The organism is Pseudoflavonifractor gallinarum, from assembly GCF_014982855.1.
Classification (GTDB): domain Bacteria; phylum Bacillota; class Clostridia; order Oscillospirales; family Oscillospiraceae; genus Pseudoflavonifractor_A; species Pseudoflavonifractor_A gallinarum.
This window is the reverse complement of the sequence record NZ_JADCKF010000002.1, coordinates 115,343-172,807: the sequence shown is the minus strand read 5'-3', so window position 1 is coordinate 172,807 and position 57,465 is coordinate 115,343. Positions and strand designations below refer to the sequence as shown.

Genomic DNA, 57,465 nt, shown 5'->3' with positions numbered 1-57,465 from the left:
CACCCGTTTGACAACCATCGCAAAAGCACTATAATATAATGACAAGAGCGGGTGCTCTCCCGCTCCACCACCGCACAGCGAGGAGGTTACTGACATGAAGCTGGAACTGACGACCAAGCAATTCCGCCGTCTGTTGGATATGGCCTATATCGGCAACTGGATCCTCAACTCTACCCGGGGCGACGACCGCTTCAAAGACTATGACGACGTGGAGAGCCTGCTCTTTGCCAAAGCCCGGGAAGAGGGAATGGGCATCCTGGCCGAGGACTGGAAGGGCGAAGTGGTCCCCTCCCGCGCCTTTGCCGAGGGCGGCATTCACGAGGCCATCATGGAATATGAAAACAACGTCTTTTTCGACATCCTGGCCGAGGATCTGGCCCGCCGGGATATGGACGACGTACCCATTGACGAGTCCAACTATGAGGAGCTCAACCGCCGGATCGACGCCTATATCGCCGAATTCGACCAGCACGGCACCGACAACATCCTGGTGGACAGCGACACGCTGCCCTAACCCCCATGGGTCTTTTGGCCCGACATGTCAAGAGCGGACGGAATCTTTCGATTCCGTCCGCTCTTTCTATCCATAAAAGTGTATTTCTGCTGCGAATGCCTCGCAGAGTTCCGCCGTCCGCAGACGGCGGAAGAGGGTCAAATCGTTTTTTCCGGCGGCGTGTACGTCGGAAAAAACACTGCTCAGGCCGCAAGTGTGTGGCCCTTCGGGCCATGCGCGCGGCGGCCTGCATCTCCTCTCAAAAATGCTTGCATTTTTGAGAAGTTTCCATTACAGTCCCTGCACGAAGCTCATGGGCACATAGGTCACGCCGTTCTGGGTGTAGGGGGCGGCGGAGAGCTCCACCTCCTGGCCATTCTTGACGGCCGTAGCGCTGCCCGCCTTGAGGGAGATCTTGTCGCTGCCCTTGGTCAGGGTGATGGCGCCGTCGGCGGCATTCCAGCCCACGGTATAGCCCTTGAACTGGGCGGCCTCCCGCAGGGCGGTGGTGGCCTCAAAGGTGACCGGGGTCTTGCCGCTGCTCAGGCCGTTGTTGTGGGTCACCACGGTGAGGAGCTCGGCATACAGGTGCTCGGCATTGGCCATCTGCTCCTCCACCATCTCCTCGGCCAGCGCGGTCACATAGGCGTCGCCCTTGGACTCGTCCTGGGCGTAGAGGGTCTTGGCCTGCTCGCCCGCCTGCTCCATCTCGGCCTGCATCATGGCCTCCTGGAGCGTCCAGTAGTCCTCCACGCCCTGGGTGTAGAGGGTCCGGTCGGTATCCGCCAGGCCGCAGATCTGCTTGAAGGTCCAGTAGACGGAGTTGTCGGTGTAGATGGCGCTGTCGGTCTTCCAGGCGTCGGCGGTATCGGTGATGCCGCTCAGCTCAGGCAGGAACACGGAGTGCTCCGCGCCGCCGGGAGCCACCCAGGTCACCGCCGCGCTCTGGGTGGGATAGTCGTCGTGGATCTGCACGATGTGGGTCTCGGGAGTGGTGGAGACGGCGATGGCCCGCATGCCCTCGTTGCCGGGCAGGTCGGCGTCATACTCGGTGCCCTCGTACCGGTTCCGGTAGATGCCCATGACGTCGTCCAGCGTCACCTTCTCGTCGGGGGTGTAGAAGAGATCATAGAAGGTATCGCTGTCGTACGCTCCCACGCTGGAGGGGGCCAGGACCTTGTGGCCGATCCAGGTCCGCATGTTGTTGCCGTCGCTCCGGGTCTCGTCGGTGATGGACTTGGCCAGATGATACTTGCCGTCCTCCTTCACCGCCAGGCCCAGCTCGTCGATGGTGGAGAAGAGCTCATCCGAGAAGATGTAGCCCTCGGTGGCCGCCGGATCCACCAGGCCGATCATGAACTGGTTGCCATAGACCGCCACCGCATCGGCGGGCATCTTCATGGCGGCATACTGGTGGCCGCCGTAGATCTCCACGATCCAGGCCTCGTTCTGGTCGGCGATCATGACGATGTTGCCCTCAGCGGAGCCGTACTCGTCCACGATCTTCAGCAGGTTCTCCACGCCCTCCTTGGCGGTGGCGGAACAGCAGGCCACTGCCGCGGGGAGGACGGCCTCCCGCAGGCCATTCTCCACATAGGGATCGGCCTCTTTCCACGCCGCACAGGGGGAGGCGGAAACCGTACCGGTGACCGACACGCCCATCTCATTGCTGCACACCGCGGGATACACGCCGTCCCCGGCGGTGGAATAGTCGCTCATCATGGTGTACTGGTAGGTGGTGGCGGGCAGAGGCATCTGGAAGCCGTTGATGTCCTCCAGCACCCGGCCGGGCTGGTTCTCCACATGGGGGACCACCTTGTGGACCTTCTGATAATCCGAGGGGCTGATGTCCTCGCTGCGGGCAATGATGGTGGTGCCGTCGGCGCTGGCCTCTTTGCCGACATACAGGCCCGTGCAGGCCAGGGCGCTCACATTGCTCAGAGCTACGGTAGCCGCCAGGGCGGCGCTGAATACTTTTGCAGTCTTTTTCATGATCAGTTCCCTCTCTCAAATTCGCTTTGATGAATAAATTCTGAATGAGCTTGGATTTATTTTTGAATTTATTCACTTTATTCTTGATTTCAATGAATATTATTTCATATCTATCCCGATTTGTCAAGTCCCAACGTGAATATTTTTGCATAAAAAACCGCCACCCATTTGGGTGGCGGTTGTCTGCTTTTTGAAACCGGGCTCAGATCAGGTCCAGTTCCTCCAGCCAGGTCCACAGGGGGATGACCTCATCCTTCTCTCCGGGGGCGGTTGGGATGGCCGCCTGGGTGGGAACGGAATCCACCTTCCAGGCGCCATCCACCCGGCCCAGATAGCGCCCCGCCAGGGCCAGCGTGCCCTCGGCGTTCTGTCCGTCCCGCCGGGCGGTCAAGGTGAACTCCACCGGATTGGTCCCCTCCGCCCGGATGCGCAGGTCCAGCGCGGCGGAGGTCAGCTTCTCCCCGCTGCACTCGGCCCGCAGGGAGAAGGACACATCGGGCGCGCTCCCCAGCGCGGAGAGGGTATCCAGCAGGGAGCCCTCCTCCAGCAGGCCCAGCTCTCCGGCCCGCTTTCCGATCGTAAGGGTGGTCTGCTCCAGGGTGTAGACGGTGCGCTCCCCGCTGCGGGTGACCCGGAAGTTCTCATCTCCCAGGAGGGCCTGGAGCCACAGGCTGCTCTCCTGCAAGGCGGCCACACCATAGCCGTAGCTGTACAGTCCATCGCTCTGGTAGAACGTGGTCAGCAGCGTTCCGATCGTGAGGGGCTCCCCCGCAACATCGGGCAGGGGGTCCCCCTCCAGGGCCACCCAGGTATCCTGATAGGCCTCGGGCAGGCTGCTGCGGAAGTAGAGGTTCCCCTCATCGGCGTCCATGCGCACCTCCAGCCGGGCGCCGCTGAGCTGCTGGAGCAGATCGGCCGCCTGGTCCGGCAGCTGGGAAAAGAGGGTCTCCTCCATGCCGCCGGCGTCCAGATCCAGAGTGAGGGAGGCGTCCACGGCCCGTCCGTCTCCCCGGTAGAGGCCCTCTCCCGTCAGGGCGAGGGAGGCGGTGTCGTGCTTCTTCTCCCCGTAAAGGGTCCCCGAGAGCTGGAAGGAGGTTTCGCTCTCATACACCGTATCCGCCTCATAGGCGGAGGCGGCCGCCAGCAGGGCGTTGAGGTGGGTGAAATGGCTGTCCACCTCTTCCCGCAGGCTCTCCCAGTCGGTCAGATAGACCAGGCTCAGGTAGTCGTCCCACTCCACCTCCAGGCCCAGGGTCCGGGCGGCGGCGCGCACGGGAAGGTAGACCCGCCCGTCCTCTATGTAGGGCTCCCCTACCTCTTCCTCCAGCAACTTCTCCCCCTGGTTCCAGCGCAGGACGGTATCCCCGGCGGCCAGGGTGACGGTGGTCCCGTCCTCCCACGCGGCGGTGAGGGTTCCCTTTTCATAGGATACTTTTGCCCCCGCCGCCTCATAGAACCCCCGGAAGGGGACCAGCGTGCGGCCGCTCACCGCCCGGGGCGCGCAGGAGCCAAAGTCCATCCAGGTCCCGTTCCAGTTGACGTTGATCCCGTCCGGGTAGGGCAGCCCCAGCTCTTCCCGCAGCTCGTCCAAATAGGAATCCTCGTCCCCCCACAGGGGCTCCCCGTAATAGTCGGTGTACCAGCCGTTCAGGTCGGTGTCATACTGGTCCACCAGCGCCCAGGCGTGGCTCTCGTAGGCGCCCCAGTAGCTCCACCACGCATCCTCGCTCCAGCCGGCGGCCTCCTGGCGCTGCTCCTCCGTCCAGGTGTTCCAGGGGCCGTACGCATCAAAAAGCGCCTGGCCATCCGCGCCCCCCTGGGCCTCGACCACCACCACGCCAGTCCCGCCCAGGGCATCCGTTACATCGGGCACGGCCACGGCGGCCGCCTGGGCGGGGACCATCCCCAGCAGCACAGCGGCACTCAGACAAAGACTCAGCCTTCGTTTCATGGTACTTCCCTTCCTTTCTCTATTCCGTCTGTGTTCCGGGGAGGGGCTCCTCCAAAAAGAGCCGCCGTGCTCCCTCCGCGCTGCGCAGCCGCCCGGCTGCCTCCCGCTGTTGGTTCCCCAAGGCCGAGATGAGGCCCCCCAGATTGGAGAGGGCCTGCGCGGTCCCCGCCTGGGCCTCCTTGATGCGGCTCTGCACATACCAGTCGGCGAACAGGCCGTCCATCCAGTAGTCGGCAAAGACCGCAAAGGAGCTCAGCTCCACCTGGGGCACATGGACCGCCTTCTGGAGGGCGGTCATCTGGCTGCGCAGCCGCTCCAGGGCGTATCGGGCCGACTGGGCGGCGTGCTGGGCGTCATCCAGGTGGTCGTGCTTGGCCATGGTGCTCAGCAGTCCGCCCCCCAGCAGGTCCACCGTGCCCCAGTTGCGGGCGTGGTCCAGGCTGCCGCTCATCCGGCGGATGGACGCCCGGGCCGACTGGGCGGCCGAGAGGGCCCGGCTCAGCTCCCGCTCCAGGGTGTACAGGGCGTTGCGCTCCCGCTCCAGGGTGCGCAGCCGCTCCCCCAATTCCCCCGGGTCCTCCCGCAGAAGGTCGGCCTTTTTCCTCAAAAGCTCTTCATAGCGCCGCTCCAGCCGCGTCCGCTCTTCCGCGGGACCGGCCAGGCGCTCCATCTCTTCCCGGGCCTCCTCCTGGATGCGCCGCTTCTCCTCGTAGCTCGCCCGCTCCCGCTCCAGGAGGGTACGGCACTCCGCCCGGGCCTCCCGCCCCTGCCGGGTCAGGCGGGCGTGCAGGCCGGAGGGCCCCCAGCCCTCCAGCTCCTCCAGCTGACCGGAGAGCAGCAGGACATAGTCCCAGGCCCGTCTGCTCTCCTGCTCCAGGGCCTCATGGCGGCTTCGGGCCTCCTTCCAGGCGTCCTCTGCCCCCTGGGCCGCGGCGATCCCGGCCCGGGTGTCCGCCAGCTGCTGTTCCAGCTCCTGCCAGGTCTTCCCCATGGTCCTCCCTCCTTCCGTCCGGCGGGCCGCGCCCTCCGCTGTTCTCTTTCAGTATACGCCAGTCGACAACATCTGTCCATATCCACCCACTGGACGGACCGCTCTTTTTGGAGTAAAATGGGAGGTATCTCTTGACAAAGGAGTCTCTTATGGATACCATCACCTCTCTTTTGGCCCGGGAGCTGGGCCGGGATGAGGGCCACGTGGCCAACGTGGTCCAGCTCATCGACGAGGGAAACACCATCCCCTTCATCGCCCGCTACCGCAAGGAGCTCCACGGGGCCATGGACGATACCACCCTGCGCACCCTGGCCGACCGGCTCCAGTACCTGCGCAATCTGGACAAGCGCCGGGAGGAGGTCCGCGCCGCCATCGACGGCCAGGGCAAGCTGACCGAGGAGCTCTCGGCCGCCGTCGACGCCGCCGCCACCCTGGCCGAGGTGGAGGACCTCTACCGCCCCTATAAGCAGAAGCGGCGCACCCGGGCCACCGTAGCCAAGGAGAAGGGGCTGGAGCCTCTGGCCCAGGCCCTGTTCGCCCTGGGCGGGGCCGTGGACCCCCGGGCTCTGGCGGAAGGGTATGTCAACCCGGAGAAGGGCGTGGAGACGGTGGACGATGCCCTCCAGGGGGCCAGCGACATCCTCGCCGAGGTCATCTCGGACGACGCCGCCCTGCGCAAGAGCCTGCGGGACCTGTACCTCCGCCGGGGGACGCTGGTCTCCCGCGCGGCGGAGAAGGAGCCGGAGGACAGCGTCTACCGGCTGTACTATGACTTCCGCGCCCCCGTGGGCAAGGTCCTGGGCCACCAGGTGCTGGCCATCAACCGGGGCGAGCGGGAGGACATCCTGAAGGCCGGGGTGGAGCTGGACGGCGAGACCGCCCGCATCGCGGTGCGCCGGGCGGTGGTGCCCGGCCGGGCGGCCATGGACTTTGTCCGCGCCGCGGCGGACGACGCCTGGGACCGGCTCCTCAAGCCCTCTCTGGAGCGGGAGGTGCGCAATCTCCTCACCGAGCAGGCCAATGAGGGGGCCATCCACAACTTCGGCCTCAACCTCAAGCCCCTGCTCATGCAGCCCCCGGTGAAGGGCAAGGTCACCATGGGTCTGGACCCGGGCTACCGCAACGGCTGCAAGGTGGCCGTGGTGGACGGCACCGGCAAGGTGCTGGACACCGCTGTGGTCTATCCCACCTTCAGCGAGCGGAAGAAGCGGGAGGCCATGGACACCCTCAAAACCCTCATCCGGCGGCACGGGGTGGTCCACATCGCCATCGGCAACGGCACCGCCAGCCGGGAGACCGAGCTCATGACCGCCCAGATGCTCCAGGAGCTCCCCGCCGGGCAGGTGCGCTACATGGTGGTCAGCGAGGCGGGGGCCAGCGTCTACTCGGCCTCCCAGCTGGCCGCGGAGGAGTTCCCCGACTATGACGTGAACCTGCGCAGTGCCGTCTCCATCGCCCGGCGGCTCCAGGACCCCCTGGCTGAGCTGGTGAAGATCGACCCCAAGGCCATCGGCGTGGGCCAGTACCAGCACGACATGCCCCAGGCCCGGCTGGACGAGACCCTCCGGGGCGTGGTGGAGGACTGCGTCAACGCCGTGGGGGTGGACGTGAACACCGCGTCGGTCCCCCTTCTCACCCAGGTGGCCGGCCTCAACAGCACCACCGCCCGCAATGTGGTGAAATACCGGGAGGAGAACGGCCCCTTCACCGCCCGGCGGCAGCTGCTCAAGGTGCCCAAGCTGGGCCCCAAGGCCTTTGAACAGTGCGCCGGCTTCCTGCGGGTGCCCGAGAGCCAGAGCGTACTGGACCACACCGGCGTCCACCCCGAGAGCTACGCCGCCGCCCAGAGGCTGCTGGAGCTGTGCGGCTACACCCTCTCCGACGTGGCGGCCGGGACCCTCTCCCAGCTGAACGAGCGGCTGGACGCCTACGGCCGGGAGGAGGCCGCCGCGGCCTGCGGCGTGGGCCTGCCCACCCTGGAGGACCTGGTCAAGGAGCTCCTCAAGCCCGGCCGGGACCCCCGGGACGAGCTCCCGCCCCCTATCCTGCGCACCGACGTGATGGAGATGAAGGACCTGAAGCCCGGCATGGAGCTCACCGGCACGGTGCGCAACGTCATCGACTTCGGCGCCTTCGTGGACATCGGCGTGCACCAGGACGGCCTGGTCCACATCTCCCAGCTGGGGGTGGACCGCCGGGTCAAGCACCCCTCCGAGGTCCTCTCGGTGGGGGACGTGGTGACCGTCTGGGTCAAGGAGGTGGATGTGGCCAAGAAGCGCATCTCCCTGACCATGCGCCGGCCCAAATAACCGCCCCTTTGATCCCAAACCCGCTATTTCCCCGGAAAGGAGCCTTCCATGATCCTCACCTTTGACGAGACCGGCGCCATTCTGGACGAGCTGGCCGACAGTCTGCCCCCGGATTTTTACCGGGAACTCAACGGCGGCGTCTCCCTCCTGCCCGAGGAACTGCCCGACCCGGCATTTCCCGGGGAAGCCCTCTATATTTTAGGGGAATACTGCCACGACCAGATGGGGCGGTATATCAACCTCTATTACGGTTCCTTCGCCGCCCTGGCCCGGGCGGAGGGCTGGACGCAGGAGGACTGGGAGGAGGAGCTCTATACCACCCTCCTCCACGAGTTCACCCACCACCTGGAGGGTCTGGCCGGGGAAAACGGCCTGGACCGCAAGGACGCCGCCCTTCTGGAGGAGCTGCGCGGTCAGCTCTCCTGAATCCTCCAAACATGCACAAAAGCGCCGTGACCAAACCGGTCACGGCGCTCTCTATTTGTATGAGTTTGTATGAAACCGTTACAGCGCCAGATCCACGCCGAACTGCCGGGCCATATCCCGCAGGCCCTCCCCCACTTCTTCCCGCTCAAAGCCGCCTGCCTTCAGATCGGCGTCGGAGAAGCGGTTCAGGTGGACATAGAAGTCCACCGCGATCTCCAGATAGCGCAGATCGGAGGGGTCTGCCTCCTCATAGAGCAGATCCTCCGCCTCATTGAGGCGGTTTTCCTTGAGCAGCTGATCCAGGGCAAACCACAGGCCGTCCGCCTTGGCGTCGGCCTCCAGTCCGCTGGGGGTGTAGTCGGTCCCGGTCTTGCGCAGGACCAGGTGTGCGATGGTAGTGGCCAGCGCGTCGGTGGAGCGCACCAGATAATCGTCCTTCAGCATCCTTATGCTCCTCTCTTGAAATTATCTTAAAAAGATACTTGACTTTTATTTTCGTATATGGTATCTTACTAAGAGTCAAGAACATTTGTTCTTTCCAGCTATGAAAAAACGCCCCGCCGATTGGCAGGACGCTTTTGGTGGAGGAGGGTGGATTCGAACCACCGAAGCTAACGCAACAGATTTACAGTCTGCCCCCTTTGGCCACTCGGGAACTCCTCCATATGAACTTTTCAGCCCCTCATTAGGACGGTGGAGCTGGTGGACGGACTCGAACCCCCGACCGGTTGATTACAAATCAACTGCTCTACCAACTGAGCTACACCAGCAAATCAGCTCGTCCACAACGATGCTTAGTTTACCAGACGAATCCCGATTTGTCAACAGTCTTTTTCAAATTTTTTAAAATTTTTTTCACACAGGGAAAGGAGGGGGTTTTATGCCCGTCCCCATCCGGCTCGACCCACTGCGGGACCTGCAGCGCCAGCCCCCTGCGGACTGGTGCCGCCGGTGCGGCGCGGAGCTCTACGGCGAGGAGCGGGAGCTCTGTCCCGCCTGCCGACCCCAAAAGGAGGAATGGATATGGGAGAACCCCGTTACCGCCGGGGCCGGGCCTTTGCGTCCGATATGGCGGTCTACACCCGCACCATCAGCTCGGACAACGGTGCGGAGCACCAGCGCCTCAAGCGGAATCTGATCCGGGCCCTTCAGGAGGAGGTCACCCCCCTCCAGCGGAAATACCTGCTTCTCTATTATAGTGAGGGGCTCAATATGCGGGAGATCGCCGACCACTTCGGCGTGGAGCGCTCCACCGTCTCCCGCACCATCCACCGGGGGGAGGAGCGCCTGCGCCGGTGCCTGCGCTACGGGGCGGCCGCCCTGCTGGCCCGGAGCGGGTGATTGCCCCAGCCCCCGGTCTGTGTTACAATCAGAGGGAACACCGTCTATCTCAGGAATGCACAGGAGGAATCCCCATGTCCTATCAAGCCGTACTCTTTGACTTTGACTTTACCCTGGCCGACGCCTCGGAGGCCATCGTGGCCGGATTTGAGCACGCCTTCCGGCAGATGGGCCATCCCGCCCCCGATCCCGCCGCGGTCCGGCGCACCATCGGCCTGGTGCTGGAGGACGCCTACACCCAGCTCACCGGCCAGGCCGATCCCGAGGCCCGGGCCCGGTTCCGCGCCCTTTTCTCCGAGGTGGCCGTCCCCATGCAGATCAAGGTGACCCGGATGTTCCCCGGCGCCGCCGAGCTGCTGCGCGCCCTGCACGAGGCCCACATCCCCGCCGCCATCGTCAGCACCAAGCGCGCCTCCACCCTGCGGGAGGTGCTGGGCGCGCGGGAGCTGCTCCCCCTGCTGGCCTCCATTACCGGCGGCGAGGACGTCACCCATCACAAGCCCCACCCCGAGGGACTTCTCAACGCCATCGCCGCCCTGGGACTCACCCCCGGTGAGGTCCTCTACTGCGGCGACACCGTCATCGACGCCGAGGCCGCCCAGCGCGCCGGCGCCCCCTTCTGCGCCGTTCTCAACGGCACCACCCCCGCCGATGCCTTCGGCGCCTTCCCCAGCGTCCACATCGCTCCCGACCTGGTGGAGCTGCGGCAGTGGCTGGGGCTCTGATCCCTTCGTCCACAGTGCACAACACAGAGGCCCCGATCCGGCGGGCCTCTGTGTTTTTTTGCCTACGGCGGACATTTCGACGACAAACCACCCGGTTTTGTCTTTCTTACAAATACACCTCCCCCTTTTTCTTTACAAACTCTTTACTGATGCTTGCAGGACTCCTTTACAAAAAATCCGTTATACTGACAGCGTCCTGAAGAAAGGAAACAAAACGTTAGATTGTTTGGATAGGAGATCGAAGAACATGAATAAACTCTTTTCTCTTGCTTTGACCGGCGCTCTTTCCATTGGCCTGCTGGCTGGATGCTCCTCCGGCACTGCCACCACCCCCGCTCCCGACGGCGAGAGCAGCGCCGCTCCTTCCGCTGAGCAGACCACCACCCTCTCCGGTGTGGTGAACACCGACGGCTCCACCTCCATGGAGAGCGTCATGGGCGCTCTGGGCGAGGCCTTCATGGAGCTCAACCCCGACGTGACCGTGGGTTACAGCGGCACCGGCTCCAGCGCCGGCATCACCGCCGCTCTGGACGGCACCGCCGACATCGGTCTGGCCAGCCGTGACCTGAAGGATTCCGAGACCGGCGTCGAGGCCATCACCGTGGCCAAGGACGGCATCGCCATCATCGTCAACCCCCAGAACCCCGTTTCCGACCTGTCCATCGAGCAGATCGCTCAGCTCTTCACCGGTGAGATCACCAACTGGTCCGAGGTGGGCGGCAACGACGGCACCGTGGTGCCCATCGGCCGTGAGGCCGGCTCCGGCACCCGCGACGGCTTCGAGTCCATCACCGGCACCGAGGACGCCTGCAAGTACACCAACGAGCTGACCTCCACCGGCGAGGTGATCGCCAACGTGGCCTCCAACCCCAACGCCATCGGCTATGCCTCCCTCTCCGCTGTGGATGACACCATCAAGGCCATCACCGTGGGCGGCGTGGCTGCCACCGAGGAGACCGTGCTCGACGGTACTTACGCCATCCAGCGTAACTTCAACTTCATCATCAACAGCGACAAGGAGCTGTCTGAGGCGGCCCAGGCCTTCGTGGACTTCGCTACCTCCGCCGATGCCTCCGACCTGATCACCGGTGCCGGCGCCGTGCCTCTGGCCTGATCCATACCCCGATCCTGATGAACTCCCTCCGTCGGAGTGTCACTGTGGAGCGACCGCGAGGCGGGTGACCCCGCCCCGCGGTCTCCCCGCGCGCGGCACCCGGAGAGAGTTTTTTGAATGTCTTCCGGCCTCCGGCCGGATTTTGAAGAAAGGTGGAACCCATCCAAATGGACGAACATCTCAGCTATGTGCCCGGCGCGGAGCAGACCGCGCCCAAGCCGCAGCATAGAAGCCCCCTGCGTGTCATGGAGTGCGTGATGCATGCTCTCTTCCTCTTGTGCGGCCTCATTGCCATTGCTTTCGTGCTCTTTATCAGCTTCTATCTGATCCTCTCCGGGCTGCCCGCCATCCGCACCATCGGACTGACGGAGTTCCTCTTCGGCCAGACCTGGGCCTCCACCGCCGCAGAGCCGCAGTTCGGCATCCTGCCCTTCATCCTCACCTCCATCTACGGCACCGCAGGGGCCATCCTGCTGGGGGTGCCGGTGGGCTTCCTCACCGCCGTGTTCCTGGCCAAGGTGGCCCCCCGGAAGGTGGCCGCCGTGGTGCGTCCCGCCATCGACCTGCTGGCCGGTATCCCCTCGGTGGTCTACGGCCTGATCGGCATGATGGTGCTGGTCCCCGCGGTGCGGGAGCTCTTCAACCTGCCCGACGGCGCCAGCCTCTTCTGCGCCATCATCGTGCTGGCCATCATGATCCTGCCCTCCATCGTCAGCGTCTCTGAGACCGCGCTCCACGCGGTTCCCAAGGAGTACGAGGAGGCCAGCCTGGCCCTGGGCGCCACCGAGATCGAGACCTATTTCCGCGTCTCGGTCCCCGCCGCCAAGAGCGGCATCGCCGCCTCCATCGTCATGGGCATCGGCCGCGCCATCGGCGAGGCCATGGCCGTCATCATGGTGGCCGGCAACGTGGCCAATATGCCCTCCCTCTTCTCCTCGGTCCGCTTCCTCACCACCGCTGTGGCCAGTGAGATGAGCTATGCCGCTGTGGGCTCCCTCCAGCAGCAGGCCCTCTTCTCCATTGCGCTGGTGCTCTTCCTGTTCATCATGCTGATCAATGTGATCCTCAACCTCCTGCTCAAGTGGAAGCGGGAAGCCTGATCCGGTCCCCCGGCTTGGATTTTACGGAAAGGAATGATATACTAAATGGAACTCCAGACTCTTTCCGGCGCCCGGAAGGCCTATGACCGCACACTGCGCTTTCTGCTCTACTTCTCCGCCTTCCTCACCTGTGCGCTGCTGCTGTTCATCATCGGCTATATCTTTATCAAGGGTCTCCCCCATGTGACCTGGGAGCTGCTCTCCACCAAACCCAGCTACATCCGGGACACCATCGGAATTCTGCCCAACATCCTCAACACCGTCTTCATTGTGGCCGTCACCCTCATCATCACCCTGCCCCTGGGCGTGGGTGCGGCGGTCTACCTCACGGAATACGCCCAGAACCGCCGGCTGGTCTCGGCCATCGAGTTTGCCACCGAGACCCTCACGGGCATCCCCTCCATCATCTTCGGTCTGGTGGGCATGCTCTTCTTCTGTAATTTCCTCTCTCTGGGCAAGTCCCTGCTGGCCGGCTCCCTGACCCTGGTCATCGTGACTCTGCCCACCATCATCCGCACCACCCAGGAGTCCCTCAAGACCGTGCCCCAGAGCTACCGGGAGGGCGCGCTGGGCCTGGGCTCGGGCAAGTGGCACATGATCCGCACCCTCGTGCTCCCCTCCTCGGTGGACGGCATCGTCACCGGATGCATCCTGGCGGTGGGCCGCATCGTGGGCGAGTCGGCCGCTCTGCTCTTCACGGCCGGCATGGGCATGACCCTGAACAACTTCTTCACCGCCGACGGTTTTCTCCACAGCTCCGGGGCCAGCCTGACCGTGGCCCTGTACGTCTACGCCAAGGAGCGGGCCGAGTTTGACGTGGCCTTTGGTATCGCCGCCATCCTGATGCTCCTGACCCTGCTGATCAATCTGTCCGCCAAGCTGGTGGGCCGCAAGCTCCGCCACAAATAAGGAGGTCCCCCATGAACGAAACTACCATTCTCTCCGCGGAAAAGCTGAATCTCTACTACGGCGCCGCCCACGCCCTGAAGGATGTGGACATCGCCATTCCCGAGCGGCAGGTCACCGCCCTCATCGGTCCCTCCGGCTGCGGCAAGTCCACCTTCCTCAAGACCCTGGACCGGATGAACGACCTGGTCCCCGGCGTGCGCATCGAGGGAACCGTCTCCTACCGGGGACAGGACATCTACGCCCCGTCCGTGGATGTGACCTGGCTGCGCAAGCAGATCGGCATGGTCTTCCAGAAGCCCAACCCCTTCCCCATGTCCATCTACGACAACATCGCCTACGGTCCCCGCACCCACGGCATCAAGAACAAGAGCCAGCTGGACGACATCGTGGAGCAGTCCCTCCGGGGCGCCGCCATCTGGGACGAGGTGAAGGACCGCCTCAAGAAGTCCGCCCTGGGCCTCTCCGGCGGCCAGCAGCAGCGTATCTGCATCGCCCGCGCCCTGGCGGTGGAGCCCGACGTCCTCCTCATGGACGAGGCCACCTCCGCCCTGGACCCCATCTCCACCTCCAAGATCGAGGACCTGATCTCCGACCTGAAGGACAAGTATACCATCGTCATCGTGACCCACAACATGCAGCAGGCCACCCGCGTCTCAGACAAGTGCGCCTTCTTCCTGCTGGGCGAGCTGATCGAGTTCGGCAACACCACCGACCTCTTCTCCATGCCCAAGGACAAGCGCACCGAGGACTACATCACCGGCCGTTTCGGTTAATCCCGCCTATTCCGCTCCCCGCTTTGGGGAGCGTTTTCCCATGCGGACGCGCCGCGTCCCCATTCTTACTCACAAGGAGGAACCCCACCATGCGTAAAACCTTTGACGCCGAGCTCCAGGAGCTGGGCGCGGAAATGATCGACATGGCCGCCGCCGCCGAGGACGCCATCGACCTGGTCACCACCTCCCTGGCCGCCCCCGACGACCGGCAGGCCAAAGAGGCCATCCATATGACCCAGAGCATGGACCGGATGGAGCGGGACATCGAAAACCGCTGCCTGCGCCTGCTGCTCCAGCAGCAGCCCGTGGCCCGGGACCTGCGCACCATCTCGGCCGCCCTGAAGATGGTCACCGATCTCCAGCGCATCGGCGACCAGTGCGCCAACATCGCCGAGATCTCCCTGCTGCTGGATAAGCGCCAGCCCGTCCCCAGCCACATCCGGGAGATGAGCAGCAAGGCCAGCGGCATGGTCAAGCGCGCCATCTTTGCCTACGTCAACCGGGAGGAGACCGCCGCCCGGGAGGTCATTGGCCTGGACGACGCGGTGGATGAGCTCTTCCAGTCGGTGAAGGGCGATCTGGTGGCCCTCATCCGGGAGGACCGGGAGAACGCCGACCCGGCCATCGACCTCATCATCATCGCCAAATACCTGGAGCGCATCGCCGACCACGCCGTGAACATCGCCCAGTGGGCCATCTACTGCGTCACCGGTACCCTGGTCGAGACCAATTAAACCCGAGGGAGGCTGCCACCCCATGTCCACCAATACCATCGTCGTCGTGGAGGACGACAGCAGCATCCGGGAGATGCTGCGCTACTATTTCCAATCCACCGGCAACGAGGTGCGCACCTATGAGAGCGGCGAGGAGTTCTTCGCCGCCGAGCAGGGCCGCTCCGCTCCCTCCATCTACCTGCTGGACATCATGCTGCCCGGCATGGACGGCCTGGAGATCCTGCGCCGCCTGCGCGCCAGTCTGACCACCGCCGATGTGCCCGTCATCATGCTCACCGCCCGCACCGCCGAGATGGACCGGGTAGCTGGGCTGGAGAGCGGCGCGGACGACTATGTGGTCAAGCCCTTCGGCCTGATGGAGCTTCAGGCCCGCATCAAGGCGGTGCTCCGCCGCACCCAGCGGGAATCCCCCGTCCTGCGCTGCGGCGACCTGGAGATCAACACCACCGCCCGCACCGTGCTCCGCGCCGGTGTGCCCGTGGAGCTGACCTATAAGGAATTTGAGCTGCTGCGCCTGCTGGCTGTCCACCGGGGCGCGGTACTCAGCCGGGACGAGATCCTGCGCACCGTCTGGGATTACGACTTCACCGGCGAGACCCGCACCGTGGATATGCACGTCAAGGCCCTGCGCCAGAAGCTGGGGGACGATGTGATCGCCACCGTCCGCGGCGTGGGCTACAAGCTGAACTAGAGGAGGGCGGAAGATGAAAAAAAAGCTGATTTTTTCCACACTTTTGATTGTACTGGCCGCTCTTCTGGTCTCCAATGCGGCGGGGTGCTGGTTCCTCTATGAGCAGGAGCGGCGGGACTCCACCCAGTCCCTGCGGGAGCTGCTCATCCTCATGGACAGCCAGAGCCAGATCACCAATGCCGACAGCGCCGCCGAGCAGTTCCACCAGGCCGCGCCCGACAAACGTCTGACCATCATCACCCCCGACGGCACCGTCCTGGTGGACACCAAGGCGGACGCCGATCAGCTGGAGGATCACGCCAACCGCCCCGAGGTCATCACGGCCCTCTCCACCGGCTGGGGCGCTGACGTGCGCTCCTCCGACACGGTGGGCGTGCCCTTGCTCTATGTGGCCAAGAAGTTCACCGACGGCATGATCGGCCGGGCCTCCATGCCGCTCTCCTCCATCGAGAGTCTGGTCTGGAAGAGCGTCACCGGCTTTCTCATCGCCTCGGTAGTGGCCCTCCTGCTCTCCCTCCTGCTGGCCCGCCGGATGGCCCAGAAGGTGCTGGAGCCCCTCAACGCCGTGGGCGGCGCCCTGACTGGCGTGCTCTCGGGCGCGTCCACCACCACGCTGGACGCCTTCCGGGGGGACGATGAGCTGCGCCCCATCCTGCGCTACATCGATAAGCTGGTGGAACGGCTGAGCGGCTCCATCCACAACCTCACTGTGGAGCGGGACAAGGTCAATCTCATCCTGGACTGCATGGACGAGGGCTTCCTCCTCCTGGACGAGGACGGCGGGCTTCTGGCCAGCAACCGGGCCGCCCGGAACCTCTTCGGTGTTCCGGAGGACTCCAGCGACGCGGCCGGGCTCCTGGTACTCACCCGCAGCCGCCGCCTGCGGGAGGCCACCGAGCAGTGCCACCGGCAGAAGAGCCCCGTCATGCTGGACGTGGACGACCTGCCCCTGCCCGGGCGCAGCCTGCGCTTCTTCCTCTCCCCGGTCTCCGGGCGGCAGTATGAGGGGGAGAATGTGGGGACCTCCATCCTCATCTCCGACGTGACCGAGCTCAAGGCCGCCGAGCGCATCCGGGCCGACTTCACCGCCAACGTCTCCCACGAGCTCAAGACCCCTCTCACCTCCATCAAGGGCTTCACCGACATGCTCTCCAGCGGGATGGTGACCTCGGCGGAGGATCAGAAGCGCTTCTCCTCCCTCATCGGGGTGGAGGTGGACCGCCTCATCGCCCTCATCAACGACATCCTCAAGCTCTCCGAGCTGGAGTCCCTCACCATGGAGCAGGGGGAGGAATCCGCCCCCGTCCTGGCCACCGCCCAGGAGGTACGGGAGCTGCTGGACCTCAAGGCCAAGGAGTCTGACATCACCTTTACCGTGGAGGGCGAGGAGTGCTCCGCCGCCATCTCCGCCCCCCGGCTCAAGGAGGTCATCCTCAACCTGGCGGAAAACGGCCTCAAGTATAACCGCCCCGGCGGACACCTCACCATCACCGTCACGCCCGGAACCAACCAGGTGACCCTGCAGGTGGCCGACTCCGGACTGGGCATCCCCGCCGAGGATCAGGCCCGGGTCTTTGAGCGGTTCTACCGGGTGGACAAGGGCCGCTGCCGCAAGGACGGCGGCACCGGCCTGGGGCTGGCCATCGTCAAGCACATCGTGGCCCTCTACCACGGCTCCATCGAGCTCAAGAGCCAGGTGGACGTGGGCTCCACCTTCTCCATCACCCTGCCGAAAGCGGTGTGAGCCCCTCTCTCCCGACGGCATAACAAATGCCCGGAGGAAGTCTAAAAAGACTTCCTCCGGGCATTCTTTTTTGTGATATGGCTATTTCAGATCCACCCGGAATCCGATGGTGGTGCCCTTCTGGTAGGCCGTGATGCTCCCCCGGTGCTTTTTGGCGATGGACTGGGCGATGGACAGGCCCACGCCAAAGCTGCCGGAAAAGGTCCGGGCCTTGTCCGCCCGGTAAAACCGGTCAAAGAGGCGGTCCAGCTCCAGCGTTCCCACCTCCGCATAGGTGTTCTCCACCGTGAGGACCGGGTGCCGCCGCTGGGAGAGGGTCACCTGGATCCGCCCTCCCGGGTCGCAGTATTTCAGGGCGTTATCCAGCAGGATGGCGGTCAAGCGCCGGATGAGCGCCTCGTCCCCGCAGTAGGTCACGCGGGGCTCTAAGGCCGCCGTGAGGGTCTTGTTCCGCTCGGCCGCCAGGCTCTGGAACTCCGAGACGGTATCGGTCACCGCGCCGCTCAGATCAAAGGCGGTGCACTCCAGCGGGGTGTCGCTCTCATCCATCCGGGACAGGGTGACCATCTGGTTGATGAGCAGGCCCATCCGCTCTCCCTCGCTGCGGATGTCGTCCAGCCACTCGTTCTTTCCCACCTCCGATTCCACGATGTCCAGATTGGACAAGATCAGGGTCAGGGGCGTTTTCAGCTCGTGGTTGGCGTCGGTGATGAACTGCTTTTGCTTTTCATAGCTGTCCGCGATGGGGCGCACCGCCCGCTTGGAGATGATGATGGTCAGCCCCAGAATGAGGACGGCGCTCCCCAGCAGGACCAGAAAGGCCGTGAAGAGCAGACGGTTGGTCACGTTCTGATTCATGGCCCCGTTGACGAACACCATGGTGGAGCCCGTGTCGGTCCGGACCACCTTGTAGCGGTAATCCGCGATCCAGCCCCGCTCGGCGCGCTCCTTCACGGCGCGCTTGACATAGTTTTCCACCTCCGACTCCGAGATGGAGGAAATCGAGTCGATGTTGACCCGGTCGATCTCCTGCCGGTCATCCAGCCAGACCGTAAAAAAGCGGGTGCTGAACTGGGTCTCGGCCGTAATGACGTCGGAGTAGGGGAACTGGGAGGGCGGGCGCTTTTCCAGGGGATCAAACTTGGGAAAGACGCCGTCATTGGAGGAAATGGCGTCGGTGAGGGTGTCCATGGTGCGGTTCATCTGCACTCGGCTGAAAATCAGAATCAGCAGGAAGATCCCAAAGAACACCACAAATATGGAGGCGGCGCTGATGAGAATGAACCGCCGGCGCAGATTCCGGATCATGCCTTGACCTCCAGAACATAGCCCGCGTTGCGCACAAAGCGGATCTCCAGCGGGGCCTGGAGGGCGGCGATCTTCTTGCGCAGGTTGGAGATATGTACCCAGACCACGCTGGTGTCCACATTGGTGTCCCACCCCCACAGGTGGGTGATGAACCGCTCGGTGGGCAGGATGGTGTTGGGGGCCTGCATCATCATCTCCGGCAGCTGGAACTCCTTGCCGCTGAGGGACTGCACCCGCTCCTGATACCCCAGCTGATAGGTGGAGCGGTTGAGGGTCACCGGACCCAGAGAGAGCAGGTCGGGCAGATAGGTGTCCTTTCTGCGCAGCATGGCCCGCACCCGGGCCAGCAGCTCCGCGGTGGAAAAGGGCTTGGGCAGATAGTCGTCCGCGCCGGCGTCCAGCCCCTCCACCCGCTGGGATACCTCGGTGCGCGCCGTCAAAAAGAGGGCTGGGGTGGTGACCCCCTCCTTCCGCAGGGTCTGAAGCACCTTCAGACCGTCCAGGCCCGGCATCATGATATCCAGGATCAGCCCGTCATACTCCTGGGACTGCCCGTGGGCCAGCGCGTCCTCTCCGTTGGAGACTCCGTCCACGCAGAACTTGTTGCTCTCGAATATATGCACCAGCGACTTGAGCAGCTTGGGGTCATCCTCTGCTACCAGCAGTCTCATAGGTCCACCTCCCCGTTTTTCCACTCCAGTATAGCACACCTGCCTTAAAATAGCCTAAAGGAGTTTACTCCACAGCGTGTCGAGAAACCTCGACACGCTTCTCAAAAATGCAAGCATTTTTTCGAGAGGATACAGGCCGCCGCGCGCATGGCCCAAAGGGCCACACACTTGCGGCCTGAGAAATTTACTCCAGTTCAAAGGCGCCTGTGTAGAGGTGATAATATACGCCCTTCTTCTCCAGGAGGCTCTCATGGGTGCCGCGCTCGATGATCCTGCCGTGATCCAGCACCATGATGACGTCGGAATTCATGATGGTGGAAAGCCGGTGGGCAATCACGAACACGGTCCTTCCCTCCATCAGGCGGTCCATGCCGCTCTGTACCAGGGCCTCCGTTCGGGTGTCGATGGAGGATGTGGCCTCGTCCAAAATCATGACCGGGGGATCGGTCACAGCCGCCCGGGCGATGGAGATCAGCTGGCGCTGTCCCTGGGACAGGCCGCCGCCATCCCCCTGGAGCACGGTCTGATAGCCGTCCGGGAGCATCATAATGAAATTGTGCGCGTTTGCCAGCTTGGCCGCCTGGATGCACACCTCATCGGAGGCGTCCGGGTTGCCGTATCGCAGATTTTCCATCACCGTTCCGGTAAACAGGTTCACATCCTGCAGCACGATCCCCAGCGAGCGGCGGAGGTCCGCCTTTTTGATCTGGCCGATCTCGATTCCATCGTAGCAGATCTGGCCCCGGTCGATCTCATAGAATCGGTTGATGAGGTTGGTAATGGTGGTCTTTCCCGCTCCGGTCGCCCCGACGAACGCGATCTTCTGCCCGGGCTGCGCGTACAGGCTGATGTCCTGCAAAACCGGCTTATCGGGCACATAGCCGAAGTCCACATGATCCAGAACGATCCTGCCCTCCAGCTTGGTCAGGGAGGAGCCGCCGCGGCCGGGCTGCTTTCAGGCCCAGGTGCCGGTGTGCTCCCGTGTCTCTTCCAGAACCCCGTTCCGCTCCGTGGCATTGACCAGGGTCACACGGCCCAGGTCCTCTTCCGGCTGCTCATCCATCAGGGCAAAGATCCGCGCCGCACCGGCCAGGGCCATGACGACGGAGTTGAACTGGTTGGATATCTGGGAGATGGGGCTGGTAAAGCTGCGGGACAGGGTGAGGAAGGAGGCGATCATGCCCAACGTCACCGTTTTGACTCCGAATATACTCAGGTTGGTTACGCCGTCAATGGCCATCCAGGCTCCCACCACCGCAACGATCACATATTGCAGGTAGCCCAGGGCGTTCATCATGGGCATCATGGTATTGGCGTATCCGTTGGCGCTGGCAGAGCTGTGCTCCCAGGCCGTATTCTTCTCCCGGAAGATCTCCTTGGCCTGGCGCTCGTGACAGAATACTTTGACCACCTTCTGCCCGTGGACCATCTCCTCGATGTAGCCGTTCAGATCGCCCAGCGACATCTGCTGCTGGATGAAGTAGTATCCGCTCTTCCCCACGATCCCCTTGATCAGAAACAGGCTCACCGCCACCACCGCCACCACAATGGCGGTCAGATAGACGCTCAGGTAGAGCATGCAGCAAAAGACCGCCGCAATGGTGCACACCGAGGAGACCAGCTGGGCCAGGGACTGGGCGATCATCTGCCGGAGGGTATCCGTATCATTGGTATAGCGACTCATGATATCCCCGTGGGTATGGGTGTCAAAATAGGATACAGGCAGGTCCTGCATCTTGGCAAACATCTCGTCCCGGATCTGCTTCAGGGTTCCCTGGGCGATGGTCACCATGGTCCGGTTGTAGATCCAGGTGGCCAGGACGCCCACCAGATAGACCACCGCCATCACCCCCAGCGCCTTGAGCAGGGGCCCAAAGACCGGGGAGGTCTGTCCCAGCAGCGGCACGATGTAGCCGTCGATCAGGGTCTGGATGAACACCGAGGAGGCCGCACTGGCCACCGCCGAGAGTATGATACAGACCGTAACCACCGCCATCTGCTTCTGATAGCGCTTCAAATAGGAGAGGATTCGTTTTGCGGTTTTCCAATCCATTCCTTGCTTAAGCATGGCACCCACTTCCTTTCTGCTGGGATTCAAATACTTCCCGATAGATGGCGCTCTCCTTCAGCAGCTCTTCGTGCTTTCCGATGGCGGAGATCTTTCCGTCATCCAGGACGATGATCTGGTCGGCGTGCTGCACGGAGGAGATCCGCTGGGCAATGATGATCTTGGTGGTCTGGGGGAGATATTCCGCAAAGGCCTTTTGGATCAACGCGTCTGTCTTGGTGTCCACCGCGCTGGTGGAGTCGTCCAGGATCAGGATCTTGGGATTTTTCAGCAGGGCTCTGGCAATGCACAGGCGCTGCTTCTGTCCGCCGGATACGTTGGTACCGCCCTGCTCGATATGGGTGTCATATCCCTTGGGCATGGCGGAGATGAACTCGTCCGCACAGGCCAGGCGGCAGGCCTCCTGCATCTCCTCCTCGGTGGCGTTCTCATTGCCCCACCGCAGGTTCTCCCGGATGGTCCCGGAGAAGAGCTCATTCTTTTGCAGTACCATGGCCACCGCGTTGCGCAGGGTGTCCAGGTCATAGCGCCGCACATCCACGCCGCCGACCAGCACCGCCCCGGCGCTCACATCATACAGCCGGGGGATCAGCTGTACAAAGGAGCTCTTGGAGGAGCCGGTGCCTCCGATGATCCCCACGGTCTGGCCCGCTTGGATGGTCACGTTTGCCTGGTCAATGACCTTCTTCCCCGCCTTGGAGGCATAGACAAAGTCCACATTCTGATAGCAGATGCTTCCGTCCCGCACCTGGCGGACCGGATCCTTCGGATTCTGAATGTCCGACGTCTCCTGCAGCAGCTCCGAGATACGCTCCGCAGAGGACTGGGCAATGGTCATCATGGCGAACACCATGGAGAGCATCATCAGGCTCATCAGGATCTGGATGGCGTAGCTGAACAGGGCCGTCAGGTCTCCGGTGGTCAGTCCAAGGGCCGCATTGTTCCCGCTTGCCACAATGGCCTTCGCGCCCAGCCAGGAGATCAGCAGCATGCTCAGATACAGGCAAAACTGGAGCAGCGGCGTATTGAGCGAGATGAGGCGCTCCGCCTTTGCAAAATCTTGATAGATCCGCTCGGAAACCCGGTCAAACTTCTCGATCTCCTTGCTCTGCTGGTGGAAGGATTTGACCACCCGCACGCCCCGCAGATTCTCCTGCACCACATTGTTGAGCCGGTCGTAATTTTCAAACACCTTCTGAAAGATCGGGTGTACGGTGCGGACGATCAGGATCAGGCCAATGCCCAGCACCGGGATCAGCGCCAGGAACACCAGGGAGATCCCCCGGTTGATCCGGAAAGACACCACCATGGCAAACAGGATCATGAACGGGCCGCGCATGGCCAGCTTAATGAGCATCTGATAAGCGTTTTGTACATTGGTCACGTCTGTGGTCAGTCTTGTGACAATGGACGAGGTGGAGAACTTGTCGATGTTGGAAAAGGAAAAGGTCTGGACATTGTCATACATGTCCTGCCGGAGGTTGGCCGCAAAGCCGGCCGCCGATCTTGCGGCCGCCAGGGCGGAGCCCATTCCGGTCATGAGCTGAAGCAGGGCAAACACTACCAGCGCCAGACCATACTTCAGCACCAGGTTCATCTCTCCCTGTTCCACGCCCCGGTCGATGAGCTCGGCCATGCACAGGGGGATCACAATTTCAAACACCACTTCAAACAGGGTCAGGCCGATGGTGAGCAGGGATGTCTTTTTGTACTCACGCAGGCTTTTCCAAAGGGTTTTGATCATATGCTTCTCCTTTCATTTTGTAGCTAGCTACACTTTCGGGTAAAAAAACGCCGCCTGGCGGCGTTTCAGGTGAGGTTATGGTAGATCTGCTCCAGCAGCCGGTGCAGCTCGCTTCTGCTCCGGGCATCCATGCCCTTGACCAGCTTTTCTTCCAGCGAGGCGATATCATGGCGTATCTCCACAAAAGCCGCCTCGGCCCGGGGGGTCAGCGCGGCGATCTTGTTGCGCTTATCCCGCTCATCCACATAGCAGTGCAGATACCCGTTTTTCTCCATGCGGGTGATCAGTCCCACCACGGTAGGATGCGATACGTCCAGAGATTCCTCTATGAATTTCTGTGTGGCGGAACCGCCCGCGGCAAACACACATTCCAGCACCCGCACCTGTGAAAGGGTCAAATTGCGGGCTTTCAGGGAGGAATCTGCATCCACTTTGATCTTCTCTGTGATCTGTTTCAGCAGATACCCAATTTCTTTCTGTTCCAACTGCAATCGCTCACCTCCAAACATGTAGCGCGCTACATATTATAGACAGCAAATGGTCCTCTGTCAAGCCTCATTTCCCCTTCTGTGATCCTCGGCACAAAAACAGCGGCACGGAATCTTCCGTGCCGCTTTCATCAAAGGGGCTCTCTCCGATCGGTGATGCCCAAAATATAGTCAATACTGGTCTTGTAGAAACCAGCCAGCTTGATGAGGACCTGTGTGGGAATATCATTTTCTCCGGTTTCATACTTTGAATATCCAGTCTGAGACATCCCCAGAAATTTGGCCACCTGTGTCTGGTTCAGGTCAGCGTCTTCCCTTAAATCGCGCAGTCTGTTCATGGCACTCACCTCGAACAGAGTATGGCATAACCTAAAATAGAGTATTTACTTTTAATCTGTTTCAGGTTAAAATATTCCCGAGGTGAATACTATGCCTGACTACAAAGAAATGTATCTGACTTTGTTTCGCGCCACCGAGCAGGCGATCAACACCCTGATCGCCGCCCAGCAGCAGTGTGAGGAGCTATATATGAACGCACCCCAGGGCGATTTGATTGTCCTTTCCCAAAGTCAGGACACAGAGGAAACCTAAAGCAGCGGCATGGAATCTTCCGTGCCGCTGCTTCTGCTTTCTGAAAAGAGCCAGGAGAGACATCGCTCCATGCTGACCCGTCCGAAAAAATAAGTCGGAGCAAACGATAAAACGCTTGCTCCGACGCTGGCGCAGCGGGAGGGATTCGAACCCTCGTGCGGTTGCCCGCAAACTGATTTCGAGGGGAATCGATGTGATATACTGGCTGCTTATTACCACACCAAACAATTTTATTTATACGGATAAGATAAGGAAAATCGCATTTTCCACACCAGTTTATCTACAAATATTTTTCACGATATGGTCTCTCAAAACTCACCGAGTACCATTTGGGCACCATAAATTATGGTGCCCATAATAGATCTTGTTTCAAGCTTATCTCTCTAATGATCTAGCTCCACGATTTTAGCCTTTATCTTCGCCAACGATCCTCTATCACCTGCTTGATTTCCTGAATATACCACTCGGAACGTTCTTCAGAAAACAGCGGTTCTTTCAGAATCCGATTTTTCTTTTCGGCTCTGCCAAACTCTCTCCGGAGCAAATCGAAATCAATTTCGCGAATCTCAAACTAGTGGAACGGTACAATATGAAGGAATGCCATTCAAAAGCCCCACACAATATAGAGGTAGCGGTTGCTGTAGATTTTTACTTTCTTAGGATCCCGGAGAATTCCTTCTTCCAGTTTTCCAGTTGTCCGCTAGGCAGCCTTCTTTTATTGCTTCTCAACGTGCTCTAAGCCGCACTGTGGCTAAATATGGTCATTACTTCACAGAACAGTTTTAGTACAGTGTTCATAAAGATTAGAATACGATACCCTTTACATGCAATCCTCAAACTCAAGAACCCTATCTATGATTTATTTGCATCGATGTGCAAACAGCATGCAGCCCGTACAAGTAGGCTCTGTCAGTACCGCTGATGATGAAAATTTATTTACATTTTACATTACACTGATCGATATATTTACAATCCTCTGGTACTCTTTATTTGTGCGAGAAATCCGCATTATAAAACGGGAGGAATATCTGTATGAGTACCCTGGAGAAAAACACTGTCAACCAATCTCAGAAACTGATGATCTTTGTGCTGACCATGTCCCTGTATGGACTGGCCACTCTGTTTACCGAACTGATCCCCAAGTTCCAGATTGGTCTTGTGGAGCTATCGGTGGAGTTTTTCCTTTTCATCCCCTTGACTCTAGCTATGCTCTTTGATCCCCTGTCTGCCGCCCTTGGTGCTGCTACCGGCGAATTGGTGTTCAGCGAGATTATGCTGGGCCAGTTCGGCGGCCTGGGCGAGCTGGAGAAGTTCCTTACTGTGACCATCGGTGTTTACATTGCCGGCCGGATGGTACGTGACCCCAAGAACCGCGCCATGGTAGGTGTAGCTGCCATCACCGGCACCGCCGCCCAGCTGCTCATGGGTACCATCGTAGACATCGCCAAGGTTCAGTTTGCCGTGGAGGACTTCGAGGCCGTGGCCGGTCTTCCCGAGAGCGTCTTTGCCACCGAAGGCTTTGCCTTCCTCAACGACCTGCTCTTCTCCGGGATCTTCTTCTGCCTGCTGCCCACCCTATACCTGGTTCCCAAGCTGTACGGCAAGATTGAGCCCCTGCTGGGCATGGCTCCCCGCACCGCCGCCAGCACGACCTCGGGTCTGAGCCCCAAGGCCATTCTGATCTGCGTCATCGGCTTTGTCTGCGCCATCGCCGCCGAGCTGGCCGCCACCGCCGGCATGTCCCTGGTGGACTGGGAGGCCGAGTGGGCCGAGAGCGGCACCGCCCTGGCTTCCGGTATGGTTGTGGCCGCCGCCCTGGCTGTCATCATCCTGCTGGTGATGAGAAAGAACGGCGAAGGGAAAACGGCCTGCTGATATGAATGCGATTGAAATCAACGGCCTGACCTACACCTATCCGGGCGCGGCTCACCCCACCCTGTCCGACATTTCTCTCCAGATTGAAAAAGGGGACTTTCTCGCGGTCGTTGGCAACAACGGCTGCGGAAAATCCACCTTGTGCAAGGTCCTCAACGGGCTGATTCCCCACTTCATTACGGGTGAGTTTCAGGGCCAAGTCCGCGTGGAGGGACTGAACACCCTGGACAGCGACGTGGGCACCCTGGCCCAAAAGGTGGGCTATGTCTACCAGGATTTTGAAAATCAGATTGTCCGTCCCACTGTGCTGGACGACGCCTCCTACGCCTGTTTAAACTATGCCTTTCCGGACTATCTGGAGCGTGGAAAAACGGCACTGTGCCAATGTGGGCTGGAGGGTCGGGAAGAGGAGTACATCTGGCAGCTGTCCGGCGGACAGACCCACCTGCTGGCACTGGCAGGTGCGGTATCCCTGAGCCCCGATGTGCTGATTCTGGATGAGCCCATTGCCCAGCTGGACCCCATGCATGCCGACCGGATCTACGAGGTTCTGCGAGAACTCAACCAGAAGCACGGCAAGACCATCCTTGTCATCGAGCACCACACCGAGTATATTGCCGACTACTGCCGCCACGTCCTGCTGATGAAGGACGGGCAGGCGCAGTGGCTGCTGCCCACCAGGGAGGCCCTCCAGCATGTGGAGGAGCTGGAGGAGTGCAACATCTTCCCGCCCCAGGTGACCCAGGCAGCCTACCGGCTGCGGAAGGAGGCAAAGCTCCCCTCCGGCGCGCCCCTTCCCACCACGGTGGAGGAGGGCCGGAACGCTTTCTCCGCCCTGTGCTTCCGCCCCGGAGCGGTCCCAATTCCCACCCCATGTCCCGCCGGGCAGCGGGCGGTCTCCTTCCAGGACGTCTCCCTCTCTTACCGCTCCGTGAAAGGGGCGCCTCGCTCCATCTTTGACGGACTGAATCTGGACATCCGGAAGGGGGAAAAGGTGGCCCTGATCGGCTCCAACGGGGCGGGCAAGTCCACCCTGATGAAGTTGATGGTGGGGCTGCTGCGGCCCCAAAGCGGAACAGTCTCCCTCTTTGATGAGCCCATCGGGGCAAAAAAGGCTGAGGATCTGTCCCGGCAGATCTCCCTGGTCTATCAGAACCCGGAGGAAATGTTCATCAAGGACTCCATCCGCGCTGATATCTCCTATGCCATGCAGGTACGTGGGCTGCCCGACTGGCAGGAGCGCACCGACGCCCTGCTGGCACGCTTCCGGCTCACGGAGCTTCAGGACCGGGACGGCCGCCTCATGTCGGGGGGCCAGATGCGCCGGGCCAGTCTGGCCATCGGCGTGGCCCTGGAGCCGGGCATCTTGCTGCTGGATGAACCCACAGCCAACCTGGATATCGCCACTCGCCGGGAAATTATGGGTGTGCTGGAGGATATGAAGGACATCATTCAGACTGCCGTTATCGCCACCCACGACATGCAGCTGGTGTGCCAGTGGGCAGAGCGGATCATCGTGCTGCAGGGCGGCCGGGTGGTAGCCGACGGAACCCGGGACGAAATCTTCGCCCGGCAGGATTTGGTGGACCTGGTGGGCATCCGCCCGCCGGAGATCTTCTCCATGGCCCAGGCGCTGAACCCGCAGGCCCTCTGTTACACCGTCGAAGAATTTACCAACCGTTTTCAGGAGGCATAAGCTATGGAACGCATGATGAGCAAGCTGTCGGAGAGCGTCCTGGACAAATTCTCCATGGACTTTCTCCGCAGCCAGGTGCTGAAAAACGCCTACGGCAACGACGACACGGTGATCGCCGCTCTGGACCCCCGCATTCTTATCGCCTGGTACCTGTTTTTCGGCGTGGTGCCATGGTTTGTCAACGACCTGTCCTTTCTACTGGGCTGCTTCCTGCTGGTGATGGTCACCACCCTGCTGGCCCATGTGGCAGGGCTGGTACTCTTTCTCTTTGCCCTGGGGGTGTTCTCCCAGACGGGCTACCTCTTTCTGGCCACCCTGCTCTTCGGCGGGGATGCCTCGGCCATCGCTCCCATGCTGGTGCTCACCCTGAAGGTGGCCACCATCTCCCTGGCCTCGGTTACCGTCTTTTCCGGTCTGGACCCCGACCGGCTCAGCAACGGACTTATGTGGTACGGCTGCCCTGAGCGGCTGAGCTTCTCCATCTCCTACGCCTACCGCATGCTCCCCATGCTCATGGAGGAGTTCCAGAACGTCCTCCTCTCCTACCGCCTGCGGGGTAATCCCCCCGCCCACGACACCCTGCGTGGCAAGGTGCGCTACCTCATCTATCAAGTGAAAATCATCATGGAGTCCTTCTACCCCCTGATGCTCAACACAGCTAAGCGCTCCCGCACCACGGTGGAGGCCCTGGAGCTACGGGGCTACCGCTATGCGGCCGTCAACAAAACCGTAAAAAAAATAAAGCTCTCCACCCTGAAAGTGTCGTATAATGATTTATTATTCCTGGCACTCTCCGCCCTGTGGGTAGCCCTGTGCATTCTCTGCTCCACTTTGCTCTGAAAGAAGGTTTTTCCCTTGCGACTTGATTTTCACACCCACGGAAAGCTGGCCAAAAAGCTGCCCTTTTCCACCGCCTATACCGACTGGCTCTTTGACGAGGCCCACCGGGCCGGGCTGGACGCCCTGTGCCTCACCGAGCACTTCAACACCCTGCAGTTCGACGACCTGTATGGCTACCTGTCCTCGGTGAGCCGCCGGACAGAGGACGTGCTGGAGCTGCCCAACGGGCTGCGCATCTTTCCGGGCATGGAGACCGATGTGGCCGAGGGCGGCCACATCCTGTCCATCGGCCCCCTGGAGGCCATTTTAGAGCTGAACCACCGGCTGGAATCCCACAAGGAAAAGGGGAACTTCCTCCCCTTCGCCCAACTCATGGACCTGTTCGGAGAGTACCCGGTGCTGGTAGGCTGCGGCCACCCCTACCGCACCCCGGGCCATGTGCCCGAGCTGCCGCAGGAGCAGCTGGAGCGGCTCCAGTTCCTGGACCTGAACGGGAAAGACCTGGCCCTGGACCGCTCCCGCACGGAGGAGCTGACCTACGCGCTGGGCCGGCAGCTCCACATCCCCGTGGTCTCGGGCAGCGACACCCACCAGGCGGTACAGTACGGCTGCGTCACCACCGTATTTCAGCGGGAGGTCTGCTCCGTCTCCGCCCTGAAGGCCGAGATGGATGCCGGGCGGTATGAGATCCAGCTCTCCGACACCGCCGCAGCCCAGGTGCGCACCGCCTGTCTGCTCAAGCGCTCTCTGAAGGAGATTCACGCTCTGGGCGGCGACTATGTCTCCATTCTCACCAAGGAGGCCATTGCATGAGTATCCTCACCGACGCCCTGGCCGGGCAGGTAGTGGAGGCCGTCCGGCGGGCCGGCTCTCTGCTGACCGCCCCCTCCGCCGTTCAGACTGTGGTGCCCAAAAGCCGGACGGACTTCGTCACCAATGTGGATCTCACCGTGCAGAATACCCTCCGGGGTCAGCTGGAACAGCTGGCCCCGGCTGTGCAGTTTCTGGGGGAGGAAGGGGAAAAAGCTGCCATTGACCTACGCCGTCCCTTCTGGATTCTTGACCCAGTGGACGGCACAACCAATCTAATCCATCAGTTCGGGCACAGTGCGGTGTCTCTGGCGCTGGCGGAGAACGGGCAGATCTGCTTTGGTATTGTTTATCAGCCCTATACCGGAGAATGCTTTACCGCCCGCCGAGGAAAAGGGGCTTTCTTAAACGGCCGGCCCATCCGGGTAAGTGGGGCTGACCGGCTGGCAGACAGTCTGCTGTCCACCGGCACTGTGCCCGGCCGGCGGGATCTGGCCGATCAGGCTTTTTATCAGATGAGAGCCCTCTATGACCGCTGTCAGGACATTCGCCGGGCCGGATGCGCCTCCCTGGATCTCTGCTGGGTGGCCTGCGGTCGTCTGGAGGGGTACGTGGAGCTGGCCCTCCAGCCCTGGGACTATGCCGCCGGTCTGCTTCTGGTGGAGGAGGCAGGTGGTCGGGTCACCACCCCCGATGGCGCGCCCCTCTCCCTTCTGGAGGGCAGCGGCGTGCTGGCCTCCAATGGACTGCTTCACCCAGCCCTCATCGATGTACTGAATGAACAGGAGAAATACCAATGGAACTATGCCTTGCTATCTCACCCGGAGAACTGACCCGGGCCGAGCAGAAAATTCTGGACTACATCAACACGAACACCGATGCCTTTCTGTTTTCCTCCATCGGACAACTAGCCCGGCGGCTTGGCCTCTCCGATGCCACCGTATCCCGCTTCGCCCGCCACGTAGGTTGTACCGACTTTAAGGAGCTGAAATCCCTTGTGGTGGAGCAGGCTGCCGGGCCTGCTGCCAAGATGGCAGGAACTCTGTCCCAGGACGGTGGTTTTTCTCCCATCGCTTGGCTGGAGCGGCAACAGCTCTATCTGCAAAAAACCGCCCAACAACTGGATCAGGTGGAATTTGACCGAGCAGCAGATGCGCTGGTCTCTGCCCGGCGAATTTTTCTGCACGGAAAAAATGCCTCCTCTTCCCTGGCCAACATGCTGGCCTTCCGCCTGCGTCGCCTGGGACTCCCTGTCTCTCTGCTTCCCTCAGGCGGCTCGGAGCTGCTGGAGGGCCTGCTCCAGGCTGAAGAGCAGGATCTGGTAGTCATGTTCAGCTTTTCCAAACTATCCCGGGAGGGCCGGGTCATTCTGGACCACAGCAAAACGGTAGGCTACCAGACATTGGCCTTTGTCAGCCGTACCTGCATCCCGCCAGAAGAGCAGGCAGACATCAGCCTGTTTGCCTATCGCGGCGAGGAGAAGGAATACCACTCCATGTCCGCCCCCACCGCCCTGCTGGATGTGCTGACCGTGGCCGTAACCGAACGGCTGGGCCAACGGGGAAGCGACAGTCTGGAGCGGCTCCACCAGCTGAAAACCAGCTACTTCCCCTTGGGATAAACACCACACCGCACAGGAGGGTATCTGATATGAAACTGCGGAACTGAGCCAAACAGCTGACCATCCGTCTCATCTCCCGCTCGGTCTGGGGACTCAGCTGCGCGCGAATAGGAGGATATATGGAACACACGCTTGATTTCAATCAAAAACTCGGGTTCATCTGCGATATGGACGGTGTTATTTACCACGGCAACCGCATCCTTCCCGGCGTGCCGGAATTTATCCAGTGGCTACACGACGAGAAAAAGGAATATCTCTTTTTGACCAACAACAGCGGCTACACCCCCAAGGAACTACAGCAGAAGCTGGCCCGCATGGGGCTGGACGTCTCAGAGGAGCACTTCTATACCAGCGCTCTGGCCACCGCAGCCTTTCTGAAGGAACAGGCTCCTGGCTGTTCCGCTTTTGTGATTGGCGAGAGCGGCCTCTTTAACGCCCTCTACGATGCGGGTATTACCATGAATGATGTAAACCCAGATTATGTCGTGGTGGGCGAAGGCCGCTCCTATTCCCTGGACACCCTCACCAAGGCCACGAATCTAGTTCTCAACGGTGCCAAACTGATTGGAGCCAACTCCGATGTCTCCGGCCCAATCGAAAACGGAATTGCCCCTGCCTGCCGAGCTCTGGTGGCCCCCATCGAGATGGCCACCGGTATGCAGGCCTACTTCTGCGGAAAGCCCACCCCCCTTATGATGCGCACCGGCTTGCGGATGCTGAACTGCCACTCCGCAGATGCCGTCATGGTGGGCGACCGAATGGATACCGATGTCATCTCCGGCCTAGAGAGCGGCATGTCCACTGTCCTGGTGCTTTCCGGCGTGTCCACACCGGAGACACTGAAGACCTACGCCTATCGTCCCACCGTCGTTCTCAGCGGCGTGATGGAAATCGTTGAGCAGGCCCGTGCCGCCAAATAAGGCTTTCCTTCTCCCACTGCTGGTGGGGTGATACCTTGAAGATGATATTTCCAGAAGGGGTAGTAAGGTTGCGCTTATATTGTCCGCTGTGGCAGCCATAGCGTTGCTCGTTGCACTTGTACCGGGCATTCTGGGTCAGGTCCTCTGCCTCGGGGCCTCCGGCAGTTCGTTGAGAGGTTTTCTCCACGCTGCCTTGTACCAATTTCTTTAGCTGCTTCCTTGATAACTTCCTCGTTTAGCTGTACAATCTTCTCATTATTCCAAACGATATTATTTTAGGTTCTATCTAACGCTGGAACCTATCCATTTTACTAAAGTGCTTTTATTGACCCCCAGTTAAACTGGGGGATTTCATTATACCTATTCGACGCCATAAAAAATCCCTTGAAACCATCTGGCTTCAAGGGATTTTTGGCGCAGCGGGTGGGATTCGAACCCACGTGCGGTTGCCCGCAAACTGATTTTGAGGGGAACAGATGTGATATACTGGCTGCTTATTACCACACCAAACAATTTTATTTATACGAATAAGATAAGGAAAATCGCATTTTCTGCCCCAGTTTATCTACAAATATTTTTCACGATATGGTCTCTCAAAACTCACCGAGTACCATTTGGGCACCATAAATTATGGTGCCCATGATAGATCTTGCTTCAAGCTTGTCTCTCTGGTAATCTAGCTCCACGATTTTAGCCCTTATCTTCGCCAACGATCCTCTAGCATACGAAAGAATGCCATTCAAAAGGCCCACACAATGTCAGGATGATTTGGGGCCGGATTTGAGTCGGAAGAGCACAAATTGTGCTGCCCAGCCGGTAAAGCAACCGCTGATCAGGCCAGAGACCAGAAGGACAGGCAGATACCAGAGAAGCTCCGGCGTACTGGTGATGAAGATGGCCATGGCAATCTGTCCAATATTGTGAAAAACGGCCCCTATCATGCTCATCAGCCACAGGCGCTTGGCAGGCAAAACGGGGAGAATTCCCGCGCAGACGACAAAGCAGAGCAATCCACCGCTCAAACTGTACAGGAGGGTCATCATCTGGCCGGCAAAGAGGCTGCCCAGGAAAATGCGGCTAAGCAGAACCAGCAGGGCCTCCCGCCGTCCAAATAGGACCATGGCCACCAGCGTAATGATATTGGAAAGCCCCATTTTGATGCCGGGAATGGTGGTCAGAGGGGGGATACCCGCCTCAATGACAAAAATAATCAGGGCCACTGCTGTCAAAAGGGACAGCATGGCCAGGCGGTAAGCAGGACGTGTGGACTTCAATGGGCGGCACCTCCAGTCACTGCGTCAAGACCCGATGGGTCTGTGGCAGAAAAGCGGATGGAGAGCCCATTGGGCAGACATACGATGGGTTCCGGGCCGTGCTGCCGCAGCCCTTGATGTACGCATACCTGATCGGGGCAATCGGCGGAAATTACGCCGATACCCTCCGGGGAAATCTGAATGGTGTTTTGTGCCCCCGGTTCTCCCACTACAAAGGTCTCCGTCTCGGTGATGGTATCCAGATCCACCGTCCGAAGAATCTGACCGTTTTGTGAAATGATGGCCACATGCTGTTCGGTTCCCCGCTGCCGCAGGAACCAGAACAGGGCAGCCGCCAAAAGTAACAGAAGGATGCCGCTCATCCACAGAAACTTGCGATTCACTGGATCACCCGGACGGCATCGTCCGTTGTGATCTGGCAGCGCTGTGCCAGGCCAGCAGTGACCAGAATCTGGCCGGAATCGGTCATCAAGATGGCGTCAAACCGGTCCTGATGCGCCTGCCAGAAGGTTTCGGCTTCTTCCGGCCCCATGATGAAAAGGGCGGTGGACAGGGCGTCGGCGAGGGTGCCGTCGGCGCTGACAATGGTGGCGGAGATGATACCGCTGTCAGCGGGATAGCCGGTGCGGGGATCAATGATGTGGTGGTAGGTAACGCCATCCTCCTGGAAATAGCGTTGGTATCCGCCGGAGGTGATGACCGCCTGATCTTCCACCTCCACCACGGCAAAGGTCTGGTCGGGGTTCCGGGGGTCCTGAAGCCCCACCCGCCACAGACTTCCGTCCGGCTTGCGGCCCAGGGTCTGTACATTGCCCCCCAGAGAGACGATGCCGGAGGTGATGCCGGACTGGGCAAATACATCCATGATCTGATCGGAGGTATAGCCCTTTGCGATGCCGCCCAGGTCGATCTCTACCCCCTTGGGCAGGGTGACGGTGTGGCCGGAGAGGGCGACCTGCCTGTAATCCACCCGTGCAAGGAGGGATTGAAGAAGTCCGCCTTCCGGCACCTGATAGTTTTGGGTGGGGAAGCCCCAGGCATCCATCACCGGGCCGATGGTGCAGTCAAAGAGTCCGCCGGTCTCCCGGGAGACCTCCAGCGCCCGCTGGAGTAGGGCGGCGGTCTCATCGGAAAGTTCGCCCTGTCCCGACTGATTGAGAGGAAGGATCTCGCCCGCTTCACTGCTGATGGACAGCAGCTTATCCAACCGCCGGATCTCTTCGGCAGCAGCCTGAAGGGCGGGGTCAGCGTTGGGACCATACGCGGTAAGGGTCATCACGGTGTCCATGGCAAAGAGTTCGGTGCTCTGAGCCTGGGTAGGGTCGATCTCCGCAGCGGTGCTGGGCGTGGCAGAAGGAGCGGCCTGTCCGGCGGAACAGCCGGAGAGCACCAGGGAAAGACAGAGAATCACACAGAGAATCACAGATTTCACACAACGCATCTCCTTTTGGTTAGCAAGAGCTTACCATGGAGGATAGCACAGCGAAAAAGGGCTGTCAAGGTTGGAAATCTCAAAAGAAGGAGTCATCTGCAAATTTTTTACAAAAATATAAAATTTCCATCCGCCGAGGCCGAGTATTTGGAATTGACAACAGAAAAAAAGAGTGGTATGATATATTCGCATCAGTTAGCTATAGCTAACCAAAAGGCATGGTCAGAAATTGTTAAGGGATGATCATGTTTGTTTTTTGCATAAAAGTTAGTTATAGCTAACCAAGGAAGACAGGAGGGATCAAATGTGAAAGAAAAGCGAGTGATCGCGGCGCTGCTGGCAGCGTCCATGCTGGTACCCGGCCAGGCCATGGCCGCCGGGCCGCAGGATTTTTCCGACTTTCCCAGCGACTGGTCTACGGCGGCTTTGGACAGCGCGGTGGACAACGGATTGCTCCGGGGAACCAACGGTAAGATCCAGCCACAGGGCATCCTGACCCGTGGAGAACTGGCGGCCATTGTGAGCCGTGCCTTTGGCGCGAGTATCGAGGCGGATCTGTCGGGCTACGGAGATATGTCCCAAAGCGCCTGGTACTATTCGGACATGGCAAAAGCTGTGGCCATGGGAGTTTTGCAGGGCTCCGGCGGCAAGCTTAATCCCACGGGGGCCATTACCAGAGAAGAAGTGTTCGTGGCTTTGGCCCGTGCCTTCGGTCTGGAGGATGGGACAGCGGGAGATCTGTCCGCCTTTTCCGACAGCGGAGCGGTGTCGTCCTGGGCAGTGTCCGGTGTGGCAGCGCTGACCGCCGGGGGATATGTCAACGGCGCCGACGGGAAGCTTTATCCCAAGCGCAGCATCACCCGTGCGGAATTTGCCCAGGTGATGTATCGTTTGGTGGGGAGCTATGTGGACCAGCCTGGGTCCGTCACCAAAGTGGCAGAGGGCACGGTGATGGTTCGGGGGGACGGTGTGACCCTGCAAGGGGTGACGGTTACCGGCGATTTGATCCTGGCCGACGGCGCGGAGAACGTGGTGCTGGATGGTGTGACCGTAAAAGGCCGCGTTCTGGTGCGTAGCGGCTCCGGTCTGGTGGAAGCCAAGGGGAGTAAAGCGGAGGAAACCGTGGTTTGCTGTCCCGGCGGTGCAGTCACTCTCCAGTCGGCGGACAGTCAGCTGGGTGCGGTGACCGTCAAGGCAGGCAAAGGACTGCGGATGGCCGGCGGCGTGTTTGACTATCTGACCGTCCAAGAAGGTGCGGCCGGTCTGGCGCTGACCGTGGAAAAGGACGCCCACATCAAAGAGGTGGCGGTTTATGCCGCCGGCGCTTCCCTGTCTGGCAAGGGACAGGTGGACAAGGTCTCCGCCTATGCCGACCGTGTAGCAGTTAGCACGCCCGGCACTCAGGTAGTGGCCGGTGCTGGTGTCAACGGCGTGACAGCTGCGGGGGTGGCAGTTGCGGCCGGTCAGACCGGAACCATCAATACCAGCGGCACCGGGGCCACCGTAACAGATAGCAGCATTGACGACGACCGGCCTGGAGGCGGTTCCGGTACGTCACAGACGGTCCATCAGGTCAGCTCCTGGCAAAGTCTGAAGGCGGCGGCCAAGGAAGCAGCAGCGGGAGATATTATCCGTCTCACCTCCAACATCACCGACGCCGGAAGTGATACTAACGTGGTGGACGGGGTGTCCGGTGCGACCCTCGCGCTGAACAAAAACAACCTGACTCTGGATGGCAACGGATACACCATCACTGCCGCTGAGGGAAAGACCTTCTGCTTTGACGTGGACGGCGGCGGAGCGGCGAAAAATACCATCACCGTGGAGAACCTGACGGTGGATGGCGCTTCCTTCTCCGCTAAACTGGGCGGCGGCATCTTTGTGGAGGACGGCGCACAGGCCAGCTTTCGTCGTGTCACAGTGCGCAACAGTAAGGCGGGCAGCGCCAACAGTGCTAACGGCGGCGGCGCGATCTTTGTCAATGACCATGGCAATCCGCCGGTGGTAACCATTTCTGACTGTGTTTTTGAGAACAATCTGGTGGGCGACGGCACCACCGGCCGGGGTGGGGCAATTTATGTCAACAATTTCCGCTCCCAGTCGCCCGTCCAGGTGACCGTTAGCGGTTCCACCTTCAAGGGCAACCGGGCAGCCTATGGCGGCGCCATTGCGGCCGACGGCGTGGTAGCGCTGACGGTAAAGAACTGTACCTTCCAGGGCAACGAGAGCGCCGTGGGAGCGGATGACCTCTACCTTTTCGACGGTATTTCCCAGGGCAAGAAGAATATGACCATCACCTCTCAGGTGACAGCGGTGCTCTCCGGCAATACATATACAAATCCCTCTGACAGTGACAGCGACCTGAAGGGCATGAATGTGATCTTTAGCCGCTACTATCCGGCCGGCTTTGCCGGAACGCCGGGCACCGCGCCCGATGGGGCCAAGGACCTCACTTTTGCCGACGTGGAGCGCACCCAGCTGGCTCAGACAGCGGAGTCCATCGCCATGCAGTCCCTGGAGATCGGCGGCACCACTTACTATTACGGCGTGGCGGCCTATCAGACGGGCGGCTGGAACACCAGCTTTACCGTAAACGGCGCGGCGGTGAAGGCAGAGCGAATCGGGGAGACCAATGTCTACTATTATGCCGAAAAGCCGCTGACCGGTATGGTTTACGGAACTGCCACCCTCTCCTATGGAGACTTCTATGCCGGCGACGTGACCACCACGGAGCACTATGACGCAGTCAGTTCGGCCACCACAAAAAAATATCAGCTCTTCCCCAATGCAGATACCACCGAGCCGGTGGAAGGGGAAGGCTATCAGATCAAGGGTGTGAAAAACGTCCCTGTTCAGGTGGACGGCCAGCAGTACGCTCAGGCCAAGGTGCTGGAGGCGGCAGACGGTCTGAAGGGGCAGGGCGTCTACGAGAAGGCGGCGGCCATCCAGCTCAACATGGAAGCGGGCACCGCGCCTGCCTGGTATAAGGTGCTGAGTAAGGACGGCAGTTATGGGGCAATGCAGGCGGCCACCGCCGTGACGGTAAGCGACGCCGTGGCCGAACTGAGCACCAGCTCTAACTGGGGTCAGTATCTCCTCACCGTGACCGAGACTAGCACAAAGTATCTGCGCCGCGACCGGGAGCAGGAGTGGCCAGTGGGAGCCAACATCCAGGGCATCATTGTAGAGGCGGAAAAGGACGGCCAGACCATCCGGGTGGGCATGGAGCATCTGCAAAATATGTGGGTGCAGGTCTATGAGCTGGGCTTCGATGTGTCGGGCGAGGATGACAATGTAGCGGCCACCGCAGCGCTGGAGGGGGCCGTTATCCGCAAAGTCACCTATATCGTGCCCGAGCAGGTCTATGTCTTCACCTTTGCCGACGGGGTCTATGTAAAGCCCCAGTATCAGAACGCGGACTTGAAGGCGGCTTTTTCGGCGGATGAGAAATACATTACCATTTCGGGCATTCCTGCCGGGCTGGAAGGAGCTACGGTCAGTGTCTATCGGAATCTGGGGCACGGAAAAAAGGCGGTTCTGGTGACCAATGCCGCACCTGACCAGAACGGCAGGGTGGCGCTGGATGAGGGCGCACAGGTCACATCCAACACCACCTATACCGTCCAGGTGAGCAGCTCCAACTATGCCGACCTCTCCACCACGGTTACCTCGGCGGATAGTCGTCTGGAAGCTCCAGCGGTGGAAAAAGTGGTCTATGTGGACGACAATATGCTCTATGATCCCTGCTACCGGATGTCCTTTACCGGTACGGAGGAAGAGGCACTGAGAGCCTATTTGCAGCAAGAAACCCTCTCTGTGACGGTGGACGGCCAGAAGTTGACCAAAACCGTGCCGGGCTTCTCCGGGGATCGGCAGTCCTTCCGGGTGGCCGATCATGAGCAGTACGGCTACCCGGCTTATCTGGAGTTTACCGCCGACTGCTTTGCGTCTGCCGGCGATCACACCGTGGTGATTGCGGCTGAGGGCTATCAGGAACGGAGCTATGTCTACCATGTGGACGGCGTGGAGACCACCGGAACGGTCAGCGGACAAGCGGATGTGTCTCCCTTCGGTTACAACGCCAAGGTAACGGTGACCTATGATAAGGTGACGGGACGCATTGTGTCTGTCACGGATAACGGCACTCAGCCCGGAAGCAATCAGAGCTTTTGGGAGAAGGCGGTGGGTATCTTTGAAAGCCTGACCGGCAAGACGGCTTCGGAAGTGGACGAAGTAGACGGCGTATCCGGCGCCACGGTTTCCAGTAAAGCCATCAAAGAAGCGGTCAAGGCCGCCATGGACAACGTGACCCTTCCCGCACTGGCCGACGGCGTGTGGTACGGCACCGGTTCCTGGAGCCGCTACTATGCCGCTCGTCCGGACAGCGGCGCCATCCCCCGGGGCGAAGACAAAGTGGGACCCAATGTGGTCAAGGTGACCATTGAACAGGGCCTCATCCAGCAGGTGGAGACGGTGAAGTACACCGACGACGATAAGTACGACTGGGGTCTTGCGGTGCTGAAGGCGGTGCCGGGCCATCAGGATCTCTCCCACATCAAAGTCCAGCTGAACAGCAAGAGTGGAGAGATATATGACGCGGTGTCCGCTGCTACTGAGACGGCGGTTGGCCAGCTCAGCGCCATTGAAAATGCCCTGGAGCGTGCCCGGCAGTATACCCTGGACGGCAAGGAGCAGTCTGTGGCCTGGATGGAACTGAGTGCCCGGCCTGCTGATACTGTCTATGAGGGCGACGCGATGGACCTCAAGAGTGTATCCATAAAGCTGCACCTAACCGATGGGAGCGAAAAGATCTGCACCTTTGAGGAACTGGCGGGATACGGCGTCACCTCGGATTGGGCAGACGGGGAGAAGGTATCCAGCGACGATCCCCGGGTCAACGGGATGTCCTTCCTGGTGAACTTCATTCAGGAACAGGGTCGCATCAGTATCCCCGCCCCTGTTTCCATCGTGCAGAAGAGTACTTACCGGATGCCCACCCATATTGTGGTCACCTATACCAACGCTCAGACCGAGGAAATCGCACTCAATGAAAACAGCTTCCGCTATGGGCTGAAGACCTCCAACGGCATTGAGAAGATGGAGCTTTACGACGGCAGCGAAAAGCTGGCTGACGCGGTCTTTAATCCCGATTACAACGAATGGGAGTTCGAGCTGGGGAGTATCCCGGCGGGCGAAGGCTACACCGGCTGGAAGTTTGAAACCTACTTTGTGGAGGTGGACAGTAGCGAGGATCAATCTCCCGTGGCGTCCTTTACCCTGGACTATGACCAGATTGCCCGCTCTTACAGCGTGGGCGATGTTCTTGACCTTTCCAAGCTGGAAGTGGAGCTCCAGACCCAGCAGGGCAGCAACCAGCGGCTGAGCGGCTGGGATACCATGGTGGCCCGGGGCTTTACCGCCGCACCGGCTAATGGCTACACCTTCACAGAGGAAGATGTAGGCGAAAAGCAGATCCGCATCTCCATTAACGGCCTGGAGCGGTCCTTCACGGTGCAGGTTTCCAACTATGCCACCATGATCCCGGCCAAAATCGAGATCTACGATGCCCAGAGTGGCCAGCTGCTCCAGACGGTGGCAGTAGACCGGCAGGCGTGGGAGAGCAACAAGAGCTGGCTGATGATTCGTGGGGTAGAGCTGCCCAATCAGTATAAAAACTGGAACACCGATACCTTTAGGGTAAAGGTGTATAACCAGTCCGGAGAGGCACTCCAGGACTATGAGGTGAGCAGTGAATGGGGCGGCATGGATCTGAAGATCGACTTCCCGAACTATACTGAATACGGTGCGCACGGCTATGTCCGGCTGATCCTGGACTTTGTGGAGAGCGAACCGGAACCTACGCCTACGGAAACGGTGCAGGGAGAAGCCGAGGTTTCTTTTGGTTATACGGCCAAGGTGATAGTGGAATATGACCCCGCCACGGGACGCATCGTATCTGTCACCGACAACGGTACCCAGCCCGGCAGCACCAATCAGAGCTTTTGGGATAAGGCGGTTGGTCTGTTTGAAAGCCTGAGCGGCAAGACGGCTTCGGAAGTGGATGCCGTGGATGGCGTGTCCGGCGCTACTGTTTCCAGTAATGCCATCAAGGAAGCGGTCAAGGGGGCGCTGGAAAGTACCGCCCAGCCTGTGGTGGTGACCCGGACCAGCGATGCCTATGCAGTGGGTTCCTTTGGCTATGAGGTGACTGCCACCGTATCTGCAAATGACGGCGTCATCAGCGACATCACCTGGTCCCATAACGACGGGGGCAGTATGAGCCATTGGACAGAGCTGTTTACAGCTGGGGCGACTGATTTTTTCGTCCCATCCTCGGACTGGGCCGGGGAGAAGCAATTGCATTCCTGGATGGTATGAAGCTGACCCCGGATAACGGGGAAAACAACATAGACGCAGTGTCCGGCGCCACCTATACTTCAGCGGCGGTGCGGGATGCCATCCGGGATGCTTACCAGCAGATTCTGGAGGCGGAGGGGACGGCACTGCCCCCCTCCGCCCCGGTGCTGGCAGGGGAAGACCATCGCACCCAGCTGCTTTACGCCGCGACCCAGAACGCGGCACTGACCGTTTCCGCTGAGGAGGGGACCCAGGTGTGGTATACCACCGACGGAACCGACCCTGTCCCCGGTGCGGGAAGCGCGCAGAAGGCAGAAGGACAGATTTTGATCGTTCCCACCGGAAACCTGGACCATACCGTTACCGTGAAAGCGGTCTGCCAGCGGGATGGGCAGGTATCCGGCGTGACCGAAACCACCGTGACCTTTGCAGCAGTTCCCGCCGCGGGAAGCGGCATCCAGGTCTTTGAGGGCAGCGCCCTTTGTCCCGGCCGTGTGGGGACTCCTTACCAGGTGCTGGTCCGCGTGACCACCCTGAACGGCGTCATTCAGAAGATTGAGGACAACGGCACCCGTGCCGGAGATGTCCGGGATGAGGTTTATTGGAACATGGTCTATCGGGGAGACGGTTCGGGAAAAAACATTTCCGCAAAGCTGGCGGGGATGACCCTGGAAACGTTGCTGAGCGCAAGGACCACGCCCAATGAAGCGGGGTACAACACAGATGCAGTATCCGGGGCCACCATTTCCAGTGATGCGGTCAAGTATGCGGCGGTGGATGCGCTGCGCCGCGCTCCGGTCTCCTCGGAAGAGGCATCGGTAATGCCGCCCCAGCTCACGCCGCTTTGGGGATACACTGTCACCAGCAACACCAGTTATGCCAGCCTCTATCTGAAAGCAGAGAGCGCACAGGGTACGGTGATCCGCTACACCACCGACGGCAGTGAACCCACACTGGAGAGCCAGACGCCTTTTGGCAAGGAAATTTCGGTTTCTTATGACGCCAAAAACCACCCGGAAGGCCAGATGATTCCCGTCAAATGCGCCGCTTTTGATGAGAAAGGCCAGAAGAGCACGGTAGTCACCACCTGGCTGGTCTTTGCTGCGCCCCGTACCGATCTTCCCTATGCCACCGGCACCTATACCGGTACAGCCCATGGCGTTACCGCCCAGGTCAAAGTGGCGGCCGACTACGGCAGTGCCCCCATTGTACAGCTCATCACGCTGGACGAGGAGACCGCAGCTCAGGGCGGGTCCTGCTTGCCGGAGCTACTGGCCAGAGTGTATCTGGCCCAGTCGGCCCAGGTGGAGCTTGTGGACGAGGGAGACCAAGGCCTTCAGCAGACCGTGCTGGACAGCATTCGCAATGCCTTGAGTCAGGCGGTGCGGGCCCCTGAGCCTGTCTGCACGGTGACGCCTGCGCTGGAGAAGTACAGCGATTTTTATGGACCGTATGAGTTTGACGCGCCACCTTCCATCACCCTGACCAGTACCGCGCCGGGGGCGGAGATCTATTACCGTATCTCGGACGAATCCCAGAGCAGTTCTCCCGACGTGTCTCAGTGGACCCGCTATGAAGGGGCCATTACCCCCATCTTTACCAAATTGAACGGTGGCTATGTTTATCTGGATGCGGCGGTAACGATGGACGGCGGCAAGACCTGGTCGGCGGTACGGGACATGGTCATTGAGTACGCGGCACGCCGGGCGGAAAACGCCTTTGTGGTGGACGGACAGAACTTTTCCAGCTTTGCTCAGGCTGCGGCGGCAGTCAAAGCGGGCGGCACCATTTACATCAACGAAAATGTGACCCTGCACGGTGCGGAAAAAATGCCTGACGTTGCCTGTACCATCCGCTCGGCGGAGGGAAAACAGTATCAGTTCACATCGGACCAGCCCCTGGAGCTGAGGGCCGATCTCACCGTATCCCATATTGACTGGCGGGCGGAGACCTATGCCAACGGCCACAATTTTACGGCCGGGGAAGGTGTCTATCAGAACGACTGGTGGTTTGGGAGCACGGCGATTTATGCCGGGTCCAGAACGGGAGAAGCCACGGGAGACAGCATGATCCATATCTCTTCCGGGCAATTCGAAATCCACGGCAGCGGCGGCAGTGATACGGTGCTCAACGGGAGTACGGAGATCCATGTGGACGGCACTGCCAGCGTGACGGTGAACGGCACGGCCCAGTATGCCCGGGTGACGGGGACGGTCTCCATCACGGTAGAGGGCGACGCGGGTATGCTGCTGGGACTGCGTGGCAGGAGATACAGCGGCCAGATCGACGGTGGCCTGACTGTGCAAATCATCGGAAGCCCCAGATTCCCTACCTATGGCGGTAGCTTCGAGGCCGTGGAGTACGGCGACGAGGCCTGGGGTACATTGGACCTGAGCCAGGCGGGGGAAGGCGTGGACGCCAGCCGATTCACCGGCTTTGAAACGGTGATTACCCCGTAATCTCCTCCTAAGCGTTCCATTCTGGGACAGATAATATGTGATATGCTCCCCCTATGAGAGATAGTGGAATCAACCATTGTCAAACATAGGGGGAGCATTGTTATGCCTCATGTATCTAAGCGGCGATCACCCCAAACTATCTGTCGTACGGACACCCGCAAATTCCACGGCAATCCCCCAAAGTCAAATTGATAACTGGGGCATAAAAAACGGGCGCAGCCTTGGACGGCGGAGGGGGGCGGAGATGTCGCTAGCCACACCAATGTCTCCTCAGCTGCGCCTGTTTTCTTTAATTTACTATATGACAAGGAACATGAAACCCCAAGGGCCTGATCAACTATGAAATATGCCGCAATTTTACGCATATTCTGATCACGGATGGGATTGATCTGGATTCCAACATCACGCCGCTGTGCGGTGAGATTAGGAGGGTAGCCAAGACCAGCACGGTCCGAAATCTGTCCTATGCGCTGGCCGAGATGGGCAAGAAGGTCTTGGTAGTTGACTTTGACCCCCAGTATAACCTCACCACCAGTTTCGGTGTCCTGCCGACCCAGGCGCCCTATAATACCGGGACTCTTATCACCAATCTGCTTCTGGACGAATCTCTGCCGGATACCAACGAGTTCATCCAGAAAATCGGCTCTGTGGACTTGATCCCTTCCAGCCGATCTCTCACCGTTGCGGAGGCAAATCTGCTGATGACGCCGGACAGCAATGACTACCTGGCCGCTCTGCTGAGCCCTCTGCGGCTGTCCTACGATTACATTATCGTGGACACCAACCCCTCTCTTGGCTCGTTGACCATCAACGCTTTAACGGCTGCCGACGAGGTAATCATCCCGATTGACCCGGAACTGTTCGCTCTGACCGGTTTGCAGGCGTTGGTGGACACCATCAAGAAAATCAAGCGGAAATTAAATCCCAGCATTGAGATCGGCGGTATCCTGTTCACCAAATGCAACAAGCGGACGAACCTGTATGGGTGCCATCTGGGTTCCCATTGAGTATTACCGCCAATTCATGTATGAAACTTTCCAGACCAGCGGATATGAAAAGGTCATCGAGGGCGGCGACAACCGGCACCGCATTGACATTGAGTAATGGGCGACACCATCTCTCAGGGAATGAAGGACGAAATTGGCCTGGCTACTTTTCTGCAACTCCCGATTCTCTATGTATCCGATGATATGCGAAAGGCTATCCGGCGTGGCGATCTGTTCTATGCAGACCTGAACCCGGTGGTCGGCTCCGAGCAAGGCGGCATCCGCCCTGTCCTTGTTATCCAAAATGATGTGGGGAATCACTTTAGTCCTACCGTTGTTGCAGCAGCCATCACCAGCAGAAAAGCGAAGAACAGTCTGCCTACCCATATCCTACTTGAGAATGTGCCGGGGCTTGCGCCTACCTCTCTGCTTCTGTTGGAACAACTGCGGACAATAGACCGGAAGCGGCTCCGTGGTTACATTGGGCGTATCAGTAAAGAAAAAATGCTGGAGGTCGATGCAGCCCTGGCAATCAGCATCGGCATAGGATACCCCAACGAAAGGAGGACTCACAATGTACGAAAATGACGGTGGTTTGCTCTCTCCCAGAGATGCCTACCGATTGATGTTGAAAGATTACCCCGATGTGATGGACATTGGACAGATGTGTGAGGCCCTTGGGGTAAGCACAAAAACAGGATACAAACTGCTCAAAGATGGGAAAATCGAATATTTGAAAATCGGACGGGCTTATCGTATCCCCAAAGCCCACATTCTGCGTTATTTGAAAATCACCTGCTCCACTTTTGCGGAGTAGCAGGCTATGGTGTCGATCTTCACCGGATAGACGCAGAAAGTTAACAATTCTGACGCGGATTTACCTGGAGTTTTGTTCTGTCCGATGATACAATAAAGGTGTCATTGGTAGGTGAACTCAATACCGCAAAAGGAGGAACAGATCAGTATGCCAGCGGTACACCTGCAAGAAAACAGCAAACTAATCTCCGGCCATGTGGCCGAGAAAAAAGGGTATCTCTATTGGGTTCTAAACCTTACCGATGAGAACGGTAAGAGAAAGCCCAAATGGATTCCCACCCATAAGAAAGTCAAGGGCAATAAGACCTGGGCAAACAATATGCTTCCCACCATCCGAAAAGAATGGACGGAAAAGCTGCTTCAGGAGGCTACGGCCTCACAGCAGTCGGCTTCTCCGTCTGGCCCGTCATCCGCAGCGATTTCCTTTGTGGATTTCCTGTATCAGTGGCTTGAGTACAAGTACAAGTCTGCTACCGGACGGGTGATGGACAGCAAGCCCATCGAACTCTCGACCTATTCGGGATACGAACAACAGCTCAACAACCCCATCGCCCCGTATTTCCGAGAGCATCCTGTCGCCCTTTGTGACCTTACCAAACAAGATATTCTCGCTTTTTATGAGAAAGAATTGGAACGGGTCAAGCCGACCACCGTTAAACATTACCACGCTCTGATTCATGGGGCGTTGAATTATGCGGTTGACAAAAATCTGATTCCAAGCAATCCGGCTGACCGGATTATCATTTCCAAGCCTGAACCCTTCAAGGGTGACTACTACCTGGATTCGGAAGTCCTGAATCTGTTTGAAGTCATCAAGGGGCATAAGATCGAACTGGTAGTTCTTCTGACTGCTTTTTACGGCCTGCGCCGCAGTGAGGTTATCGGTCTGAAATGGAGTGCCTTTGACTTCAACCATAACTGCTTCTCCATCCGGCATACGGTAACAACTTGCAATGTAAAGGGAGAACGTGTCACGATTAAGAAGGACAAGGCAAAGAACAAATCCAGTCTGCGGACTTATCCGTTGATTTCTTTTTTGAAAGAGCGGTTGCTGGAGGCCAAGAAGCAGCAGGAAGAAAATCGCAAGCTGTGCGGGCGCGCCTACAACAAAGAATATCTGGGATATGTCTGTGTCGATGTGATCGGCAATCTTATTAAACCCAACTATGTGTCCTCGACCTTTGGGAAGTTACTTGCCAAGAACAATTTACGGCACATTCGTTTTCACGATCTTCGCCATACCTGTGCCTCGCTTTTGCTGGCCAACGGTGTCCCGATGGAACAGGTAAAGGAGTGGCTGGGACACAGTGAGATCTCAACAACGGTGGATATTTACGGGCATCTGCAATATGCCACGAAAAAACAATCCGCCGCAGCCATTGAGCAGGACATTGTGGCGCCCATGCTGCAAAACCTATCGGCGGTTTCTCCATAAAAAGGAAAGAGGTCTACCAGCTTTTCGCTGGCAGACCTCATGGCGGAGATGGAGAGATTCGAACTCTCGCGCCGGTTTTGAGCCGACCTACCGCATTTCGAGTGCGGACCCTTCAACCGCTTGGGTACATCTCCAAATTTATGTTATATCCTTCTTCCCGATCCGCCGACCAATTCAGCCGGTGGAAATCTGGAAGAACAACAGGATAGAACAAGCAACAATATTCAATTTGAACTCGACTGGAACCCGCATGGTTCCAAGGGTTTCAGCCGTTTGGCACTCCGCATAGGAAACCTGATTTCGAATCATTACACCAACTTGGATGATGACGGTAAATCAGGGACGATAGCGGTAACTACGGAACCCCAAAACATACCTCTCAAAGTGGGCGTCAGATGGCTGCTCTCATTATAGCCATTTTCCCGCAAAATTCAAGCCGTGGAAATCGGGAAGAACAGCAGGATAGAACAGACCCCAATTCACGATTTGAACTTGCCCGCAAACCCGCATGGTTACTGGCTTTTCGGCAGTTCGGACTTCCAAAGTGAAAACATGATTTCGAGTCAGCCCCGTTATGACCACTTCGATACCGCTGCATATTCGATTTCCCTGCCCGTACAGGCAGATTCCTCCGGACCGCTCTGTCCGGAATCTTTAATAGGATACCCTATTTTTATTTACTTGTCAATATTGCAGAGGAAAGTAAAATAGTCTATAATCAGTCTAATAACGGTTCTGAGGTGTATGATGGAAGTTCATATTCTGGTCTCTGCCTCCTCTTCCGGCGCGGAGAACTACGAGGCCGCAGTCCTTGCCGCCGGAGGAATCCCGCACGCCGCCTACTGCCCCGCCGACCGTACCGAGTACGACGGTCTCCTGCTGTGCGGCGGCGGAGATATCGACCCCTGCCGTTTTGGGCAGGAAAACTGGGCCAGCAGTGAGATCGATCCCCAGCGGGACGCATCGGAGCTGGCGCTGGCCGCCTCCTATCTGGCCGCCGGAAAGCCGGTGCTGGGGATCTGCCGCGGACTCCAGATCCTGAATGTGGCTCTGGGGGGCACCCTCTTGCAGGACATCGGCTCCACCCAGGTGTGCTTCCACACCCATGCCCCGGGGAGCTCTGAGGATAAGGTCCACGCCGTCCACGCGGAGGAGGGCTCCCTTCTGGAGCGGTGGTATGGCCCGGTGTTTTCCGTCAACAGCGCCCATCACCAGGCGCTGGACCGCATCGGGGAGGGACTCACCGTCACCGCCCGCTCGGAGTCCGGTCTGGTGGAGGCGGTGGAGCACACGGCCCTGCCCCTTCTCGCCCTGCAATATCATCCCGAGCGCATGACCGGCGCCCACCGGCGGATGGATACCGTGGACGGCGCGCCGGTGTTTCAGTGGCTGATCGAACAATGCCGCAATCGTTTGGAAGGACGTTGAGAGAGGATCATCATGAAGGAATTAAGACAGCGCATTCTGGAAGAAGCCCAGGTGGGCGAGGGAGACATTATCCACGTGGATATGTTTCTCAATCACTGCATGGATGTGGAGCTCATTGAACGGGCCGGGACTGAGCTTGCCCGCCGCTTCAAGGGCGACAAGATCACCAAGGTCCTGACGGTGGAGAGCTCCGGCATTGCCCTGGCCTGCTTTGTGGGCCGGGCGCTGCGGGTCCCGGTCATCTACGCCAAGAAATTTCAGACCGGCTACATCGATCCCAATGTCTACACCGCGGAGACCCACTCCTTTTCGCTGGAGAAATCCTACACCATCCGGGTGTCCAAGAAATACCTGGAGGAGGACGACGTGGTCCTGGTGGTGGACGACATCCTCTCCAACGGGCAGTCCACCCTGGCCCTGCTGGAGCTGGTCTCCAAGGCCGGGGGCGAGGTGGCCGGCGTAGCCGTGGCCATCGAAAAGGCCATGCGCGAGGGCGGAAAGGTCCTGCGCCGCATGGGCGTCCGGGTGGAAGCTCTGGAGACTGTGGAGGGCGTGGAGGACGGCCGGATCATCCTGGCCTGATCTCCTTCCCCGGTTCATACCGATCCGCTACGATCCCTCTTCCCGCTTCTGCGGGAGAGAGGGATCTTTTTTTGTCCCGTCCTCCCCTTCCCGGCGGTTTTTGGCCCCCCACAGGCTGCCCAGCCAGAACAGCAGCGGAGGCAATCCGCCGGCCAGGAAGGCCATGAGGTAAAACTCCCATCCCCCCTCTCCCCACCAGATGCCGCCCATGAGTCCGAGGAGCACGAACAGAAAGGAGGGGAAGGCCAGCGGCACCGCCAGCATGAGGGCATAGTAGGAGAGCGTGAGCCATTCCAGATCGGCCCCTACCAGGACCAGGGCCTCCCAGGCCCAGGCCACCAGCATAGGGGCCACCAGTGACCAGAGGGCAGCCCAGATGGAGCGGGGCGGCTCCCACCGCTGTTTCCGGGCCACCCAGGCCCCCGCCAGCGCGTAGGCGAGCATCAGACAGGCGTCAAATGCGATCGCGATCCACCAGGCCGCCTCCGTCGTCTCCAGAAGCTCCACCCATCCCACGAAGAGAAGCAAGCCCAGCGGAGCACTCACCACCGAAATGAGAAAATGGTTTAAGGCAAAGGCGCAAAAACGCCGGGTCTGTGTGGTCCTCAGCTTCCCCTGATTCATATTCCGTCCCTCCTGTCCGGCTGTCTCATTCCTCGGGCACGTACTCCAGAATATCCCCCGGCTGGCAGTCCAGGGCCTTACAGATGGCCTCCAGGGTCGTGAAGCGCACCGCCTTGGCGTGGTTGTTTTTCAGGATGGAGAGATTGGCCAGCGTCAGATCCACCCGGGCGGCCAGCTCGCTCAGGCTCATTTTGCGCCGGGCCATCATCACATCCAGATTGACTACGATGGGCACGCAATCCCCTCCTCATATGGTCAGATCGTTCTCTTCCTTCAGCTCGGCCGCCTGCCGGACCAGGGCCGACAGGATCAGGCAGAGCAGCCCCGCCATGAAAAACACGGGGATGAAGAGGGTGTTGTAGGTGAACAGCGGCCCGATGCTCCCATAGTGGAAGAGCCCCCACACCGTCCGCAGAAGGGCCGCGCCCGAGATGAGGAAGCAGCACACCGCCGCCCGCCCCATGTTGGCCGCGTTGCCCCGGGTAAAGGTCTCCCCCCGCAGGACAGTGTCCAGCACCCGCCGCCCCTGCCACAGGATGACGGCGGTACACACGCCGCAGAAGAAGAGAAAGAGGGCCAGGACCTGGGCATACCGCTCTCCAAACTGCCAGATCTCCCACCAGGAGGCCAGAAAATAGCCGGTCAGCCGCAGAACGATCTCCGCCGCTCCCTCCCCCTGCATGGAGAAATAGGAGATTCCCCCGGTCAGCTCCCCCAGTCCCCGCAGCCGGGCCAGCCCGGCCAGCAGGGGAAGGACCAGCAGATTACATACAAAGGTGATGCTCACCAATCGTTTCAGGATCCGGGCCAGCTTTTCCACGTCCATCTTCCATACCTCCTCGTCTCTCTCCGGGCGCCTGCTTCCGCACCCCGCTCTCCCCTCTCTTTTTTCTGATTATAGCGCCGCACTTATTGAAAGTCAATTTATTTTTATTGTTTTTCAATAAACAATAGCGTACAAGAAGTCCCCGGGAGTACTCCCGGGGATTTCAGCTACCGCTACTATTTACTCCGGCACTCTTTGCCGCAAACGCCTCGCAGAGTTCCGCCGTTCGCAGACGGCGGAAGAGGGTCAAAGTGTGTTTTCCGGCGGCGTGTACGTCGGAAAACACACCTCTCAGGCTGCAAGTGTGCGAACCGGGAACCCAAACAAAGCCCAGCGAAGTGGGTTTGTTTGGGAGAGGAGGGGCAAGGGAGCGGAGTGAACCCTGGCCATTAGGCCGGGGCGAACGGTGCGGACTTTGACCCGACGAAGTGCGTGCAGCGGCCTGCATTTCCCTCGAAAAAATGCTTGCATTTTTGAGAAGCGTGTCGAAATTTTTCGACACGCAAGTCCCCGGGAGTACTCCCGGGGACTTGGCTGTATCAGGGACGGACCTGGATCTGCTCCAGCAGCGCACCGATGGGGGCCTGGATCACCAGGTCGGCCTGCCGGTCGTAGGGGGTGGCGCTCTTGTTGATGAGGACCAGGTGGCTCCCCCGGTAGTACTGGATCAGTCCCGCCGCGGGATAGACCGACAGAGAGGTCCCGCCGATGATGAGGAGGTCCGCCTTCCGGATGGCCTCCACCGCACCTTCGATGGTGCGCTGGTCCAGGCTCTCCTCATAGAGCACCACATCGGGCTTGATGATGCCGCCGCACACCTTGCAGCGGGGGACGCCCGTGCCCTGGACCATCTCCTCCAGCCCGTAGAACTGGTGGCACTTCATGCAGTAGTTGCGGTGGACCGATCCGTGGAGCTCATAGACCTTCCGGCTCCCCGCCGCCTGGTGCAGGCCGTCGATGTTCTGAGTCACCACCGCGTCCAGCTTCCCGGCCTGCTCCAACTCGGCCAGCTTCCGGTGGGCCGGGTTGGGCTGGGCCTGGGGCCAGAGCATCTTCTCCCGGTAGAAGCGGAAAAACTCCTCCGGGTCCTGCTCAAAAAAGCTGTGGCTGATGATGGTCTCGGGCGGATAGCGGTAGCTCTGGTTGTAGAGCCCGTCCACACTGCGAAAGTCCGGGATGCCCGACTCGGTGGAGACCCCCGCGCCGCCGAAAAAGACGATGCGGCTGCTCCCGTCGATCCAGTCCTGAAGTGTTTCCAGCTTGCTTGTTTCCATGTGCGCGCCTCCCTGTTCCATGAATCGTGGATCTGGTTCCTTCCTCCTCATTGTACCCCCCCTGTCCCAAACCCGCAAGACCCAGCGCAAAAGGGCGCGCACCGGAACAAAACCTCCGGTACGCGCCCTTTTCTCATTCTTTCCGCTGGGCGCAGTCCTTCCCGCAGGAGGAGCAGCCACAGCCACAACCGCAGCCGCCCTTCCCCCGGATCTGACGGCTGATCTGGCGGACCACATACCAGACCGCCCACACCGTCAGGGCCGCGACGGCCCCATAGATGATGTATTTCATAGCATTCCTTTCTCAGAACAGGAGGGAACCCACCTGATAGACCACCAGCGCCCCCAGATAGGCCGCGCCGATCTGCCACAGGATGGAGCGGAGGGTCCACTTCAGGCTGTTCATCTCCCGGTAGATGGTGGATACCGCCGCCACACAGGGGACATAGAGCAGCACAAAGACCAGGAAGGCATAGGCGGCCACCGGCGTCTGGAAGGTCCCGGAGAGGGCCGCCGCCACGGTGGCGCCGCTGGCGCTGGCCGAGAAGCCGTAAAAGAGGCTCATAGAGGAGACCACCGCCTCCTTGGCCACCAGGCCGGTGAGCAGGGCCACAGCGGCCTGCCAGGTGCCGAAGCCCAAGGGGCGCAGCGCGGGGGCGATGGCCCCGCCGATGGCGCCCAGGAAGGAGTGGGAGGCGTCCTCCACCATGACAAAGCCGCCCGACCAGCCGAAGGACTGGAGGAACCAGAGCACCACGCTCATAGCCAGGATCAGGGTACCGGCTTTGACCAGGAAGCCCCGCACCTTCTCCCACACGTGCATGGCCATGTTCTTGAGGGTGGGCAGACGGTAGGGGGGCAGCTCCAGCACGAAGGCGGCGGGCTCTCCCTGGAACATGGTCTTGCGCAGCAGGATGCCGGACAGGATGGCGAAGCACAGTCCGATCACATACAGGGAAAAGACCACCAGGCCGCTGTACTGGGCAAAGAAGGCCCCCGCCAGCAGGCCGTACACCGGCAGCCGGGCCGAGCAGGACATGAAGGGCACCAGCATGATGGTCATGCGGCGGTCCTTCTCATTCTCCATGGTGCGGGCTCCCATAACGGCGGGAACGGTGCAGCCAAAGCCCATCAGCATGGGGATAAAGGCCTTGCCGGACAGGCCGAACCGCCGCAGCAGGCGGTCCATGATGAAGGCGGCCCGGGCCATATAGCCCGAGTCCTCCAGGAAGGAGAGCACCAGAAAGAGCAGGGCGATCTGGGGCAGGAAGACCAGCACGCCGCCCACGCCGGAGACCACGCCGTCCACCAGCAGGGACTCCACCCAGGGGGCCACCTGCGCGGCCTCCAGCCCCGCCCGGATGCCGTCGGAGACCGGGCCGCTGATGAAGCTCTCCACCAGGTCGGACAGGGCCTGTCCCGGCCCGAAGGTCAGGGCGAACATCCCCAGCATCATCAGGAGGAACATGGGCACGGCCAGCCACTTGTGGGTCACGATGGAGTCGATCCGGTCGGACAGGGTCAGGCTTCCCTGCTTCTGTCCCTTCCGCACGGAGGCGTGGACCACCGACTGGATGAACTGATAGCGGCTGTCGGCCACCAGGGTCTCCCGGTCGCCCAGGACATAGGCCCCCTCATACTCCGAGCAGATGGACTCCACCCGCGCCTTTTCCGCCTCGTCCAGTCCCAGGGCCTGCTCCACCAGCCGGTCCCCCTCGATGAGCTTGATGGAGGCCCAGTGGGCGGGAATCTGGGCCGCATAGGCCTTGTCGTGAATGAGCTCACCCATCTTGTGGTGGATCTGATGGGTAAAATCGTCATAGAGATCGTCGGGCTCCACCGTGACGCCCACGTGCATCTGCCGGTGGGCCACCTCCAGCAGGGTCTGGATATTCTTCCCGGTGCGGGCGGTGATAGGGATCACCGGCACGCCCAGAGACCGGGAGAGGGCCTCCACGTCGATCTTATCCCCGTGCTTCTCCACCTCGTCCATGAAGTTCAGGGCAATGACCATGGGGCGCTCCAGCTCCAGCAGCTGGGCGGTCAGGTAGAGGTTGCGCTCCATATTGGTGGCGTCCACGATGTTGATGATGGCGTCGGGATGCTCCCCCACGATAAAGTCCCGGGCCACGATCTCCTCCATGGAGTAGGGCGAGAGGGAGTAAATGCCCGGCAGATCCACCACCGTCACCGGCTTTCCGTCCACCTGGGCCCGTCCTTCCTTCTTCTCCACTGTCACGCCGGGCCAGTTGCCCACATACTGGTTGGAACCGGTGAGCGCGTTGAAGAGCGTGGTCTTTCCGCAGTTGGGATTGCCCACCAGGGCCAGCTTCATCTCCCGGGTGTCGTGGCTGGCGTAGTCCGGTACCCCGCTGTGCTCCCGCTTCTCATGGTCGTGGTCGTCGCTCATGCGGCGCAGGGTCTCCTCATCCGGGATGCGCTGCACCATGCCCACCCGTTTTTTGCGGATCAGGCTGGCCGCCTGGGCCTCCTCCCCGATGGCCATGGTGATCTGCCGGGCGTCCTCCCGGCGCAGGGAGAGCTCATATCCCCGGAGGTTGACCTCAATGGGGTCACCGAAGGGGGCGATCTTGCGCACCAGGATCTCCGTCCCGGGCGTCAGTCCCATATCCACCAGCCGGCGTTTGACCGGCCCTCGTTCATTTCCTACCCGCAGGATCACGCCGTGCTCCCCCGGAGCCAACGCCTCCAGCGTGCCCTGTACGCGTTTTGTCTCGGTTTTCATCTGTCATTCATCCTATACCGGCTGATTTGTTAGTCGTAACTAACACGCCTGCCTATTATATATCGCCCTGTGGGGCCTGTCAAGCGGCCCGCACCTCTGCGCAGCGTACGGACCGGCTCCGCACGCAAAAACAGCCGGCGGCCTATGGCCGCCGGCTGTTTCCATGTTCGGTTTACTCGTGGTCGTGGTGGCAGCCGCAGCCGCACTCGTCCTCGTCGTCCTCACAGCAGCAGTCGTCGGAGAGATCCAGAGCGAACTTCTCCTTGCAGCTGGGGCACTGGATCACGCCGGACTCCAGCACGTCCTCGTCGATGACCAGGGTCTCCTTGCAGTTGGGGCACTCGACCTCGAAGAAGTCGTCGTCCTCGTCGCAGCAGCACTCGTCATCCTCATCCTCGTCGTCCTCGTCGAACACGACCTTCTCCACGTCGGACAGGTCGTCGGAGATGGCGTCGATCTCCTCACCCAGGGCCACGGTGTTCTCCTCCAGGTCCTCGATGGACATGCCGATCTCCTCCAGGATGCCGATCATCACAGAGATGAGCTTGCCCTCCTTGGACTTCTCGGTGTCGATGTTCAGGCCCTCGGCCAGACCCTTCAGGTACGCGACCTTCTCAGAAATAGTCATAATAATCTCCTTTTTACAGGCGGCCACGAAGGGCCTTGTGGTAGGGACGGCGCTTGGCGTATCACGCTTTGCGCGGTTCGCTGAGCGCCTGCTCCCGGGCGCTCAGCGCTTAGCCCTTGCAGCGCTCCAGGTACTCGCCGGTACGGGTGTCGATCTTGATCTTGTCACCGGGGTTGATGAACAGGGGCACCTTGATCTCAGCGCCGGTCTCCAGGGTGGCGGGCTTGGTCACGTTGGTGGCCGTATCGCCGCGGAAGCCGGGGTCGGTCTCGGTGATCTCCAGCTCCACGAAGGTGGGGGGCTCCACGGCAAAGATCTTGCCCTTGTAGCTGTTGATCTTGCAGGGCATGTTCTCCTTCACGAAGCGGAAGTTGTCGCCCAGCATCTCGGCGCCGATGGGCACCAGATCGTAGGTCTCGGGGTCCATGAAGTAGTACAGATCGCCGTCGTTGTAGCTGTACTCCATGTCCTTGCGCTCCACATAGGCCTGCTCAAACTTGGCGGTGGGGTTGAAGGAGGTCTCGGTCACGCCGCCGGTGATGACATTCTTCATCTTGGTGCGCACAAAGGCCGCACCCTTGCCGGGCTTCACGTGCTGGAACTCCACCACCTGCATGACCTGGCCGTCCATCTCAAAGGTCACGCCATTGCGGAAATCACTGGCAGTAATCGTAGGCATTGGTATTCATCCTCCAAACAAGGTATTTCATATGAATGGAACTTTAGCTAAGCTATTTTACTCCATTATCCCCATATTTGCAAGGGTTTTTCAGGTTTTTTACAGAACGATGAGCTCTTTCGGCGCCAGGGTGATGTCTTCGCACCCATCCTGGGTGAGAAGGATCACATCCTCGATGCGCACGCCGAATTTTCCCGGCAGGTAGATCCCCGGCTCCGCGGAGACTGCGACCCCCTCGGGCATGGGGTCCTGATTGCTGTGATTGGCATTGGGGGACTCGTGGATCTCAATGCCCACGCTATGTCCGAAGCCGTGGCCGAAGTATTCTCCGTAGCCGGCGTCCTCGATGACCTTGGCCGCGGCGTTGTGGATGTCGCAGCCCCGCACCCCCGCCTTGGCCGCGGCGATGCCGGCCTTCTGGGCCTCCAGCACCGTGTAGTAGACCTTCTTCATCTCCTCGCTGGGCTCTCCCAGCGCCACGGTGCGGGTCATATCGGAGCAGTAGCCCTGATACTTGCACCCGAAGTCCATGGTGATGAACTCGCCCTCCTGCACCTTCTTGTCACTGGGGATGCCGTGGGGCAGGCTCCCGTTAGGGCCGGAGACCACGATGGGGTCAAAGGACATCTTCTCCGCGCCGAAGCGGAGCATGTCATACACCAGCCGGGCGGCGATCTCCTTCTCAGTCATGCCGGGGCGGATGAACTTGAGGATCTCCTCAAAGGCCTTCTCCGAGATGCGCTGGGCGTGGATGAGGGCCTCCCGCTCCTCCCTGTCCTTCACGGCGCGCAGATCGGTGAGCAGCTGCTGAGCGGGCACCAGCTGGCAGGAGAGCACCTTTTCATAGCTCTGATAGTCCTGCACCGTCATGTAGCCCTCTTCGATGCCCAACTTGCGGATGCCCATCTCCTCCACCGCCTGGACCACCATGGCTTTTTGGCTCACGGTGCGGGTGGTCACGGTGACCTTGGCCCCGGTCACCTGATGCTCAGCGGCCTCAATGTAGCGGGAGTCGGTGAAATACCGCGTCTCCTGCTTGCCCACCACCACGGCGCCCTCGCCGTGAAAGCCGATGGCGTAGAACTCGCCGGGCTCGCTGGTCACCAGCATGGCGTCCAGACCGTAGGCATCCAGTTTGGATGCGATCTTCTCCAGATGATTCATGGTTCTGACTTCCTTTCTATCCGTGGGGGCGGCCCTCAGTCCGTCCCCAGAAAATGCTCATAAGCACGCTTCATGGTCAGGGCGTCCTCCGCCTGGGTCCCCGCCGACTCACAGATGATGGTGGGGCTCCACCCCCGGCGGGCCAGGGACCGCATCAGCGGGAGATGGTCGGGCCCAAACTCGTCCTGCTCAAAGGTGAGGTGCATTTTCTCGCCCCCGTTGGGGGTGAACTGGATGCGGGAGAAATGGCTGTGGAAGCGGCTGGCCCGCTCCTCGCCCAGGGCGCGCTCCAGCTTGTCCAGCATCCGCTCGGTGGCCTCCTCCCCCTGCTCCTCGCCCAGGCTCCGGGCATAGAGATGGCCGAAGTCCACCGTGGGGAGCAATCGCTCATCCACCTGACACAGCTCCAGCACCTCGTCCAGATCGCCCAGCTGGTTGATCTTGCCCATGGTCTCGGGACAGAGGGTGATGTGTCCGTATCCGGCGGCGTCGCAGGCCTTCACCACTTCCTCCAGGGAGCGCAGCGCGATGTCCAGCGCCTCCCGCCGCGTCCGCTTCATGAGGGCGCCCGAGTGGATGACCACCCGTTCGGCCCCCATCCAGTCGGCGGCCCGGCAGGCGGCGGTGATATAGCCGATGGTCTTTTGCAGGCTCTCGGGGTCGGGATTGGCCAGGTTAATAAAGTAGGGGGCGTGGAGGGAGAGGCGGATGCCCTCCTTCCGGGCGTTCTCCCCCAGCTTGCGGGCGGTCTCCTCCCCCACGTTGACCCCCTTGCCGCACTGGTACTCATAGGCGTCCAGGCCAAAGGCCCGGATCCAGCCGGGGGCCGC

Annotated in this window: 51 protein-coding genes, 3 tRNA genes and 1 pseudogene (1 of these 55 running past the window's edge); 29 read left to right on the top strand and 26 right to left on the bottom strand. The window is 60.2% G+C overall.

The window, feature by feature from the left end:
* Nucleotides 1–94 precede the first annotated feature (94 nt).
* Nucleotides 95–514, top strand: coding sequence for a hypothetical protein (locus INF37_RS02830; protein WP_101693676.1), 420 nt, complete (start codon nt 95–97; stop codon nt 512–514).
* A 270-nt stretch (nt 515–784) separates the two neighbouring features.
* Here INF37_RS02830 and INF37_RS02825 read toward each other — a convergent pair whose 3' ends face one another.
* From INF37_RS02825 to INF37_RS02815, 3 genes are all read right to left on the bottom strand, one after another.
* On the bottom strand, nt 785–2,485 hold the full coding sequence (locus INF37_RS02825; protein ID WP_193536289.1) for a C69 family dipeptidase: 1,701 nt from the start codon (nt 2,483–2,485) through the stop codon (nt 785–787).
* 202 nt (nt 2,486–2,687) lie between these two features.
* Entirely contained in the window at nt 2,688–4,436 is a 1,749-nt protein-coding gene (locus INF37_RS02820) for a copper amine oxidase N-terminal domain-containing protein (RefSeq protein ID WP_193536287.1), read from the bottom strand.
* A gap of 19 nt (nt 4,437–4,455) precedes the next feature.
* Complete coding sequence (locus tag INF37_RS02815; RefSeq protein WP_193536285.1) at nt 4,456–5,427, bottom strand: hypothetical protein; 972 nt, start codon at nt 5,425–5,427, stop codon at nt 4,456–4,458.
* A 149-nt stretch (nt 5,428–5,576) separates the two neighbouring features.
* Between INF37_RS02815 and INF37_RS02810 the strand changes: the two genes are divergently transcribed.
* Nucleotides 5,577–7,736, top strand: a complete 2,160-nt coding sequence (locus tag INF37_RS02810) for a Tex family protein (RefSeq protein ID WP_193536283.1) — start codon at nt 5,577–5,579, stop codon at nt 7,734–7,736.
* 48 nt (nt 7,737–7,784) lie between these two features.
* Nucleotides 7,785–8,162, top strand: a complete 378-nt coding sequence (locus INF37_RS02805; RefSeq protein ID WP_101693681.1) for a metallopeptidase family protein — start codon at nt 7,785–7,787, stop codon at nt 8,160–8,162.
* Nucleotides 8,163–8,240: 78 nt separating this feature from the next.
* Here the strand turns inward: INF37_RS02805 and INF37_RS02800 are convergent, their stop codons facing one another.
* The 3 genes from INF37_RS02800 to INF37_RS02790 form a co-directional block, all read right to left on the bottom strand.
* A complete protein-coding gene (locus tag INF37_RS02800; RefSeq protein ID WP_101693682.1) occupies nt 8,241–8,606 on the bottom strand; it encodes a DUF6483 family protein in 366 nt (121 codons plus the stop codon).
* A 135-nt stretch (nt 8,607–8,741) separates the two neighbouring features.
* A tRNA-Tyr gene (locus INF37_RS02795) sits at nt 8,742–8,825 on the bottom strand.
* 31 nt (nt 8,826–8,856) lie between these two features.
* A tRNA-Thr gene (locus tag INF37_RS02790) sits at nt 8,857–8,932 on the bottom strand.
* Between the two features lie 253 nt (nt 8,933–9,185).
* Between INF37_RS02790 and INF37_RS02785 the strand changes: the two genes are divergently transcribed.
* The 9 genes from INF37_RS02785 to INF37_RS02745 all read left to right on the top strand — a co-directional run bounded on the left by INF37_RS02785 (nt 9,186) and on the right by INF37_RS02745 (nt 17,293).
* Nucleotides 9,186–9,503 (top strand): sigma-70 family RNA polymerase sigma factor, encoded by a 318-nt coding sequence (locus INF37_RS02785; RefSeq protein ID WP_235964166.1) that lies wholly within the window; start codon nt 9,186–9,188, stop codon nt 9,501–9,503.
* A gap of 74 nt (nt 9,504–9,577) precedes the next feature.
* On the top strand, nt 9,578–10,228 hold the full coding sequence (locus INF37_RS02780; RefSeq protein ID WP_101693683.1) for an HAD family hydrolase: 651 nt from the start codon (nt 9,578–9,580) through the stop codon (nt 10,226–10,228).
* Between the two features lie 247 nt (nt 10,229–10,475).
* Complete coding sequence (locus INF37_RS02775) at nt 10,476–11,342, top strand: phosphate ABC transporter substrate-binding protein (RefSeq protein WP_186962890.1); 867 nt, start codon at nt 10,476–10,478, stop codon at nt 11,340–11,342.
* Nucleotides 11,343–11,587: 245 nt separating this feature from the next.
* Nucleotides 11,588–12,442, top strand: coding sequence for a phosphate ABC transporter permease subunit PstC (gene pstC, locus INF37_RS02770; RefSeq protein WP_235964190.1), 855 nt, complete (start codon nt 11,588–11,590; stop codon nt 12,440–12,442).
* A gap of 45 nt (nt 12,443–12,487) precedes the next feature.
* On the top strand, nt 12,488–13,351 hold the full coding sequence (gene pstA / locus INF37_RS02765; RefSeq protein ID WP_101693686.1) for a phosphate ABC transporter permease PstA: 864 nt from the start codon (nt 12,488–12,490) through the stop codon (nt 13,349–13,351).
* An 11-nt stretch (nt 13,352–13,362) separates the two neighbouring features.
* Entirely contained in the window at nt 13,363–14,124 is a 762-nt protein-coding gene (gene pstB / locus INF37_RS02760) for a phosphate ABC transporter ATP-binding protein PstB (RefSeq protein ID WP_101693687.1), read from the top strand.
* Between the two features lie 89 nt (nt 14,125–14,213).
* A complete protein-coding gene (gene phoU, locus INF37_RS02755; RefSeq protein WP_101693688.1) occupies nt 14,214–14,858 on the top strand; it encodes a phosphate signaling complex protein PhoU in 645 nt (214 codons plus the stop codon).
* A gap of 22 nt (nt 14,859–14,880) precedes the next feature.
* Nucleotides 14,881–15,549, top strand: coding sequence for a response regulator transcription factor (locus INF37_RS02750; protein WP_193536281.1), 669 nt, complete (start codon nt 14,881–14,883; stop codon nt 15,547–15,549).
* A 13-nt stretch (nt 15,550–15,562) separates the two neighbouring features.
* Entirely contained in the window at nt 15,563–17,293 is a 1,731-nt protein-coding gene (locus INF37_RS02745) for a sensor histidine kinase (protein ID WP_193536279.1), read from the top strand.
* Nucleotides 17,294–17,374: 81 nt separating this feature from the next.
* Here the strand turns inward: INF37_RS02745 and INF37_RS02740 are convergent, their stop codons facing one another.
* The 6 genes and pseudogenes from INF37_RS02740 to INF37_RS02715 form a co-directional block, all read right to left on the bottom strand.
* The gene (locus tag INF37_RS02740) at nt 17,375–18,601 is read right to left on the bottom strand and encodes a sensor histidine kinase (RefSeq protein ID WP_193536277.1); all 1,227 of its coding nucleotides are present in this window, start codon (nt 18,599–18,601) and stop codon (nt 17,375–17,377) included.
* Nucleotides 18,598–19,272, bottom strand: a complete 675-nt coding sequence (locus tag INF37_RS02735; RefSeq protein ID WP_193536275.1) for a response regulator transcription factor — start codon at nt 19,270–19,272, stop codon at nt 18,598–18,600. Before INF37_RS02735 ends, INF37_RS02740 begins: the two co-directional genes overlap by 4 nt.
* Before the next feature lie 184 nt (nt 19,273–19,456).
* Nucleotides 19,457–21,340, bottom strand: a pseudogene (locus INF37_RS02730) (ABC transporter ATP-binding protein).
* On the bottom strand, nt 21,333–23,084 hold the full coding sequence (locus INF37_RS02725; RefSeq protein WP_101693694.1) for an ABC transporter ATP-binding protein: 1,752 nt from the start codon (nt 23,082–23,084) through the stop codon (nt 21,333–21,335). Before INF37_RS02725 ends, INF37_RS02730 begins: the two are co-directional and overlap by 8 nt.
* A 65-nt stretch (nt 23,085–23,149) precedes the next feature.
* The gene (locus INF37_RS02720; protein ID WP_180956892.1) at nt 23,150–23,575 is read right to left on the bottom strand and encodes a MarR family winged helix-turn-helix transcriptional regulator; all 426 of its coding nucleotides are present in this window, start codon (nt 23,573–23,575) and stop codon (nt 23,150–23,152) included.
* 128 nt (nt 23,576–23,703) lie between these two features.
* The gene (locus tag INF37_RS02715; protein WP_193536273.1) at nt 23,704–23,910 is read right to left on the bottom strand and encodes a helix-turn-helix domain-containing protein; all 207 of its coding nucleotides are present in this window, start codon (nt 23,908–23,910) and stop codon (nt 23,704–23,706) included.
* Nucleotides 23,911–24,001: 91 nt separating this feature from the next.
* Here INF37_RS02715 and INF37_RS02710 point away from each other — a divergent pair, with 91 nt between their 5' ends.
* The 8 genes from INF37_RS02710 to INF37_RS02675 all read left to right on the top strand — a co-directional run bounded on the left by INF37_RS02710 (nt 24,002) and on the right by INF37_RS02675 (nt 31,925).
* The gene (locus INF37_RS02710) at nt 24,002–24,163 is read left to right on the top strand and encodes a hypothetical protein (RefSeq protein ID WP_180956893.1); all 162 of its coding nucleotides are present in this window, start codon (nt 24,002–24,004) and stop codon (nt 24,161–24,163) included.
* 1,032 nt (nt 24,164–25,195) lie between these two features.
* Nucleotides 25,196–26,038 (top strand): cell division protein FtsQ, encoded by an 843-nt coding sequence (locus INF37_RS02705; protein ID WP_193536271.1) that lies wholly within the window; start codon nt 25,196–25,198, stop codon nt 26,036–26,038.
* A 1-nt stretch (nt 26,039) separates the two neighbouring features.
* Nucleotides 26,040–27,734 carry an ABC transporter ATP-binding protein gene (locus INF37_RS02700; RefSeq protein WP_193536269.1) on the top strand — a complete coding sequence of 565 codons (1,695 nt, stop codon included), beginning with the start codon at nt 26,040–26,042 and terminating at the stop codon, nt 27,732–27,734.
* A 3-nt stretch (nt 27,735–27,737) separates the two neighbouring features.
* Entirely contained in the window at nt 27,738–28,574 is an 837-nt protein-coding gene (locus INF37_RS02695) for an energy-coupling factor transporter transmembrane component T family protein (protein ID WP_193536267.1), read from the top strand.
* A 15-nt stretch (nt 28,575–28,589) separates the two neighbouring features.
* On the top strand, nt 28,590–29,387 hold the full coding sequence (locus INF37_RS02690; protein WP_193536265.1) for a PHP-associated domain-containing protein: 798 nt from the start codon (nt 28,590–28,592) through the stop codon (nt 29,385–29,387).
* Nucleotides 29,384–30,217 carry an inositol monophosphatase family protein gene (locus tag INF37_RS02685; protein ID WP_193536263.1) on the top strand — a complete coding sequence of 278 codons (834 nt, stop codon included), beginning with the start codon at nt 29,384–29,386 and terminating at the stop codon, nt 30,215–30,217. Before INF37_RS02690 ends, INF37_RS02685 begins: the two co-directional genes overlap by 4 nt.
* Nucleotides 30,181–31,005, top strand: coding sequence for a MurR/RpiR family transcriptional regulator (locus INF37_RS02680; protein ID WP_193536261.1), 825 nt, complete (start codon nt 30,181–30,183; stop codon nt 31,003–31,005). The genes INF37_RS02685 and INF37_RS02680 overlap by 37 nt, the downstream gene beginning before the upstream one ends.
* A 167-nt stretch (nt 31,006–31,172) precedes the next feature.
* Nucleotides 31,173–31,925 carry an HAD-IIA family hydrolase gene (locus INF37_RS02675; protein ID WP_193536479.1) on the top strand — a complete coding sequence of 251 codons (753 nt, stop codon included), beginning with the start codon at nt 31,173–31,175 and terminating at the stop codon, nt 31,923–31,925.
* Between the two features lie 758 nt (nt 31,926–32,683).
* Here the strand turns inward: INF37_RS02675 and INF37_RS02670 are convergent.
* From INF37_RS02670 to INF37_RS02660, 3 genes are read right to left on the bottom strand one after another with little or no spacing between them, the layout of a single operon-like run.
* On the bottom strand, nt 32,684–33,199 hold the full coding sequence (locus INF37_RS02670) for a Gx transporter family protein (RefSeq protein ID WP_235964162.1): 516 nt from the start codon (nt 33,197–33,199) through the stop codon (nt 32,684–32,686).
* A complete protein-coding gene (locus tag INF37_RS02665; protein WP_193536259.1) occupies nt 33,196–33,582 on the bottom strand; it encodes a NusG domain II-containing protein in 387 nt (128 codons plus the stop codon). The genes INF37_RS02670 and INF37_RS02665 overlap by 4 nt, the downstream gene beginning before the upstream one ends.
* On the bottom strand, nt 33,579–34,631 hold the full coding sequence (locus INF37_RS02660; protein ID WP_328821008.1) for an FAD:protein FMN transferase: 1,053 nt from the start codon (nt 34,629–34,631) through the stop codon (nt 33,579–33,581). The genes INF37_RS02665 and INF37_RS02660 overlap by 4 nt, the downstream gene beginning before the upstream one ends.
* Before the next feature lie 306 nt (nt 34,632–34,937).
* On the opposite strand from INF37_RS02660, the gene INF37_RS02655 reads away from it, so the two are divergent.
* The 7 genes from INF37_RS02655 (at nt 34,938) to INF37_RS02630 (ending at nt 46,684) form a co-directional block, all read left to right on the top strand.
* Nucleotides 34,938–41,009 carry an S-layer homology domain-containing protein gene (locus tag INF37_RS02655; protein WP_193536255.1) on the top strand — a complete coding sequence of 2,024 codons (6,072 nt, stop codon included), beginning with the start codon at nt 34,938–34,940 and terminating at the stop codon, nt 41,007–41,009.
* Nucleotides 41,006–43,447 (top strand): FN3 associated domain-containing protein, encoded by a 2,442-nt coding sequence (locus tag INF37_RS02650; RefSeq protein WP_193536253.1) that lies wholly within the window; start codon nt 41,006–41,008, stop codon nt 43,445–43,447. The genes INF37_RS02655 and INF37_RS02650 overlap by 4 nt, the downstream gene beginning before the upstream one ends.
* A 329-nt stretch (nt 43,448–43,776) precedes the next feature.
* Nucleotides 43,777–44,454, top strand: coding sequence for a ParA family protein (locus tag INF37_RS02645; RefSeq protein WP_328821018.1), 678 nt, complete (start codon nt 43,777–43,779; stop codon nt 44,452–44,454).
* Nucleotides 44,429–44,551: a hypothetical protein gene (locus INF37_RS15835; RefSeq protein ID WP_268960677.1), complete on the top strand. Its 123-nt coding sequence runs from the start codon at nt 44,429–44,431 to the stop codon at nt 44,549–44,551. Before INF37_RS02645 ends, INF37_RS15835 begins: the two co-directional genes overlap by 26 nt.
* A gap of 86 nt (nt 44,552–44,637) precedes the next feature.
* Nucleotides 44,638–45,021 carry a type II toxin-antitoxin system PemK/MazF family toxin gene (locus INF37_RS02640; protein ID WP_193536475.1) on the top strand — a complete coding sequence of 128 codons (384 nt, stop codon included), beginning with the start codon at nt 44,638–44,640 and terminating at the stop codon, nt 45,019–45,021.
* Nucleotides 45,008–45,250: a helix-turn-helix domain-containing protein gene (locus tag INF37_RS02635; RefSeq protein WP_006354177.1), complete on the top strand. Its 243-nt coding sequence runs from the start codon at nt 45,008–45,010 to the stop codon at nt 45,248–45,250. Before INF37_RS02640 ends, INF37_RS02635 begins: the two co-directional genes overlap by 14 nt.
* Before the next feature lie 147 nt (nt 45,251–45,397).
* Nucleotides 45,398–46,684 carry a tyrosine-type recombinase/integrase gene (locus tag INF37_RS02630; protein WP_207730424.1) on the top strand — a complete coding sequence of 429 codons (1,287 nt, stop codon included), beginning with the start codon at nt 45,398–45,400 and terminating at the stop codon, nt 46,682–46,684.
* Between the two features lie 40 nt (nt 46,685–46,724).
* Here INF37_RS02630 and INF37_RS02625 read toward each other — a convergent pair.
* Nucleotides 46,725–46,818, bottom strand: a tRNA-Ser gene (locus tag INF37_RS02625).
* Between the two features lie 613 nt (nt 46,819–47,431).
* On the opposite strand from INF37_RS02625, the gene INF37_RS02620 reads away from it, so the two are divergent.
* Both INF37_RS02620 and INF37_RS02615 read left to right on the top strand, forming a co-directional pair.
* Entirely contained in the window at nt 47,432–48,112 is a 681-nt protein-coding gene (locus INF37_RS02620; protein ID WP_193536249.1) for a gamma-glutamyl-gamma-aminobutyrate hydrolase family protein, read from the top strand.
* 12 nt (nt 48,113–48,124) lie between these two features.
* A complete protein-coding gene (locus INF37_RS02615) occupies nt 48,125–48,694 on the top strand; it encodes a xanthine phosphoribosyltransferase (RefSeq protein WP_101693711.1) in 570 nt (189 codons plus the stop codon).
* 27 nt (nt 48,695–48,721) lie between these two features.
* Here the strand turns inward: INF37_RS02615 and INF37_RS02610 are convergent, their stop codons facing one another.
* The 10 genes from INF37_RS02610 to INF37_RS02565 all read right to left on the bottom strand — a co-directional run.
* The gene (locus INF37_RS02610) at nt 48,722–49,318 is read right to left on the bottom strand and encodes a hypothetical protein (RefSeq protein ID WP_193536247.1); all 597 of its coding nucleotides are present in this window, start codon (nt 49,316–49,318) and stop codon (nt 48,722–48,724) included.
* 25 nt (nt 49,319–49,343) lie between these two features.
* Nucleotides 49,344–49,553 (bottom strand): helix-turn-helix domain-containing protein, encoded by a 210-nt coding sequence (locus INF37_RS02605; RefSeq protein ID WP_101693713.1) that lies wholly within the window; start codon nt 49,551–49,553, stop codon nt 49,344–49,346.
* Between the two features lie 12 nt (nt 49,554–49,565).
* Nucleotides 49,566–50,144: a DUF2975 domain-containing protein gene (locus INF37_RS02600; RefSeq protein ID WP_186962897.1), complete on the bottom strand. Its 579-nt coding sequence runs from the start codon at nt 50,142–50,144 to the stop codon at nt 49,566–49,568.
* A gap of 539 nt (nt 50,145–50,683) precedes the next feature.
* Nucleotides 50,684–51,418 (bottom strand): NAD-dependent protein deacylase, encoded by a 735-nt coding sequence (locus tag INF37_RS02595; protein WP_193536245.1) that lies wholly within the window; start codon nt 51,416–51,418, stop codon nt 50,684–50,686.
* 133 nt (nt 51,419–51,551) lie between these two features.
* A complete protein-coding gene (locus INF37_RS02590) occupies nt 51,552–51,710 on the bottom strand; it encodes a FeoB-associated Cys-rich membrane protein (RefSeq protein WP_186962899.1) in 159 nt (52 codons plus the stop codon).
* A gap of 12 nt (nt 51,711–51,722) precedes the next feature.
* On the bottom strand, nt 51,723–54,164 hold the full coding sequence (gene feoB, locus INF37_RS02585; protein WP_193536243.1) for a ferrous iron transport protein B: 2,442 nt from the start codon (nt 54,162–54,164) through the stop codon (nt 51,723–51,725).
* Nucleotides 54,165–54,336: 172 nt separating this feature from the next.
* On the bottom strand, nt 54,337–54,792 hold the full coding sequence (locus tag INF37_RS02580) for a CD1247 N-terminal domain-containing protein (protein ID WP_101693717.1): 456 nt from the start codon (nt 54,790–54,792) through the stop codon (nt 54,337–54,339).
* 109 nt (nt 54,793–54,901) lie between these two features.
* On the bottom strand, nt 54,902–55,471 hold the full coding sequence (gene efp / locus INF37_RS02575) for an elongation factor P (protein WP_101693718.1): 570 nt from the start codon (nt 55,469–55,471) through the stop codon (nt 54,902–54,904).
* Between the two features lie 99 nt (nt 55,472–55,570).
* Nucleotides 55,571–56,635 carry a M24 family metallopeptidase gene (locus INF37_RS02570; RefSeq protein ID WP_193536241.1) on the bottom strand — a complete coding sequence of 355 codons (1,065 nt, stop codon included), beginning with the start codon at nt 56,633–56,635 and terminating at the stop codon, nt 55,571–55,573.
* A gap of 35 nt (nt 56,636–56,670) precedes the next feature.
* Nucleotides 56,671–57,465: the 3' portion of a TIM barrel protein gene (locus tag INF37_RS02565; RefSeq protein ID WP_193536239.1), read on the bottom strand. It continues 66 nt past the right edge of the window; the window shows 795 of its 861 coding nt (coding positions 67–861); its start codon lies beyond the right edge, outside the window — the gene reads right to left on this strand; its stop codon occupies nt 56,671–56,673.

What these genes read in the sequence shown, in the direction of transcription:
- INF37_RS02800 (WP_101693682.1), bottom strand. Translation starts at nt 8,606, where the DNA reads ATGCTGAAGGACGATTATCTGGTGCGCTCCACCGACGCGCTGGCCACT.
- phoU (WP_101693688.1), top strand. Translation starts at nt 14,214, where the DNA reads ATGCGTAAAACCTTTGACGCCGAGCTCCAGGAGCTGGGCGCGGAAATG.
- INF37_RS02775 (WP_186962890.1), top strand. Translation starts at nt 10,476, where the DNA reads ATGAATAAACTCTTTTCTCTTGCTTTGACCGGCGCTCTTTCCATTGGC.
- INF37_RS02815 (WP_193536285.1), bottom strand. Translation starts at nt 5,427, where the DNA reads ATGGGGAAGACCTGGCAGGAGCTGGAACAGCAGCTGGCGGACACCCGG.
- INF37_RS02695 (WP_193536267.1), top strand. Translation starts at nt 27,738, where the DNA reads ATGGAACGCATGATGAGCAAGCTGTCGGAGAGCGTCCTGGACAAATTC.
- feoB (WP_193536243.1), bottom strand. Translation starts at nt 54,164, where the DNA reads ATGAAAACCGAGACAAAACGCGTACAGGGCACGCTGGAGGCGTTGGCT.
- INF37_RS02805 (WP_101693681.1), top strand. Translation starts at nt 7,785, where the DNA reads ATGATCCTCACCTTTGACGAGACCGGCGCCATTCTGGACGAGCTGGCC.
- INF37_RS02685 (WP_193536263.1), top strand. Translation starts at nt 29,384, where the DNA reads ATGAGTATCCTCACCGACGCCCTGGCCGGGCAGGTAGTGGAGGCCGTC.
- INF37_RS02810 (WP_193536283.1), top strand. Translation starts at nt 5,577, where the DNA reads ATGGATACCATCACCTCTCTTTTGGCCCGGGAGCTGGGCCGGGATGAG.
- INF37_RS02830 (WP_101693676.1), top strand. Translation starts at nt 95, where the DNA reads ATGAAGCTGGAACTGACGACCAAGCAATTCCGCCGTCTGTTGGATATG.
- INF37_RS02640 (WP_193536475.1), top strand. Translation starts at nt 44,638, where the DNA reads ATGCGAAAGGCTATCCGGCGTGGCGATCTGTTCTATGCAGACCTGAAC.
- INF37_RS02820 (WP_193536287.1), bottom strand. Translation starts at nt 4,436, where the DNA reads ATGAAACGAAGGCTGAGTCTTTGTCTGAGTGCCGCTGTGCTGCTGGGG.
- INF37_RS02785 (WP_235964166.1), top strand. Translation starts at nt 9,186, where the DNA reads ATGGGAGAACCCCGTTACCGCCGGGGCCGGGCCTTTGCGTCCGATATG.
- efp (WP_101693718.1), bottom strand. Translation starts at nt 55,471, where the DNA reads ATGCCTACGATTACTGCCAGTGATTTCCGCAATGGCGTGACCTTTGAG.
- pstA (WP_101693686.1), top strand. Translation starts at nt 12,488, where the DNA reads ATGGAACTCCAGACTCTTTCCGGCGCCCGGAAGGCCTATGACCGCACA.
- INF37_RS02615 (WP_101693711.1), top strand. Translation starts at nt 48,125, where the DNA reads ATGAAGGAATTAAGACAGCGCATTCTGGAAGAAGCCCAGGTGGGCGAG.
- pstC (WP_235964190.1), top strand. Translation starts at nt 11,588, where the DNA reads ATGGAGTGCGTGATGCATGCTCTCTTCCTCTTGTGCGGCCTCATTGCC.
- INF37_RS02590 (WP_186962899.1), bottom strand. Translation starts at nt 51,710, where the DNA reads ATGAAATACATCATCTATGGGGCCGTCGCGGCCCTGACGGTGTGGGCG.
- pstB (WP_101693687.1), top strand. Translation starts at nt 13,363, where the DNA reads ATGAACGAAACTACCATTCTCTCCGCGGAAAAGCTGAATCTCTACTAC.
- INF37_RS02570 (WP_193536241.1), bottom strand. Translation starts at nt 56,635, where the DNA reads ATGAATCATCTGGAGAAGATCGCATCCAAACTGGATGCCTACGGTCTG.
- INF37_RS02700 (WP_193536269.1), top strand. Translation starts at nt 26,040, where the DNA reads ATGAATGCGATTGAAATCAACGGCCTGACCTACACCTATCCGGGCGCG.
- INF37_RS02735 (WP_193536275.1), bottom strand. Translation starts at nt 19,272, where the DNA reads ATGAGACTGCTGGTAGCAGAGGATGACCCCAAGCTGCTCAAGTCGCTG.
- INF37_RS02630 (WP_207730424.1), top strand. Translation starts at nt 45,398, where the DNA reads ATGCCAGCGGTACACCTGCAAGAAAACAGCAAACTAATCTCCGGCCAT.
- INF37_RS02620 (WP_193536249.1), top strand. Translation starts at nt 47,432, where the DNA reads ATGGAAGTTCATATTCTGGTCTCTGCCTCCTCTTCCGGCGCGGAGAAC.
- INF37_RS02675 (WP_193536479.1), top strand. Translation starts at nt 31,173, where the DNA reads ATGGACGGTGTTATTTACCACGGCAACCGCATCCTTCCCGGCGTGCCG.
- INF37_RS02635 (WP_006354177.1), top strand. Translation starts at nt 45,008, where the DNA reads ATGTACGAAAATGACGGTGGTTTGCTCTCTCCCAGAGATGCCTACCGA.
- INF37_RS02580 (WP_101693717.1), bottom strand. Translation starts at nt 54,792, where the DNA reads ATGACTATTTCTGAGAAGGTCGCGTACCTGAAGGGTCTGGCCGAGGGC.
- INF37_RS02610 (WP_193536247.1), bottom strand. Translation starts at nt 49,318, where the DNA reads ATGAATCAGGGGAAGCTGAGGACCACACAGACCCGGCGTTTTTGCGCC.
- INF37_RS02680 (WP_193536261.1), top strand. Translation starts at nt 30,181, where the DNA reads ATGGAACTATGCCTTGCTATCTCACCCGGAGAACTGACCCGGGCCGAG.
- INF37_RS02780 (WP_101693683.1), top strand. Translation starts at nt 9,578, where the DNA reads ATGTCCTATCAAGCCGTACTCTTTGACTTTGACTTTACCCTGGCCGAC.
- INF37_RS02705 (WP_193536271.1), top strand. Translation starts at nt 25,196, where the DNA reads ATGAGTACCCTGGAGAAAAACACTGTCAACCAATCTCAGAAACTGATG.
- INF37_RS02745 (WP_193536279.1), top strand. Translation starts at nt 15,563, where the DNA reads ATGAAAAAAAAGCTGATTTTTTCCACACTTTTGATTGTACTGGCCGCT.
- INF37_RS02740 (WP_193536277.1), bottom strand. Translation starts at nt 18,601, where the DNA reads ATGATCCGGAATCTGCGCCGGCGGTTCATTCTCATCAGCGCCGCCTCC.
- INF37_RS02710 (WP_180956893.1), top strand. Translation starts at nt 24,002, where the DNA reads ATGCCTGACTACAAAGAAATGTATCTGACTTTGTTTCGCGCCACCGAG.
- INF37_RS15835 (WP_268960677.1), top strand. Translation starts at nt 44,429, where the DNA reads ATGGGTGCCATCTGGGTTCCCATTGAGTATTACCGCCAATTCATGTAT.
- INF37_RS02825 (WP_193536289.1), bottom strand. Translation starts at nt 2,485, where the DNA reads ATGAAAAAGACTGCAAAAGTATTCAGCGCCGCCCTGGCGGCTACCGTA.
- INF37_RS02595 (WP_193536245.1), bottom strand. Translation starts at nt 51,418, where the DNA reads ATGGAAACAAGCAAGCTGGAAACACTTCAGGACTGGATCGACGGGAGC.
- INF37_RS02600 (WP_186962897.1), bottom strand. Translation starts at nt 50,144, where the DNA reads ATGGACGTGGAAAAGCTGGCCCGGATCCTGAAACGATTGGTGAGCATC.
- INF37_RS02750 (WP_193536281.1), top strand. Translation starts at nt 14,881, where the DNA reads ATGTCCACCAATACCATCGTCGTCGTGGAGGACGACAGCAGCATCCGG.
- INF37_RS02725 (WP_101693694.1), bottom strand. Translation starts at nt 23,084, where the DNA reads ATGATCAAAACCCTTTGGAAAAGCCTGCGTGAGTACAAAAAGACATCC.
- INF37_RS02715 (WP_193536273.1), bottom strand. Translation starts at nt 23,910, where the DNA reads ATGAACAGACTGCGCGATTTAAGGGAAGACGCTGACCTGAACCAGACA.
- INF37_RS02650 (WP_193536253.1), top strand. Translation starts at nt 41,006, where the DNA reads ATGAAGCTGACCCCGGATAACGGGGAAAACAACATAGACGCAGTGTCC.